At 67.0% G+C, this 56,847-nt stretch carries 49 protein-coding genes and 1 tRNA gene (1 of these 50 only partly in view); 22 read left to right on the forward strand and 28 right to left on the reverse strand.

Annotated features, from left to right (window positions below; genetic code table 11):
• Both ABFD52_04625 and ABFD52_04630 read left to right on the forward strand, forming a co-directional pair.
• Window positions 1–1,020, forward strand: a 1,020-nt coding sequence (locus tag ABFD52_04625; protein MEN6560042.1) for a (2Fe-2S)-binding protein, incomplete at its 5' end; no start/stop codon positions are given.
• Window positions 1,007–2,167: an FAD-binding oxidoreductase gene (locus ABFD52_04630; protein ID MEN6560043.1), complete on the forward strand. Its 1,161-nt coding sequence runs from the start codon at window positions 1,007–1,009 to the stop codon at window positions 2,165–2,167. The genes ABFD52_04625 and ABFD52_04630, both read left to right, overlap by 14 nt.
• Before the next feature lie 3 nt (window positions 2,168–2,170).
• Here ABFD52_04630 and ABFD52_04635 read toward each other — a convergent pair whose 3' ends face one another.
• The 6 genes from ABFD52_04635 to ABFD52_04660 all read right to left on the reverse strand — a co-directional run bounded on the left by ABFD52_04635 (window position 2,171) and on the right by ABFD52_04660 (window position 8,389).
• Window positions 2,171–2,830 carry a hypothetical protein gene (locus ABFD52_04635; protein ID MEN6560044.1) on the reverse strand — a complete coding sequence of 220 codons (660 nt, stop codon included), beginning with the start codon at window positions 2,828–2,830 and terminating at the stop codon, window positions 2,171–2,173.
• A gap of 17 nt (window positions 2,831–2,847) precedes the next feature.
• Window positions 2,848–3,510: a carbohydrate-binding family 9-like protein gene (locus tag ABFD52_04640; GenBank protein MEN6560045.1), complete on the reverse strand. Its 663-nt coding sequence runs from the start codon at window positions 3,508–3,510 to the stop codon at window positions 2,848–2,850.
• Window positions 3,507–5,603 (reverse strand): family 20 glycosylhydrolase, encoded by a 2,097-nt coding sequence (locus ABFD52_04645; GenBank protein MEN6560046.1) that lies wholly within the window; start codon window positions 5,601–5,603, stop codon window positions 3,507–3,509. The genes ABFD52_04640 and ABFD52_04645 overlap by 4 nt, the downstream gene beginning before the upstream one ends.
• A 79-nt stretch (window positions 5,604–5,682) precedes the next feature.
• Window positions 5,683–5,949 carry a DUF4342 domain-containing protein gene (locus ABFD52_04650; GenBank protein MEN6560047.1) on the reverse strand — a complete coding sequence of 89 codons (267 nt, stop codon included), beginning with the start codon at window positions 5,947–5,949 and terminating at the stop codon, window positions 5,683–5,685.
• 67 nt (window positions 5,950–6,016) lie between these two features.
• Window positions 6,017–7,900 (reverse strand): DUF2207 domain-containing protein, encoded by a 1,884-nt coding sequence (locus tag ABFD52_04655; GenBank protein ID MEN6560048.1) that lies wholly within the window; start codon window positions 7,898–7,900, stop codon window positions 6,017–6,019.
• 126 nt (window positions 7,901–8,026) lie between these two features.
• On the reverse strand, window positions 8,027–8,389 hold the full coding sequence (locus ABFD52_04660) for a PilZ domain-containing protein (protein MEN6560049.1): 363 nt from the start codon (window positions 8,387–8,389) through the stop codon (window positions 8,027–8,029).
• Between the two features lie 181 nt (window positions 8,390–8,570).
• Here ABFD52_04660 and ABFD52_04665 point away from each other — a divergent pair, with 181 nt between their 5' ends.
• The 4 genes from ABFD52_04665 to ABFD52_04680 all read left to right on the forward strand — a co-directional run bounded on the left by ABFD52_04665 (window position 8,571) and on the right by ABFD52_04680 (window position 14,734).
• Window positions 8,571–10,490, forward strand: a complete 1,920-nt coding sequence (locus ABFD52_04665) for an AMP-binding protein (protein MEN6560050.1) — start codon at window positions 8,571–8,573, stop codon at window positions 10,488–10,490.
• Between the two features lie 118 nt (window positions 10,491–10,608).
• A complete protein-coding gene (locus tag ABFD52_04670) occupies window positions 10,609–11,865 on the forward strand; it encodes a Gfo/Idh/MocA family oxidoreductase (protein ID MEN6560051.1) in 1,257 nt (418 codons plus the stop codon).
• Between the two features lie 17 nt (window positions 11,866–11,882).
• Window positions 11,883–13,352, forward strand: a complete 1,470-nt coding sequence (locus ABFD52_04675; protein ID MEN6560052.1) for a family 16 glycoside hydrolase — start codon at window positions 11,883–11,885, stop codon at window positions 13,350–13,352.
• A gap of 47 nt (window positions 13,353–13,399) precedes the next feature.
• A complete protein-coding gene (locus ABFD52_04680; GenBank protein ID MEN6560053.1) occupies window positions 13,400–14,734 on the forward strand; it encodes an MFS transporter in 1,335 nt (444 codons plus the stop codon).
• An 81-nt stretch (window positions 14,735–14,815) separates the two neighbouring features.
• On the opposite strand, the gene ABFD52_04685 is transcribed toward ABFD52_04680, so the two are convergent.
• The gene (locus ABFD52_04685; protein ID MEN6560054.1) at window positions 14,816–17,956 is read right to left on the reverse strand and encodes a hypothetical protein; all 3,141 of its coding nucleotides are present in this window, start codon (window positions 17,954–17,956) and stop codon (window positions 14,816–14,818) included.
• 264 nt (window positions 17,957–18,220) lie between these two features.
• Between ABFD52_04685 and ABFD52_04690 the strand changes: the two genes are divergently transcribed.
• The 6 genes from ABFD52_04690 to ABFD52_04715 are packed head-to-tail and all read left to right on the forward strand — an operon-like array spanning window position 18,221 to window position 25,075.
• Entirely contained in the window at window positions 18,221–19,528 is a 1,308-nt protein-coding gene (locus ABFD52_04690; GenBank protein MEN6560055.1) for a C4-dicarboxylate ABC transporter, read from the forward strand.
• A gap of 16 nt (window positions 19,529–19,544) precedes the next feature.
• Window positions 19,545–19,697, forward strand: a complete 153-nt coding sequence (locus ABFD52_04695) for a hypothetical protein (protein ID MEN6560056.1) — start codon at window positions 19,545–19,547, stop codon at window positions 19,695–19,697.
• Between the two features lie 11 nt (window positions 19,698–19,708).
• Window positions 19,709–20,872, forward strand: a complete 1,164-nt coding sequence (locus tag ABFD52_04700; GenBank protein MEN6560057.1) for a succinylglutamate desuccinylase — start codon at window positions 19,709–19,711, stop codon at window positions 20,870–20,872.
• Window positions 20,873–20,910: 38 nt separating this feature from the next.
• Complete coding sequence (locus tag ABFD52_04705) at window positions 20,911–22,638, forward strand: C69 family dipeptidase (protein MEN6560058.1); 1,728 nt, start codon at window positions 20,911–20,913, stop codon at window positions 22,636–22,638.
• A 28-nt stretch (window positions 22,639–22,666) separates the two neighbouring features.
• Complete coding sequence (locus ABFD52_04710) at window positions 22,667–24,397, forward strand: C69 family dipeptidase (GenBank protein ID MEN6560059.1); 1,731 nt, start codon at window positions 22,667–22,669, stop codon at window positions 24,395–24,397.
• A 24-nt stretch (window positions 24,398–24,421) separates the two neighbouring features.
• Entirely contained in the window at window positions 24,422–25,075 is a 654-nt protein-coding gene (locus tag ABFD52_04715; protein ID MEN6560060.1) for a DUF6305 family protein, read from the forward strand.
• Window positions 25,076–25,124: 49 nt separating this feature from the next.
• Here ABFD52_04715 and ABFD52_04720 read toward each other — a convergent pair whose 3' ends face one another.
• A complete protein-coding gene (locus ABFD52_04720; protein ID MEN6560061.1) occupies window positions 25,125–26,093 on the reverse strand; it encodes a DUF6599 family protein in 969 nt (322 codons plus the stop codon).
• Window positions 26,093–27,019, reverse strand: a complete 927-nt coding sequence (locus ABFD52_04725; GenBank protein ID MEN6560062.1) for a DUF362 domain-containing protein — start codon at window positions 27,017–27,019, stop codon at window positions 26,093–26,095. Before ABFD52_04725 ends, ABFD52_04720 begins: the two co-directional genes overlap by 1 nt.
• Before the next feature lie 152 nt (window positions 27,020–27,171).
• Between ABFD52_04725 and ABFD52_04730 the strand changes: the two genes are divergently transcribed.
• Complete coding sequence (locus ABFD52_04730) at window positions 27,172–29,496, forward strand: hypothetical protein (GenBank protein ID MEN6560063.1); 2,325 nt, start codon at window positions 27,172–27,174, stop codon at window positions 29,494–29,496.
• A gap of 7 nt (window positions 29,497–29,503) precedes the next feature.
• Here ABFD52_04730 and ABFD52_04735 read toward each other — a convergent pair whose 3' ends face one another.
• From ABFD52_04735 to ABFD52_04750, 4 genes are read right to left on the reverse strand one after another with little or no spacing between them, the layout of a single operon-like run.
• On the reverse strand, window positions 29,504–30,025 hold the full coding sequence (locus ABFD52_04735; GenBank protein ID MEN6560064.1) for a hypothetical protein: 522 nt from the start codon (window positions 30,023–30,025) through the stop codon (window positions 29,504–29,506).
• A 51-nt stretch (window positions 30,026–30,076) separates the two neighbouring features.
• Window positions 30,077–31,285 (reverse strand): serine hydrolase, encoded by a 1,209-nt coding sequence (locus tag ABFD52_04740; protein MEN6560065.1) that lies wholly within the window; start codon window positions 31,283–31,285, stop codon window positions 30,077–30,079.
• Window positions 31,286–31,305: 20 nt separating this feature from the next.
• Window positions 31,306–32,457 (reverse strand): carbohydrate-binding family 9-like protein, encoded by a 1,152-nt coding sequence (locus tag ABFD52_04745; GenBank protein MEN6560066.1) that lies wholly within the window; start codon window positions 32,455–32,457, stop codon window positions 31,306–31,308.
• Between the two features lie 14 nt (window positions 32,458–32,471).
• Entirely contained in the window at window positions 32,472–32,969 is a 498-nt protein-coding gene (locus ABFD52_04750; protein MEN6560067.1) for a prolyl-tRNA synthetase associated domain-containing protein, read from the reverse strand.
• A gap of 82 nt (window positions 32,970–33,051) precedes the next feature.
• On the opposite strand from ABFD52_04750, the gene ABFD52_04755 reads away from it, so the two are divergent.
• Window positions 33,052–34,140, forward strand: a complete 1,089-nt coding sequence (locus ABFD52_04755) for an NADH:flavin oxidoreductase (protein MEN6560068.1) — start codon at window positions 33,052–33,054, stop codon at window positions 34,138–34,140.
• A 21-nt stretch (window positions 34,141–34,161) separates the two neighbouring features.
• On the opposite strand, the gene ABFD52_04760 is transcribed toward ABFD52_04755, so the two are convergent.
• Complete coding sequence (locus tag ABFD52_04760; GenBank protein MEN6560069.1) at window positions 34,162–34,461, reverse strand: hypothetical protein; 300 nt, start codon at window positions 34,459–34,461, stop codon at window positions 34,162–34,164.
• 106 nt (window positions 34,462–34,567) lie between these two features.
• Here ABFD52_04760 and ABFD52_04765 point away from each other — a divergent pair, with 106 nt between their 5' ends.
• Entirely contained in the window at window positions 34,568–36,379 is a 1,812-nt protein-coding gene (locus ABFD52_04765; GenBank protein ID MEN6560070.1) for a DUF4838 domain-containing protein, read from the forward strand.
• Window positions 36,380–36,385: 6 nt separating this feature from the next.
• Here the strand turns inward: ABFD52_04765 and ABFD52_04770 are convergent, their stop codons facing one another.
• Window positions 36,386–38,869: a PA14 domain-containing protein gene (locus ABFD52_04770; GenBank protein MEN6560071.1), complete on the reverse strand. Its 2,484-nt coding sequence runs from the start codon at window positions 38,867–38,869 to the stop codon at window positions 36,386–36,388.
• A 216-nt stretch (window positions 38,870–39,085) separates the two neighbouring features.
• Here ABFD52_04770 and ABFD52_04775 point away from each other — a divergent pair, with 216 nt between their 5' ends.
• Together ABFD52_04775 and ABFD52_04780 are read left to right on the forward strand one after the other, a co-directional pair.
• Window positions 39,086–41,314: a S9 family peptidase gene (locus ABFD52_04775; GenBank protein ID MEN6560072.1), complete on the forward strand. Its 2,229-nt coding sequence runs from the start codon at window positions 39,086–39,088 to the stop codon at window positions 41,312–41,314.
• Between the two features lie 28 nt (window positions 41,315–41,342).
• Window positions 41,343–42,431, forward strand: coding sequence for a hypothetical protein (locus ABFD52_04780; GenBank protein MEN6560073.1), 1,089 nt, complete (start codon window positions 41,343–41,345; stop codon window positions 42,429–42,431).
• A gap of 85 nt (window positions 42,432–42,516) precedes the next feature.
• On the opposite strand, the gene ABFD52_04785 is transcribed toward ABFD52_04780, so the two are convergent.
• The 3 genes from ABFD52_04785 to ABFD52_04795 form a co-directional block, all read right to left on the reverse strand.
• Window positions 42,517–44,205, reverse strand: coding sequence for a C69 family dipeptidase (locus ABFD52_04785; GenBank protein MEN6560074.1), 1,689 nt, complete (start codon window positions 44,203–44,205; stop codon window positions 42,517–42,519).
• A 97-nt stretch (window positions 44,206–44,302) separates the two neighbouring features.
• Complete coding sequence (locus ABFD52_04790; GenBank protein MEN6560075.1) at window positions 44,303–44,941, reverse strand: nucleoside monophosphate kinase; 639 nt, start codon at window positions 44,939–44,941, stop codon at window positions 44,303–44,305.
• Window positions 44,941–46,956, reverse strand: coding sequence for a cation:proton antiporter (locus tag ABFD52_04795; protein ID MEN6560076.1), 2,016 nt, complete (start codon window positions 46,954–46,956; stop codon window positions 44,941–44,943). The genes ABFD52_04790 and ABFD52_04795 overlap by 1 nt, the downstream gene beginning before the upstream one ends.
• 202 nt (window positions 46,957–47,158) lie before the next feature.
• On the opposite strand from ABFD52_04795, the gene ABFD52_04800 reads away from it, so the two are divergent.
• From ABFD52_04800 to ABFD52_04810, 3 genes are all read left to right on the forward strand, one after another.
• Window positions 47,159–47,779 carry a porin family protein gene (locus tag ABFD52_04800; GenBank protein ID MEN6560077.1) on the forward strand — a complete coding sequence of 207 codons (621 nt, stop codon included), beginning with the start codon at window positions 47,159–47,161 and terminating at the stop codon, window positions 47,777–47,779.
• A 295-nt stretch (window positions 47,780–48,074) separates the two neighbouring features.
• Window positions 48,075–48,698 carry a porin family protein gene (locus tag ABFD52_04805; GenBank protein ID MEN6560078.1) on the forward strand — a complete coding sequence of 208 codons (624 nt, stop codon included), beginning with the start codon at window positions 48,075–48,077 and terminating at the stop codon, window positions 48,696–48,698.
• A 57-nt stretch (window positions 48,699–48,755) separates the two neighbouring features.
• Entirely contained in the window at window positions 48,756–49,910 is a 1,155-nt protein-coding gene (locus tag ABFD52_04810) for a Gfo/Idh/MocA family oxidoreductase (GenBank protein MEN6560079.1), read from the forward strand.
• Between the two features lie 15 nt (window positions 49,911–49,925).
• Here ABFD52_04810 and ABFD52_04815 read toward each other — a convergent pair whose 3' ends face one another.
• Window positions 49,926–50,354: a hypothetical protein gene (locus tag ABFD52_04815; GenBank protein MEN6560080.1), complete on the reverse strand. Its 429-nt coding sequence runs from the start codon at window positions 50,352–50,354 to the stop codon at window positions 49,926–49,928.
• Between the two features lie 318 nt (window positions 50,355–50,672).
• Here ABFD52_04815 and ABFD52_04820 point away from each other — a divergent pair, with 318 nt between their 5' ends.
• A complete protein-coding gene (locus ABFD52_04820; GenBank protein MEN6560081.1) occupies window positions 50,673–51,656 on the forward strand; it encodes a hypothetical protein in 984 nt (327 codons plus the stop codon).
• A gap of 167 nt (window positions 51,657–51,823) precedes the next feature.
• Here ABFD52_04820 and ABFD52_04825 read toward each other — a convergent pair whose 3' ends face one another.
• Complete coding sequence (locus ABFD52_04825) at window positions 51,824–52,372, reverse strand: hypothetical protein (protein MEN6560082.1); 549 nt, start codon at window positions 52,370–52,372, stop codon at window positions 51,824–51,826.
• Window positions 52,373–52,447: 75 nt separating this feature from the next.
• On the opposite strand from ABFD52_04825, the gene ABFD52_04830 reads away from it, so the two are divergent.
• Window positions 52,448–52,975 (forward strand): hypothetical protein, encoded by a 528-nt coding sequence (locus tag ABFD52_04830; protein MEN6560083.1) that lies wholly within the window; start codon window positions 52,448–52,450, stop codon window positions 52,973–52,975.
• Window positions 52,976–53,134: 159 nt separating this feature from the next.
• On the opposite strand, the gene ABFD52_04835 is transcribed toward ABFD52_04830, so the two are convergent.
• The 8 genes from ABFD52_04835 to ABFD52_04870 form a co-directional block, all read right to left on the reverse strand.
• Window positions 53,135–53,203, reverse strand: a tRNA-Arg gene (locus ABFD52_04835).
• A 176-nt stretch (window positions 53,204–53,379) separates the two neighbouring features.
• The gene (locus tag ABFD52_04840) at window positions 53,380–53,742 is read right to left on the reverse strand and encodes a hypothetical protein (GenBank protein ID MEN6560084.1); all 363 of its coding nucleotides are present in this window, start codon (window positions 53,740–53,742) and stop codon (window positions 53,380–53,382) included.
• On the reverse strand, window positions 53,739–54,461 hold the full coding sequence (locus ABFD52_04845; GenBank protein ID MEN6560085.1) for a hypothetical protein: 723 nt from the start codon (window positions 54,459–54,461) through the stop codon (window positions 53,739–53,741). Before ABFD52_04845 ends, ABFD52_04840 begins: the two co-directional genes overlap by 4 nt.
• Window positions 54,448–54,636: a hypothetical protein gene (locus tag ABFD52_04850; protein ID MEN6560086.1), complete on the reverse strand. Its 189-nt coding sequence runs from the start codon at window positions 54,634–54,636 to the stop codon at window positions 54,448–54,450. The genes ABFD52_04845 and ABFD52_04850 overlap by 14 nt, the downstream gene beginning before the upstream one ends.
• A 20-nt stretch (window positions 54,637–54,656) precedes the next feature.
• Window positions 54,657–55,157: a hypothetical protein gene (locus ABFD52_04855; protein ID MEN6560087.1), complete on the reverse strand. Its 501-nt coding sequence runs from the start codon at window positions 55,155–55,157 to the stop codon at window positions 54,657–54,659.
• Window positions 55,144–55,509, reverse strand: a complete 366-nt coding sequence (locus ABFD52_04860; GenBank protein MEN6560088.1) for a hypothetical protein — start codon at window positions 55,507–55,509, stop codon at window positions 55,144–55,146. Before ABFD52_04860 ends, ABFD52_04855 begins: the two co-directional genes overlap by 14 nt.
• Window positions 55,509–55,769, reverse strand: a complete 261-nt coding sequence (locus ABFD52_04865) for a hypothetical protein (protein MEN6560089.1) — start codon at window positions 55,767–55,769, stop codon at window positions 55,509–55,511. Before ABFD52_04865 ends, ABFD52_04860 begins: the two co-directional genes overlap by 1 nt.
• A 58-nt stretch (window positions 55,770–55,827) precedes the next feature.
• Window positions 55,828–56,847, reverse strand: partial view of a hypothetical protein gene (locus ABFD52_04870; GenBank protein MEN6560090.1) — the 3' portion only. It continues 138 nt past the right edge of the window; 1,020 of the gene's 1,158 nt are visible here — the last part of the coding sequence; the start codon falls outside the window, past its right edge; it ends in the stop codon at window positions 55,828–55,830.

Here is a 56,847-nt window from a genome sequence, read left to right on the forward strand (position 1 = left end):
ATCGCCGTCGGGCTCGACCCGGTCAACGAGTTCTACGAGAAGGCCCGCGAGTTCGGCCTGACGGCCTTCGCCGCCGGCGACGCCGAGGAGATCGCCGAGGCCTCGGCGGCCATCTTCTCTGGCAAGAGCCGCGGCCTCGAGGTGGCCCGGGCCCGCGGCCGCGCCGTCGGCGACATCTCCCCCGACTGGTACCGGACCGCGGACATCCTGAAATCGAAGCCGGGGACAGTCGTCCCCGAGAGGACGCCCGAGGAGGCGGCCGCGGTCTTCCCGGTCCTCCACTGCAACCAGGAGATCCCCTGCGATCCGTGCACGGCCGTCTGCCCCAATGACCTCATCGAGATGGACGAGACGGACATCCGCCGCCTGCCCTCCTTTGCCGGCGAGAAGGGCGGCAAGGGCTGCTCCGGGTGCGAGAAGTGCGTGGCCATCTGCCCGGGCTTGGCCATCACCCTGGTCGACTACCGCAAGGACGCCGAGTTCCCGACCGTGGCCATTCCCTTCGAGTTTCCCAAGGATCGCCTGAAGCCCGGCGACCGGGCCGTCGTCGAGGACACGGAAGGCCAGCCCCTGGGCGAGGTCGAGATCGGCGCGGTCAAGGCCATCAATGCCAATGACCGGACGGTCATCGTCAAGGTCCGGGCCCCCCGGGCCTATGCCAGGAAGATCGCCGGCCTCCGGATCCAGCCGGCCGGGACGGCCGAGCCCCTGGACCGCTATGTCGAGCGGACCGCGGACGACACGATCATCTGCCGCTGCGAGCGGGTGACGGCCGGCGAGATCCGCCGGCTCATCCGCGAAGGCGTCCGGGACATCAACGAGATCAAGGCCGTGACCCGGGCCAGCATGGGCTCGTGCGGGGCCAAGACCTGCACGCCCCTCATCCACCGGTTGTTCCGGGAGGAGGGCGTGCCCGACGCCGAGGTCGTCGACCAGCCAAAGCGTCCGCTGTTCATGGAGGTCCCGCTGGGGACCCTGGCCGGACTCGGCAGAAAGGATGACGGCCATGACAGCGACTAGGAGCTTCGATGTCATCGTGGTCGGCGCCGGAAGCGTCGGCACTCCGGCCGCCCTGGCCCTGGCCGAGGCGGGCCTCCGGGTCCTCGTCATCGACAGGCTGCCGAGCGTCGGCCAGGGCTCCAACAAGAGGGCCATCGGCGGCCTGCGGGCCACCTTTTCCGACCCGGCCAAGATCCGCCTGTGCCTGCGGTCGCTCGAGATCTTCTCCACCTGGAAGGACCGCTTCGGGGACGATATCGAGTGGTACAAGGGCGGCTACAGCTACGTCGCCTACCGGCCCGAGGAGGAACGGACCCTCAAGGACCTCCTGGTCGGGCAGAAGGCCTCCGGACTCAACATAGATTGGCTCGACGCCCGGTGCCTGCTCGAGGTCATCCCGGACCTCAATCCGAACGGGCTCCTGGGCGGGACGTTCTCGCCCGATGACGGCAACGCCTCTCCCCTCCTTTCCGCGCACGCGTTCTACGCCCGGGCCAGGAAGCTCGGCGCCCGCTTCCAGTTCGACGAGCGGGTCACGGGCCTGGTCGCCGCGGGCGGCCGGGTGGCCGGCGTGCGCACGGACAAGGGCGAATACGGCGCCCCGGTCGTGATCAACGCCGCCGGGGCCTGGGGCGCGGAGGTCGCCGCGATGGCCGGCCTGGACCTCCCGGTCCGGCCGGACTCCCACGAAGGCGCGGTGACCGAGGCCGTGGCCAGGTTCCTCGGCCCCATGGTCGTCGATATCCGGCCGGTGGCCGGCTCGGCCAATTATTACTTCTATCAGCACGCCACGGGGCAGGTCATCTTCTGCATCACCCCGAGCCCGAGCATCTGGGGCACGGACGTCCGCGAGACGAGCTCGTTCCTGCCCATGGTCGCCGGCCGCATGGTCGAGCTCATGCCCCGGCTGAAAAACCTCCGCGTCAGGCGGACCTGGCGCGGCCTCTACCCCATGACCCCCGACGGCTTCCCGATCATCGGCTGGGCCGGCGAGCTCGAGGGCTATCTGCTGGCCGCGGGGATGTGCGGCCAGGGCTTCATGCTCGGCCCCGGCGTCGGAGAGCTCATCGCCCGGCTTGTCCAGGGAACGGCCACGGCGGATGACCGGGAAACGCTGACGTACGTCGACCCCCGCCGCGAATTCAAGGGCCAGGAGAAGCTGACCTAGGCGTCAGGCCTTCCGCTTCTCCGCGATCCAGACGCCCACTCGGACGATGACGGCGCAGGCCGCGAACAGGGTGACCGGCAGGCTGAGCGAAGGCAGGAACGGCTTGAAGCTCCGGAAGAACCTTATCCAGCTGGACCCCTTGAGCAGCGCGGCATGGGCGGCGGCCAGGATGAGCCCCGCATATCCGGCGTAACGCAGGAACTTCCGCCGCGTCCGCCCTCCCATCCGCTCCCGGGCCTGGGCGTTCGAGGCCAGGGCCATCAGGGCGAAGAGGACCAGGGCGACGAGGCCCAGCGCCCCGGCCGGCCCGGCCTCGGCGCCGCTCTCGGCGTGCAGGCCCGCGGCCCGCAGCAGCATGTGGTCGACGAGGCCGTGCGCCAGGCCGATCCAGAATCCCAGCAGCCCGCAGGGCTTGCGCCAGGCCAGGGCCTTCGATGAGCGCCGGGAAAAATAGGAGAACCCGGTCAGGGCCATCGACAGGGCGATCAGGAAAAGCGAAGCGACCGCGAGCGATTTATCGACGAGCGTCAGGTCGAAGCGCCAGACGCCGTCCTTCAGGAATTGGCGGACGAAGTAATAGCCGCAGCCGAACGCGACGGCGGCCAGCCCCCAGGCCAGCGCGCGCCCCCAAAGCCGGCCGGCTTGACCAGGCTCGTTGCTCATCGGGACCCTCCTCCCTTTCATTCCGGGCCAAAGACAAGCTCGCCGAAGAACTCCGGCCGGTGGAAGTCCGGCTTCGGCGTCCCGACCGGGCTCCAGGCCCCGTAATGCGGCAGGGCCGTCTCGTCGCCGCACTTGTAGAAGTTGGCCGCGGCCAGATGGCCGGCGACGATGGCTTCCCCATAGAGCTTCCGGAAGAGCTCGAGCGGGACGTTGTACCAGACCGTCCAGTTGTCGCCGGCCCCGGGCCAGGCCTCGGCGCCGGCGTGGACGGACATGCCAGCCAGGTCCTCCGGCCAAAGGGGGCTCCGATGATCCCGATCGGGTCCGAAAGCGGCCAGAAGGGCCCCGGCCGAGTTCATCTCGAAGTTGACGTAGCCGAGCTTCTTTTCGGGAAAGGCGTCGATGAAGAACTCGACGCAGCTGTCCTTGTAGACCGGGTCCTGGAACTTGGCATAGCGCACCGGGGCCGGCTTTTCCGCGACGCGGAAATGAACATAGAGGAACCGGTCCGACCAGCCCAATTGGGCCTCGACCCGCGGCCGGCAACCGTTCGTCAGCCAGAGATAATGCTCGACTCGAAGCCACGGAAGACGGTCCCAGGGCTCCCCCGCCGGTTCGTCGTAGCCAAAGTCTTCCACCCGCCGGACCGTGTAGGACGGGCGCCCGGCCTGGCCCGTCACTTGGACGTTCCTCCGCAGGCCTGGACGAGCTTGGCGATGGCCTTGACAACGACCAGCTCGGCGTGGGCGGCCGGCTTGGCGGCGTCGGCCAGCGTCCCGGCGCTCTCCTCGACCCAGGCGGCGGGTTGCCCCTCGCCCCTCATGAGATGGCCGAGGGCCTCGAGCCCAAGGCCGCAGGCTTTGGCCAAGCCGAAGGAAAGCGGCTCGATCTCCCGCAACGCCGGCGAGGCGCCCAGGAGCGGAAGCATCAAGGCGTGGTTATCCTTCCAGGCGGTCATCGTGTCGCGGAGCGAGGCGGCCGTGACCGGGTCCCGCCCGGCCAGGAAGCGATCGACCGCCGCGCCGAACCGCCGGGCCGGCATTGACTCGGGGGCGCAGGCATCGACGAAGCGGGTGAAAGGCGACAGGCTGGTGTAGTCGGCCTGGCCGTGCCGGGCGTAGCCCTCGAGAGGCTCGACGGCTTCGGCCAAGACCTTCAGGGGCGAGACATCCGGCCCGCCGGCCAGGCGCCGCAGGAGCATGTCCGCGTTCTTCAGGTGGAGGAGCCCGAGCTCTTCTAGGGCCAGGGATACGACCGGCAGGCGCCGGTACATGTCCTCGACGTTCCGGACTGAGGCCGGGGACCAGAACCGTTCGGCGATGGCCGCCGTCCGCGGCCAGATCCTCGAGTCGATGGTCTCGGGCGTGACCAGCTCGGCCCACATGGTCGCCTCGCCGCCCAGGACGAGGGCCTTCTGCCCGTCGTCGAGCGGCGAGTCCGCGGGCAGCGGATCGTTGAGATAATGGAATTCGGCCGGCTGGCAGAGGTCGATATAGTAGCCGTTGGACAGGATGCCCCGATAGCCCTTTTGGGCCGCCTCGACGAGGGACTTGGGGCCGCGCCAGGACTGGATGACGATGTCGGCCGGCATGCCCGGCTGCAGGATCTCGTCCCAGCCGACCATCTTCTTGCCGTGCCGGGTCACGAGGGCCAGCAGCCGCCGGTTGAAATAGGCCTGCAGCGCGTTGTTGTCGGTGAAGCCGTGTTTCTTTTTAAAAGCCTGGATGGCCGGGTTGGCGTCCCATTGGCGGCCTTCGACCTCGTCCCCCCCGATATGGAGGTAGGGATCGGGGAAGAGCCCGGCCATCTCCTTGAAGAAGGCGTCGAAGAACGGGTAGATCCTCTCGTTGGCCGGGTTGAAGGCCGGGCCGAAGACGCCGAACCTCCGCTCGATCGCGTACGAGCCCGGCGCGCTCGAGAATTCGGGATAGGCGGCGAACCAGCTGGTCGAGTGGCCGGGCAGATCGAATTCGGGCATGACCCGGATGCCGCGGTCGCCGGCGTAATCGACCAGGTCCCGGATCTGGGCTTGGGTGAAATACATGCCGTCCGAACCGAGCTCCTGGAGCCTGGGGAAGACCTTCGATTCCACCCGGAAGCCCTGGTCCTCGGTCAGGTGCAGATGAAGGACGTTCATCTTGACGGCGGCCATGGCATCGAGGTTCCGCTTGATGACTTCGACCGGCTGGAAATGGCGGCCGACGTCTATCATCAGGCCGCGCCAGGCGAAGCGGGGCCGGTCCTTGACGGTCAGGCAGGGAAAATAATAGCCCTTCTCGTCGGCGCTCAGCAGTTGAAGCAGCGTCTCGAAGCCCCGCAGGACGCCGAGGTCGGTCGGAGCGTCGAGCGCGATCCCCGAAGGCTCGACCGTCAGCTGGTAGGATTCGTCCTCTCCGGGCAGGAGCTCACCGGCCCGAACGAAGGAATAGCGGATGCCCCCGGCCGCAGCCGGGAACTGGGAGGCCAGGAAATCCTGCTTGATGAACAGGCCGGTCCGTCCGGCCAGGCGCGACATGAACCGGGCCGCGGCCTTGAAAGCCCGGTCCGCTGGCGCCGCCTTGGCCGGCGGGGCGGCGGCCCGGCCGACGGCCAGGGCTTCGTCGACACGGAAGCGGCCGTCCCGGACGGTCACGCTTTCCGGGACCGGCAGGAGGTCGAGCCAAGCCTCCCCCGGCGCTCGTCCCGCGGCCGAAGCGGCCAGGGCCGGCATGGCGGCAAGGACGCTCAGGACGAGACAGAGGCTGGCGAGGGGCCTCGAGGCGCGACTGATCATAGGAGTCTCCTCTCCGTTCGGGCTCCGACGCCCCTCTTATAGCACAGAGAGGAAGCGGGGCAAAGGCCGGACGCGGGGATCAGTCGCCGATCTTTTCGACGACGATGGTCATGTTCGAGGCCAGGGCGGCGATGCCGCCGACCGCGGCCAGGATGGGCGCCGCGATGGCTCCGACGACCCCGACCGTCAGGGGGATCTCCATGAACGTCTTGCCGTGCTCGTCCTTGAAGATGATGCGCCGGACGTTCCCTTCGTGGATGATCTCCTTGACCTTGCTCAGGACCTCGCCGCCGCTGACCCGGAATTCCTCGAACCTGGCCTTGGAGTCCTTCTTTTCTTCCGTCATGTCGGGCCTCCCTTTGTTCTCCAATTATAGCAGATGCCGCGGCCGGCCGGGGAACGTCCGCCGCCCCTCATCCGGCCCCTCCGCCGCCTCCCCCGCCGCCGCCTCCCCCGCCGCCGCTGAATCCGCCGCCTCCGCCGGAGGAATAATGGGCCGCCGAGGTGCTGGCCTGGTTGATGGACGCGGCCGCGTGCTGGAGGCTGGAAACCATGTGCTCGACCGCGGAGACGTCCATTCCCCCCGGCCGGCCGATGCCCGCGTACCAGGCCGGGGCAACGGCCCGCTCGTCCTTGAGGATCAGGGGCAGCATCTTCAGTATCTTCCTGGCGTGGCCGAAAAGGACGCCGAAGACGAGGTACTGTTCCCAGAGCTTGTAAGCCTCCGGCGGGATCTCCTTGAAATCGGAGAAGTCGCGGAGGAAACGGTCCAGCCCCTTCCAGGCCTCGTTCTCCCGGGCCCAGAACATCGTCCGCCGCATGAGCGTCGGGATCAGGGCCAGGGCCAGGATGAACAGGACCGGGCTGAAGGTCAGGATGGCCACGGGCAGGGTATAAATATAGAAGCGATTTCGGGCCTTGACGCTCTCGGGCTCGAGGAAGCCGAGCGGCTTGCACTCGTCCTTGACCGCCCTGGTCCAGTCCCGGTACCAGGACTGGAACTTCTGTGGGTGCTTCTTCAGGTAATTCTCGAACGCGTCGATGGTGATGGAGGCCCCCGGCGCCATCCGGCCGGCCTGCTCCTCATAGACGAAGCCCAGAAGCGACCGCTCGAAGGGACGCAGGCCGGTCTCGCCCCGTTCCGGGTCCTTTTTAAGGGTCAGGACCGTCTCGACGGCCGCCTTCGAGCCGAACAGGGTCTTCCTGGAGACATTCCGGTCCTCTATCTCGATAACGCCGCGGCGGGCCAGGTCGAACAGCGTCGCCATGAAAGCGGACGTGTTCACGGTCCTCCCCTCGCGCATGAGCGACTGAACCACGGCCGGAGAACGCGCGGCCGGCGGCTCATGGACATAGTCGGGCAGGCCCTCGAAGCGATAGTCCTTGCCGACGGACGACCAGGCCCGGAAAAAGAAGGCCAGCCAGATGAGCGGCCCGGCGATCTGCCAGAGGCCCCAGGCGCCCAAGCCCTTCAGCAGCCGGCGCTCGATCACGGACTTGCGCTCGCGGCGGGCCGCCTCGTCCGCCTGGGCCCGGCGGACCCGGGCGATGGTGTCCTGGACGAAGCCGTCCTCCTCGGCCTTGATTGCGCCCAGGGTCAGCCGGTCGGACGGGACCCCGGCCACGAGGCCGGCCGGCCAGACGACCCGGACCTCGAAGTATTGGCGGGCGGCCAGCTCGGGCGCCGAGAAACGGGCTGTCCGCTCGTCGACGATCTCGGCCCAGCCGGCCAGGGGCCCGTGCCCCCAGACCAGGAGGTCCGACCTCGAGGCCGCCGGCCCGGGCAGGGTCACGGTGGCCCGGACGTTCTGGGCCGGCTTGTCCCAGCCGTCGCCGATGATCTTCCAGTAGAGCTCGGTGACATCGGGATAGCTGGTGATGCCGTACGTGACCCGGTAGTGGATGTGGAAGGTCCGCCTCTCGTCCCGGGCCCGAAACGACCAGCGGGCCGTGATCTCGCCGCCCCGCTCGCTGATCTCGGTCCCGAGAGGCAGGCCCTGTTCGTCCGTCACGGTCAGGCCGGAGATGCCGACGTCGCGGCCGGCCCCGGCGTGCTCCATCCGCCGGGGGATGACGATGTAGGCATAGCTGAAGCTGCCCCGGAAGTCGAAGGTCCGGAACTCGTCGACCGTGAACGAACCGTCCCGCGCGACGGCCACCTCCACCCGGACCTCCGGGAAATGATAATCCTTGTCCGCCGCCGCGGCTGCGGCGGGCGCGAGGACGGCGGCCGGGGCCGCGGTCAGAAAGGCCAGGACGGGGAGAAGGAAACGGGCTCGTCGGCCGTGTCTGTTCATGCGCCTTCCCGTCGACGCCCTAATTGAAACCGGGTCTCGCTCCGCCAACTCATCCGGGAGGTCCTTTCGGCCTAAGTCCCCCTTTTATAGCCCGAGAACGGGGGAGAATGCAAGCGGCGGGAGGCGTCAGGCCGGGGGCTCGCCCCGGCCCCCGAAAATATGGTCCATCAGTGCGAATTCCGTGTCGGGATCCAGGCCGACGAACTGGAGCCCGGCCTCGAAGACCTCGCCGTCGTAGAGGTCGCGGACCCAGCGGACCTCCGCCACGGCCCTGACGCGCCGGCGGGAGCGGCCCAGGGTGATCTCCAGCCGGACCCTGGCCCCGGCCTCGAGGCGGGCCCCGGTCATGATCCGCAGCCCGCCCATGGAGATGTCCCGGGTCAGGGAATGGAAGACGACCGGGGCGCCCGGCCGCACCTCGCCTGTCATCAGCGAGACCACGACCTTGTTCTCTTCGACCAGGCGGACGTCGCGGCGCCGTTCCTTCATCGGCCTGCCCGCGCCTTCGCCTTTCCCGGATCCAGGATCAACGCCCTCTCCCTCATGAAGACAGTCCGGGGCGCTTCAGCCCGTAAGTTTAGTCGATCCGGGCCCCTGGACGATGAACTTTGACATCTTCCCCTTCCGGGACGTAGGATGGGTGCCACTCAACCGCCTGAGGAGGTCGCTCATGGCCGAACGGACACTGCCCGGACTCTTCGAGGAGAGCGTCCGCGCCTATCCCGCCAACGTCCTGATCTGGGAGAAACGATCCGGCCGGTACGAGCCCACGACCTATGCCGGGATGAGAGACCTGGTCCACGCCTTCGCCGCCGGCCTCCTGGCCCTCGGCCTGCGGCCGGGCGACCGGGCCGCGCTCATCGCCGAGGGCCGCCGGGACTGGATCACGGCCGAGCTCGGCATCCTGGCCGTCGGCGCCATCAACGTCCCCATCTCGATCAAGATCGAGGAGCTGAGCGACCTCAAGTTCCGCCTGGCCCACTCCGGCTGCCGGATGGCCGTCGTCTCGCGGTCCCAGCTGGCCAAGCTGCGCCAGGTCCGCGCCGACCTGCCCGATCTCGTCACCACCGTCGTGCTCAACGGCGAGGACGGACTGGGGCCGGAGGAGTCCGCCTTCGAGGACGTGCTGCGGCGGGGCCGGGACCTGCTCGACGCCTCGCCGTCCGCGGTCGAGGCGGCGCTGGCCGGCCTCCGCGAAAACGATCCGGCCAATATCTGCTACACCTCCGGGACAACGGCCGATCCCAAGGGCATCATCCTGACGCACCGCAACTACACGGCCAACATCGAGCACTCCCGGTCCCTGGTCGATTGCCCCGAGCACTACGTCTCCCTGCTGATCCTGCCCTGGGACCACAGCTTCTGCCACACCTGCGGCATCTACACGATGATCAAGAGCGGCGCGGCCCTGGCCGCCGTCGAAGCCGGGCGGACGGGCCTGGAGACCCTCCGCAACATCCCGGGCAACATCCGCGAGATCCGGCCGCACTTCCTCCTGAGCGTCCCGTCGCTGGCCAAGAGCTTCCGCAAGAACATCGAGAAGGGCGTGCGCGACAAGGGGCCCAGGGTCGAGGCCCTGTTCCAGCGGGCCCTGGCCCTGGCCATCGACTACAACGCCGAGGGCTGGAACAAGGGCCGCGGGCTGAAGAAGCTCAGGAAGCCCCTGGTGTCGCTTTACGACAAGCTGCTGTTCCGCAGGATCCGGGAGAACTTCGGCGGCCGCCTTGAGTTCTTCGTCGGCGGCGGCGCCCTGCTCGACATCGAGATGCAGCGCTTCTTCTACGCCCTCGGCATTCCGATGTTCCAGGGCTACGGGCTGAGCGAGGCCTCCCCGGTCATCGCCGCCAACAGCCGGAAGGCCCATAAGCTCGGCTCCTCGGGACGGGTCGCTCCGGCTATCGAGCTGCGCATCTGCGACGACCAGGGCCGGGCCCTGCCGGCCGGACAGACCGGCGAGATCGTCATCCGGGGCGAGAACGTCATGGCCGGCTACTGGAAGAACGACCGGGCGACCCGCGAAACGATCCGCGACGGCTGGCTTTACACGGGCGACCTGGGCTACCTCGACGCCGACGGCTTCCTCTACGTCCTCGGCCGGATGAAGAGCCTGCTCATCGCCGGCGACGGCGAGAAGTACAGCCCGGAGACGATCGAAGAGGCCCTGACCGAGGCCTCGCCCTACATCGACCAGGTCATGCTCTACAACAACCAGTCGCCGTACACGGTGGCCCTCCTCGTGCCCAACAAGGAGGCCGTGCTGCGCTGGCTCAGGGAGAAGGGACTGAGCCCCCACGCGCCCGAGGGCCAGGAGGCGGCCCTGAGGCTGATCCAGGCGGAGATCGACGCCTACCGCGAAGGCGGCCGGCAGGCCGGCCAGTTCCCGGCCCGGTGGCTGCCCGCGGCCGTGGCCGTCCTCGGCGAGGGCTTCACCGAGCAGAACCACCTGCTCAACTCGACCATGAAGATGGTCCGGGGCAAGATCACCGAGGCCTACGCGGCGCGCCTCGAGCGCCTGTTCGCGCCCGAAGCCAAGGATATCGCCAACGCCCAGAACCGGAGGATAATTTCCCGCCTCGGCGACGCCGCCTGAAAATTGACAACCCTCGGCGACTTGCGATATGTAGAAACCTAAAAAAGAGAGGCCTGCCCCGCGGGCCCGCAGGAGATTCGTTCTCCTGCTCCACGACCTAGAAAAGGAGATATCCGCCATGACCAGAAAACCGGCGACCCTCGGGGTCGGCATCATCGGCGGCGGGTTCATCGCCCGCTTCCACATCCGTTCCTGGATCGGCGTCCGCGACGCCGACATCCTGGGCGTTTTCGACCTGGACGCCAAGCGCGCCCGGGAGGCCTGCGCCCTGGCCAAGTCCCTCGCCGTCGGCGACGCCAGGCCTTACGGCTCGATCGCCGAGATGGCCGCCGACCCGCGCATCGGGGCCCTCTGGATCTGCGCCCCCAACTTCACCCGGCTCGAGGTCATGGAGGAGATCGCCCAGGCCGTCGTCAGCGGCAAGGCCGAGCTCGCCGGCGTGGCCTGCGAGAAGCCCCTCGGCCGCAACGCCCGCGAGGCCCGGAAGATGCTCGAGCTGGTCACCAAGGCCGGACTGCTCGACGGCTACCTCGAGAACCAGGTCTTCTCCCCGGCCGTCGTCCGGGGCAAGGAGATCGTCTGGGCCCGCGGCGCGGCCCTGTCCGGGCCGCCTTACCTGGCCCGGGCGGCCGAGGAGCACAGCGGCCCGCACATGCCCTGGTTCTGGGAAGGCACGCTCCAGGGCGGCGGCGTCCTCAACGACATGATGTGCCACTCCGTCGAGGAGGCCCGCTTCATGCTCACGCCGCCGGGCGCCCCGCGGGACGTCCTGACCCCGGTCAGCGTCACCGCCTACACCAATTGCCTCAAGTGGCAGGAACCCAAGTACGCCGCCAGGCTGGCCAAGGCGAGCGGCGGCAAGACCGATTATCTCGAGCGCCCGTCGGAGGACTTCGCCCGGTCCCTGCTGGAGTACAAGGACAGATCGGGCAAGACCCTGGTCGTCGAGACGACGACGAGCTGGTGCTACGTGGGCGCCGGCCTGCGCCTGAGCATGGAGCTCCTCGGCCCCGAGTACTCCATGCAGGTCAACACGCTCGACACCGGCCTCAAGGTCTTCTTCAGCCGCGAGGTCCGGGGCCGGGCCGGCGAGGACCTGGTCGAGAAGCAGAACGCCGAGATCGGGCTCATGCCCGTCGTGTCCGACGAGGCCGGCGAGTACGGCTACACCGCCGAGAACCGCCACATGGTCCGCTCGTTCCTGGCCGGGCGGCGGCCGGAGGAGAGCTTCGCCGACGGCGTCGCCGTGGCCGAGCTGCTCATGGCCGCCTACAAGAGCGCCGAGCTCGGCAAGACCATCCCCTTCCCCTTCAGGGGCCTGGAGAGCTACGTGCCTCCGGTCGCCCTGGGCAAGTGGAACCCCAAAGCCAAGTAACTTCCGAGGAGGACCAAATGACACGCGCCATTTCCGCGATCGCCCTGGCGATCTTCGTCGCGGCGGCCGCCGTTCCGGCCTGCGCCGGGCCGGTCCAGATCCGCCACATCTCCCCCGAGCTCCAGAAAGCCGTCGCCGCGGCGGACTACGCCGCCGTCCGCATCAAGCCCTTTCCCTTCGCCTCGGAGGCCTGGACCTTCCGCAAGTTCACCTTCGCCGAAACGCTGAAGAAGCTCAAGGAGCTCGGCGTCGGCGCCATCGAGGCCTTCCCCGGCCAGGCCCTGGCCGCCGAGTTCCCCGGGGCCAAGTTCGACGAGAACATGACCGACGAGCAGGTCGCCTTCGCCAAGAAGGCCCTGGAAGCGGCCGGCGTCACGCTCTACGGCTACGGCGTCTGCGACATCGGCACGACCGAGGCCAGCATGCGCCGGATGTTCGACTTCGCCCGTAAGATGGGCATCCGCATCCTCGTCTGCGAGCCGGCCGACGACGACTTCACCCTGCTCGAGAAGCTGGTCGGGGAATACAACATCAAGATCGCCATCCATAACCATCCGGCCCCGGCCAAGTACAACCTGCCGGAGACCGTCTTCAGCCACGTCGACGGCAAGGACCAGCGCATCGGCTCGTGCGCCGACAGCGGCCACTGGATGCGGGGCCTGAACGATCCCCGCGAAGCCTTCAAGCTGCTGGCCGGGCGCATCCTCGACGTCCATCTCAAGGACCGCAGCGACTTCGGGACGGCCAAGGGCGTCGACGACGTCGCCTGGGGCTCCGGCAAGGGCTGCCTGCGGGACCTCCTGGCCGAGCTGACCCTGCAGGACTACGACGGCTACCTGACCATGGAGTACGAGAACGAGTCCGAGGTCGGCGACCCGGTGCCGGCCTTCCGCAAGAGCATCGCCTACGTCAGGAGCGTCACCTATTACGAGGGCTACGCCCAGATCCTGCGGCGCGGCGGCGGCGGCTACGAGAAGTACGGCTGGAACCATTATGGCCCGGGCTACTTCGAGTGCGACCCGAAGACGGGCGTTCTCAAGGGCCAGGGCGGCATGGGCCTGCTCTGGTACGGGAAGAAGGTCAGGGACTTCGTCCTCGAGTGCGAGTTCAAGTGCTCGACGCCGACGACGAACTCCGGCATCTTCCTGCGCGTCCCGGACGTGCCGGCGAGCGACGACTACATCTACCACTCGATCGAGATCCAGATCGACGACGCCTCGACCGGCATCCATCACACCGGGGCCGCTTACGACATCGAGGCGCCCAAGGCCATGGCCTCCGCCCCGACGGGCGAATGGAACCACATCCGGATCGAGTTCAAGGGGATGCGCCTCAAGGTCGACCTCAACGGCAAGACGGTGCTGGACTGGCAGGCCCGGCCGGGCGGCAAGGTCCGCGACCTCGCGCCGGAAGGCTATATCGGCCTCCAGAACCACGACAGCCAGTCGCCGCCGTTTTTCCGCAACGTCTTCCTCAAGGAGCTTTGATCGCCGCGCCGGCCCGCGGGATCAGCTGAACCCAAGGAGAATCGCGCATGACCGAGACCCGCAATCCGCGCAACAGACTGTTCCTGATGATGGTCCTGGAGTTCTTCATCTGGGGCGCCTGGCTGCCCCTGATCTACGCTTACCTGCCCAGCCTCGGGTTCACGCCCGTCCAGCAGGCCTGGATCCTGAACGCCTTCCCCATCGCCGCCATCATCGGCATGTTCTTCGGCAACCAGTTCGCCGACCGTCATTTCGCCGCCGAGAAGTTCCTCGGCTTCAGCCACCTCGTCGGCGGCCTGGCCATGCTCGGCCTGGGCTTCAGCCGCGGCTTCTGGCCGTTCCTGATCCTGATGTGGCTGCACTGCCTGTTCTATGTCCCGACGAACTCGATCGCCAACTCGATCGCCTTCGCCAACATGAAGGACCCGCAGAAGGAGTTCGGCCTCATCCGCATGGGCGGCACCCTGGGCTGGATCCTGGCCGCCTGGCCGTTCACCTTCATCCTGGTCGACTGGGCCCGGGTCAGGGCCGCCGCGCCACGGGGCGCGGTCGCCTGGATCGGCACGGTCCTGGGCTCCGGGCTCACCGGCCAGGCGCTGAGGCAGGCCACGCGCTGGACCTTCATCGTGGCCGGCGTCGCCTCTCTGGCCCTGGCCGCCTTCAGCCTCCTCCTGCCCCACACCCCGCCGAAGAAAAAGAGCGCCGGCGCGGCTAACGGGACGGAGCGCTTCGCCTGGCTGGAGGCCTTCAAGCTCCTCAAGAGGCCCTTCGTCCTGATCCTGTGGCTCATCGCCTTTATCGACGCCTTCGTCCACAACCTTTACTTCAACTGGACCGGGACCTTCCTCGGCTCGGCCCGGGCGGCCGGCGGCGTGGGCATCCCCGGCAACTGGATCATGCCGGTCATGAGCCTGGGCCAGGTCTCCGAGCTCCTGACCATGCTCGTCCTGGGCCTGGTGCTGAAGAAGCTGGGCTGGCGTTTCACGATGCTCATCGGCATCCTGGGACATGCCGCCCGGTTCGCGGTCTACGCCTTCTTCCCCTCCCAGCCCTGGATGATCGTGGCCATTCAGATCCTGCACGGCATCTGCTACGCCTTCTTCTTCGCCACGGTCTATATCTTCGTCGACACCTATTTCCCCAAGGACGTCCGCTCCAGCGCCCAGGGCCTGTTCAACGTGATGATCCTCGGCCTGGGCGTCCTGGCGGCCAATTCCCTGGGGCCTTGGCTGCTCCAGTCGGTCTTCACCTCCGCCGGGGTGACCAACTTCAGGACTATGTTCCTGATCCCCTGCCTGACCGCGCTAGGCGCCGCGGTCCTGCTGGCCGTGGCCTTCCGGCCCCCGGCCGTTCCGGCGCCGGCGGAAGAACCCGGGAAATAGGACGGTGGCGGATCCGCAAAAAAGCAACGGCGGGGCCACCCGGGTGGGTGGCCCCGCCGATCGATAGGTCCGCGCTCTCTTTTAGAACCCGGGACTGATGCTCAGCTGAAGGTGCCAGCCGCGCACCGGCCGGTCCATGGGATAGACGTAGTTCAGGCCGAGGACGAGTACGCCGAAGAGATTGGTCCGGACGCCGACGCCGTAGCTCCGCACGGGCTTGCGGTCCCCGCCCGCGAACCAGGGCTTGACCAGCTTGGGATCCTCTCCGATCACGTTCCCGGCGCTGTCGTAGACGTAGCCGCCCCACCAGTAGTTCGGAGCCGAGGCGTAGGCGATGCCCCAGTCGAAGAAGCCGAAGGCCTCGAGCGGCCAGGCGCCGTAGTAGCCCTTGCCCAGATGAAAGAGCCCGAGCAGGGGGAAGCGCACCTCGACGTTGGCCACCATCATCCGGCTGCCGTAGAGCCGGCTGAAATCGAAGGCTTTGGTCGGATCGCTGTTGTAGGTGGACAGCTCGGCGGTGGAGATCGAATCGTAGCCGCGGACGAGGTCCCAGTAACCGATGTAGAGCGGGTAGAACCGGGTGTCCTCGGAATCCTTGCCGTACCGGCCGTAATGCATGGCCCGGAAGGCCAGGGTGAAGGGCCTGACCGGCATGATATACTTCCGGAAATCCGCCAGGGCAGTCATGAACGTCACCCCGCCGACGGCCGGCGACAGCTGGACGCCGAGGTTCTGCCCCAGGATCGGGCTGGTCGCGCCGAATATGCCGGTGTCGTAGAAATAGCTGCCGGTCAGATAGCCGTAGCCCAGGCTCGCCGGCATGTCGTTCGGGTGGGTCTTGCGATAGTCGACGAGGTAGCCGCTCAGGTCATAGATCCTCTCGTAGACCGAATGCTGGAAATCCTCGAGCCGGCCTCCGGCGCTGAGCTGGAAGCGGCTGACCTGGCTGAGCGGGTAGGAGCCGAACACGGAGGCGTCGTAGTTGATCAGCCGGTAGACGTCCTCGACCTCGTGGTAATAGCCGTCCCCTCCCGCGGCCGGGTCGCTGTACATGAAATAATAATAGGAATAGGGATAGACGATCCGCTGGAGGGCCGAGCCCCAGTTGAGCCGGCTGCGGTTGTTTAGGTAGGCCACGACGCCCGAAGTGTCGACGAGCCGCGTGCCGGTGAAGGCGGTGGTCACGACCGTGTGGTACCCGAGCATGTCGCTCCAATAGGCGGCCACGCCGCCCGCCCCGTAGGTCCCGTAGCGGTCCACGCCGATGGCGATGCTCGGCGGCATGACGTAGTCGAGGCTGAGCTTGGGCTTATAGGGGACGACGGCGAACGCGGTATCCTTGGGCAGGCCGAAGAGCGGGTTCTTGAGCAGGCCCAGCAGCGAGCCCTCGGGCTCCTTGCGCGGGGCGAGGACGGCCGGGTTGCGCTCGAACTGGGCCAGGAAGGTCTGGCCCTCGAGGACGGCCGGATCATCGACCGCGTAGACCGTGTAATAGCCCCCCTGGTAGCCGGAGAAGACCAGCCGGCCCGTGTTCAGGGCGACGGAGATGGACGGGCTGAGATCGGTGATCCCGGAGACGCCGGTGTAGAGGTTGGAGACCTGGACGATCTTGGCCGAGGCGACGTCGATCTTGTAGAGATCGGTCTTGCCGCTCTGGTCCGAGAGGAAATAGAGCGCCCGGGAATCGGCCGTCCACTGGGGGTTGATATTCTTGCCCGAGGGGAAGGCCAGGAGCTTCTGGACGCGGCCAGACTCGACGTCGAGAAGGGCCAGCTCGTACCGGCCGACGTCGACCCAATCGAGGTTGCTGGAGAAACGCTCGGTGACGAAGGCGATCGTCTTGCCGTCCGGGGACCAGACTGGCTGGAGGTCGCCGTAGATGTCCCGGGTCATCTGCTTGAGGATGTTGTCCTGAAGGTCGTAGATGAAGATGTCCGACACGCCCCCGGCCAGCCCGGTGAAGCAGACGTAGCGGCCGTCGGGCGACCAGGCCGGGCTGAGGATCTCGGCCAGCTCGTTGAAGCGGATCTCCCGCTCGATCTTGTCCCTCTTCATGTCGATGATGGTCAGGACCGGGCGGCCGTTGGTCACGCCGCCGAAGACGAACTTGTCGCCCTGGAAGTCCCAGGACCCGGCCGACTTGATGAACTGGATGCTCTCGAAATGGGGGTCGACGGCGGTCGAGACGATCTTCCTCCGGACCTTGCCGCTGTCGGCGTCGGCCAGGTAGAGATCGACCGAGAACAGGTCCCGGCTGGACAGGAAGACGATGGACTTGCCGTCGGGGCTGATGGACGGGGCGATGTTATAGGGGTTGCTCTCGGTGCCTTTGAACAGGGGCTTGCCGAACTTGTCCGGGGCCTGCGTCTTGTCCCCCAGAGGGTCATAGGCGGCCTGCATGGACTTGTGCCAGTCGTCGGAGAGCGTCTTGATCTTGACCCCGAGGACGCTCTCCAGGATGACCTCGTAGTCACCCGAGCGCCCGACCGACTTCATCATCTTGCCGATGACCTCGTCGCCCCAGCGGCCGGCGATGTAGGCCCAGACGGCCTGGCCCCAGCGATAGGGGAAGTACTTGTAGGAGTTGTCGAGCTTCTTGAGCGCGGGCAGGTCCTTGCGGCGGACGGCGTCGCGCATCCACATCGAGGTATTGGGGTCGACCGGGCCGATGGAAAGGTACTCGGCCATGCCCTCGATGAACCAGAGGGGGATGCGCAGCGAGGCGTCGTTGCCCCGGGCCTGGTCGGAGTGGCCCTGGGCCATGATGTCGTACTGAAAGGCGTGGACGAGTTCGTGGCCGATGACGTGATCGGTCTCGGCCAGGGAAGCCCCGTAGGGCAGGACGACGCGCCGCTTGAAGGATTCGGTGACGCCGCCGGTGCCCTCCCCCAGGAGCTCGGGGATGACCGTGGTCTGCTGGAACTCCGGGCTGCTGGCATAGAGGACGAGCGGCTGGCGGCCCTTGAGCTCGTGGTTGAACATCCGGGACAGGCGCGCGTACCAGCGCTCGGCCATCAGGCCCGCCATCTTGACCGTCTCCTCGTCCTGGAGGTAGAAGTAGACGTCGAAGTGACGGGTCTTCATGATCTTGAAGTTGAACTTGTTGTATTGGACCTTGTTCCGGCCGTACCACTGGGCGTGCAGCCCCGTAGCCCCGTTCCCGGCCAGGATACCGGCCAGGATCAGGCCGGCCAGCGTTTTCGTCAGGCGGCATTTCCGCATGGGAGGTCTCCTTCGCTGAACGGATTCCGAGGGAAGATGCGACTCATTGCTTATACCCTCCCGGACGGGAGGCCGTGGTCCGCGCATAGGTCGAAACTCCTTTCGACCCCTTTCCGCCGATATCTTAGCAATAATGACGATGCCTGTCTATATGGTCCAAACGCGCCCGCCCCGGCCCGCGTTGCGGGACCGGCCGAACCGTCGGGCGGATATTCGAGGCAGTTGACCGGGCCGCGGGAATTCCTGTAAGATGCGGGACTGAGCATGACGATACAGATCCTGGCGATACTGGCGATCATGATCGCGGCCTACGCCGCGGCCAAGGCGGCCAAGCTGTCCGTCGAGATCGGCATGTTCGCCGCCGCCCTGGCCGGCGGGCTGGCCGGGGCCTTCCTGAAAACGCCGCCGATCGGCCAGCTGGGCCGCCACCTCGTCGAGGGATCGATCACCTACCTCGACGTCATGCTCGTCTTCTTCACGGCGACTTTCTTCATGGCCGTCGTCAACGAATCTGGCGGCGTCGTCTACGCCGTCCGGGCCACCCTGCGCGCCTTCGGCCGGCAGAGGGTCCTGGCCCTCCTGGCCCTGATGATCATCGTCCTCATCCCCGGGGCCCTGACCGGAGCGGGCAGCGTCTCGCTCCTCGTCGTCGGGGCGCCCGTGGCCATGGCCCTCGGCCGCCTGGGCATCCCGCCCAAGCGCGTGGCCGCCATCCTGTTCATCTGGGCCGGGCTGAGCGCGGCGGCCCCGCCGGTCAACATCTGGGCCATGATCCTCTGCGCCGGCACGGCCATTCCCTACGTCGGGTTCGAATTCACCCTGGGCATCCCGGTCCTCATCCTGGGCGCCTTCACCGCGCTCGTCCTGGGCCTGAAAAAGGACCCGGCCGCCGCGGCCGGCCCGGCCGAGCTGCCCGAGGCGCCCGCGGGCATGACCTGGTGGCGCGTGCTCGTCCCCTTCCTCGTCTTTTTCGGCCTGGTCGCGGCCTACCGGATCTGGCCCTTCGGGACGCCCATCTTCGGCCTGGCCCTCGAGTTCGTCCTGTCGGCCATGGCCGCCATCCTGGTCAGCCCGAGGCGGCTCGACGTCCTGGGGCTGGCCCGCGACACCGCCAAGAGGCTCCTGCCGCTCCTGGCGACCACCGCCGTCGTCGGCATTCTCCAGCAGATCATGACCGCGACCGGGGTCCGCGGCCTGGTGTCGTTCGCCGTGATCTCGACCCCGCTCGTGCTCCTGTTCTTCCTCCTGCCGATCATCATCCCCTACTCCGAGGGCGTCCTGACCTACGGCGCGGCGGCCATCATCGGCATACCGCTCATCTGGTTCCTGGATTCGATCGGCTACCATGCCACGGTCGTCATCGCCGGGCTCAGCCTGCTCTGGCCGCTCGGCGACGGCCTGCCGCCGACCGCCCTGATCGGCCGGCTCAGCACGATGGTTTCCGGCTACAAAGGCTCTTACCGGGACTTCCTGAAGGCCGCCTGGCTGCCCTGGGCGGTCATCACGGCCGCGGCCATGGCCATGATCATCTTCAGCTCGAAGCTGGCTTTCCTGGTCAAGTGGAGCATGTAGGAGCGAGGCAACGCCGATGATCATCATGATCGCCTACTATCTCCTGACGGCCTTCCTCCTGGCCATGGTCGTCTGGAACTTCGTCAGGGAGAAGGAACGCCGCCAGGACCTGGTCTTGTACGTGCTCGTGATGATCCCCCTGATCCTGCGGCTGCTCCGGTGGAAATGAGCGAGGACGGCATGACGAAGGACGCAAGGATCAAATCGGCCCTGGCCGCCGCCGCGGCCGCCCTCGTCGTCTGGGGCGGCCTGCCCCTCGTCCGTCACCGGCATTTCGACGTGCCCGTCGTCAAGGGCCCCGGCGTCACCGCGGTCCGCCGGCTGAGCGAGTTCTCCCCCGGCCTCAAGGGAACGGCGGCCGACACGAACGTCTATGTTCTCGAAGGCCGGGCCCCCGGCGGCAAGGCCCTGCTCATCGGCGATACGCATTCGAACGAACCCGAGGGCATGCTGACGGCCGTCATCTTCGTCGAGAACGCCGTGGTCGAAAAGGGCACCCTTTACGTCATCCCCTTCTTCAACAACAGCGGCAGCCGCAACACCCGGGCCGGCGACGGCTACCCCCTGTACTTCGACGTCGCCACGGACTGGGGCGCCCAGCGCTTCCGCTTCGGCAACCGCGACGCCTCGCCGCTCGACCAGTGGCCCGACCCGGACGTCTACATCCATTATCCGGAGCGCCAGCTCCTGTCCTACATCGACGTCCGCAACACCAACCGGACCTGGCCCGGCCGGGCCCGCGGCCCGCTGATGGAGCGGGTGACCTTCGGGGCCATGGAGATGATGCGGCGCGAGAAGATCGACGTGGCCGTCGACATCCACGGGGCCGAGACCATGTTCCCCGTGACCAACTGCATCGTCGCCCCGGAGAGATCGGTCAAGATCGCCACCCTGGCCTCCCTGACCGTCAAGGCCGCGGAGGGCTTCGACAACCACGTCGAGCCTTCGCCCGCCGGCTTCCGCGGCCTGTCCCACCGGGAGATCGGCGACTACAGTTCGACCCTGCCGTTTCTCCTGGAGGCGCCCATCCCCTTCCTCGACCAGCCGACCGGGCCGAAGACGGTCAAGCTCCTCCTCGACGGCAGGGACCCGTTCCTGCTGCGCCTGTCGAAGCAGAAGAGGCTGTTCGTCCCCTACGACGAGAGCGGCTGGCCGCTGGAGAAGAGGGTCGGGCAGAACCTGTCCGTGACCCTCGAGATATTCCGCCAGTTCTCGAAGAAATCCGCCGACCGGCCGATCGCGGTCCGCGGCGTCCCCCGCTACGCCGACGTGGTCAAGGCCGGGGTCGGGCATTTCCTGGCCGACCCCGCCAAGGCCCCGGCCGGCGGGGTGGTCCTGAATTGATCGGGCCGGCCCCGCGGGCCGCCCTGGAGGTATCCGTCATGTTCAGCAAGCGAACGCTCCCCGCCCTGCTCGCCGTGGCCGCGGTTCTCCTCGCCGCGGGCGGCCTGTCCCTCGAACGCTCCCGCGCCCAGGCCGTTCCGAACGCCGTCGACCCCGCCTCCGAGGCCTGCACCGTCATCATGGTCGGCAAGGACGCCTCGACGGACGGCTCGGTCATGAGCACCCACGCCGCCGACTGCGGCGTCTGCGACTTCACCTGGCGCCATGTCCCGGCGGCCGACCACAAGCCGGGCGAGATGAGGCGGCTCTACAACATCGACCAGATCCGGACCTGGCCGCCGTCCGAGGGGGGCAAGTGGGCCGCGGTCCTCAAGGACCCGACCGCCGTCGAGATCCCCCAGCCCGCCCGCACCTACGCCTACCATCACTCGATCTTCGGCTACATGAACGACCAGCAGCTGGCCATCGGCGAGTCGACCATCGGCAACGTCCGCAAGATCGGCAACCCGACGCCGACGCCGGCCACCAACATCTCCATGCTGACCCTCCTGGCCATGGAGCGCTGCCGGACGGCCCGCGAGGCCATCCAGCTCATGGGCTCGCTGGCCGAGAAGCACGGCTACGGCTACCATGACGGCGGCGAGATGCTGGCCGTCTCGGATCCGAAGGAGATCTGGGTCTTCGAGATCATGCCCGTCGGCCCGCTCTGGACGCCCGAGAGCGGCAAGCCCGGCGCCGTCTGGGCCGCCCAGCGCGTCCCCGACGATCACGTCGCGGTCTGCACCAACGAGTCGATCATCGGAGAGCTCGACCTCAAGGACCGCGACTACTTCATGGCTTCGGCCCAGGTCGAGTCCTACGCCGTCGAGGCCGGCCTCTACGATCCCAAGTCGGGCAAGCCCTTCAGCTGGAAGAAGGCCTATTCGCCGACCGAGGGCAGCGCCGCCAGCACCGGCGGCCGCCGCTCGCGGACCTGGCGCTTCTACGATCTGGTCGCCCCGTCGCGGTATTTCAAGCCCGAGACGCCCAACATGGACTTCCCCTTTTCGGTCAAGCCGGACAGGAAGCTCTCGGCCCAGGACGTTATGGCCCTGACCCGGGACAAGTCCGAGGGCTCGGTCTTCGACCCCGTCCTCGGCCTGCGCGGCGGCCCGTTCAAGAACCCGAATTACTACAAGGGCACGCGGCTCATCAGCGTTTCCAACGTCGAATACACGACCCTGACCCAATGCCGGTCCTGGCTGCCGGCCCCGATCGGCGGGCTGGTTTGGGTGGCCCTGGGCGCCCAGGACACGTCCTGCTACATCCCCCTCTACGCCGGGGCCGCCGCCGTCCCGGCCTCGTTCACGTTCGGCGACCATTTCGTGCTCGACCGCCGCTCGGCCCGCTGGGCCTTCGACTACGTCGATTTCCATGCCCAGGTGGCCTACAACGCGGCCATCCAGGACGTCAGGGTTGCCCGCAAGACCTGGGAGGACGGGGCCTTCGCCAAGGTCGCCGAAACCGACACCCGGGCCGCCGAGATCTACAAGCGCAGCCCCAAAGAAGCCCTGAAATACGTCACCGGCTTCACCCTCAACAACGCCCAGAGCGTCGTCGACGCCTGGTGGAAGCTCGGCGACGACCTGTGGGTCAAGTACAATCACCTGGCCCTCTACGACGCGGAGAAGCGGCGCAGCGGCCGCATCCCGACGGCCAGCCCGGAATGGTGGAACAAGGCCGTCCGGGCCTTCGACGTCCTGAGCGAGCCCGAGGTCCAGAGATAGCCCTCTGGCGGGCAGAAAGGAGCGCACCATGAAGACGAAACATCTGGCGGCCGTAAGCCTGGCCCTGGTCCTGGCCTTCGCCCTGACCGGCCGTACGGCGCCGGCCCGGGAGCGGGAGGCGGCCGACACGGGCATCGCGGCCGGCGCCGGCGAGGGTTGCACGGTCATCATCGTCGGCAAGGAGGCCTCGACCGACGGCTCGGTCATCACCACCCACACCTGCGATTGCGGCATCTGCGACTGGACCTTCCGCCGCGTCCCCTCTGCCGACCACAAGCCCGGCTCGACCCGGAAGCTCTACCACGTCTCCCAGTACCGGACCTGGCCGCCGGCCGAGGGCCTCAAGTGGGACCTCATCAAGAAGGACTACGCCGGGATCGACATCCCCGAGGCGCCCCACACCTACGGCTACATCCATGGCAGCTTCGGCTACATGAACGACAAGCAGGTGGCCATCGGCGAATCGACGATCGGCTGCCAGGCCAAAATGGTCAACCCGACCCCGGCCGCTAAGCTCGACCTGACCATGCTGACGCTCCTGGGCATGGAGCGCGGCGGCACGGCCCGCGAGGCCGTCCAGGTCATGGGCCAGCTCGCCGAGAAGTACGGCTACGGCTTCCATGACGACGGCGAGATGCTGGCCGTGGCCGACCCGAAAGAGGTCTGGATCTTCGAGATCATGCCCGTCGGCCCGCTGTGGACCCCCGAGAGCGGCAAGCCCGGCGCCGTCTGGTGCGCCCAGCGCGTGCCCGACGACGAGGTCAGCGTCTGCCCGAACGAGTCCCGCATCGGCGAGATCGACCTGGCGAACAAGGATTTCTTCATGGCCTCGCCGAACGTCGTCTCGTACGCAGTCGAGAACCGCTACTACGATCCCAAGAGCGGCAAGCCCTTCAGCTGGAAGCGGGCTTACTCCCCCGTCGAGGGCAGCGCGGTCAGCACCAACGGCGGCATCCAGCGCCTGTGGCGCTTCTTCGACCTGGTCGCGCCGTCCAAGAAGATCAAGCCCGACACGCCGAACATGGACCTGCCGTTCTCGGTCAAGCCGGACAGGAAGCTGTCGGTCCAGGACGTCATGGACATGACCCGCGACCGGAGCTACGGCACGCCGTGGGACCCGCTCAAGGGCATCCGGGGCGGACCGTTCAGGAACCCCAATTACTACAACCGCCGGGCGCCGCGGGTCATCGACGACGGCCGGGCCGAGTACACGACCGTCACCCAGAGCCGGGCCGGCCTGCCGGACCCGATCGGCGGCCTGGTCTGGATCTCATTCGGCTCCCAGGACACGGCCTGCTACATGCCCTTCTACGCCGGGGTGACGGAGATCCCCAGGTCGTTCAGCGTGGGCGATCACTGGACCTTCAGCCGGGATTCGGCCCGCTGGGCCTTCGACTACACCGACTTCCATGTCCAGGTGGCCTATTCCGAGGCCGTCAAGGACGTCCAGGCGGCCCAGGCCAAGTACGAGCGCGATCTCGTCGCCCGGATAGGCGAGATCGACCAGCAGGCCCTGGCCCTGTACAAGAAGAAGCCGGCCGACGCGGTCAGGTTCCTGACCGGCTTCTCGCTCAACAACGCCCAGACGGTCGTCAACGCCTGGTGGAAGCTCGGCGACGACCTTCTCGTCAAGTACAACCGGCTCTACCTCTACGACACCGAGAAGCGGAACTATGATCGGAGCAAGCCGGCCCTGCCCGAGTGGTGGAAGAAGGCCGTCCGGGCCATGGATATCCTGATGGAGCCGGACAAGAAGTAAGCCGGAAAAAAAAGGAGACCTGTCATGAACAAGAGATTTTTATTCGGCCTGGTCGCCGCGGCGATCCTGGCCGTTTCGATCCCCGCCGCCGGTCAGACCGCCGTGCCCAAGGTCGGGTTGCCCGTCCTGACCACCTCGGCCGGCCAAAGCACGGCCGTGACCACCCTCAACATCGTCCTGGACGAGGCCGGCGTGCCCTACGACTACTGCGACGTCCCCACGGCCGAGATGGTGGCCGACGGCGTCGGCCTGGGCGGCCGCGAGTCGGGCCCCGGCTTCCACATCGAGAGCACGATCGACCAGGCCAGGATCCCGGCCCGCACGCCCTACAAGGCCGTCATCTTCGCCATCGGGGCCAGCCTCAAGGGCATGGGCGCCTCCGGCCTGACCCTGGACAGCGAAGAAGCGCGGCTGAAGAAGGTCATCGAGTCCTGCAAGCAGAAAAAGATATTCGTCCTGGCCGTGCACATCAGCGGCGAGTCCGGCCGCGGCCCGGCCGGCAGCGACAACGAGCGGATGATCGACGCCGTCGCTCCCTTCGCCGACTACATCGTCGTGACCAAGGACAGCAATAAGGACGGGCGCTTCACCAAGATCGCCCAGGCCAAGAAGATCCCGATCAGCGAGATCGACTACGCCCTGGGGCTCGTGGACATCGTCAAAAATATGTTCCAATAAGGCCGCCTGACCGGGGGGAGGCTCTCCTTCCCCGGCCCGGCCGGGGTTCTCAGCGGACCATGCCCAGTGCGGCGGCGGCCGAGCCTCCGAGCCCGATAAGCAGGCGCGATCCCGACGGCGCGAAAGCGATGTATTTGCCTTTGCCGTCACGGTAGACGGCCGCGGGGCCGGCCGCCTCGAAGCGGTCCGTCGAATCGAGGGAGGCCTTCAGTTCGGTCCAGGCCGCCGCGCAGGCTTCTTTCGCGGCATATTCCAGGGCGATCAGGGATGATCCGTTCTCGTAGTCTCCCTTGACGCCTTCCTTGAAGGCCAGGCCGCGCGCCGTATACAGGGAATAGACGTTGTTGAGGCCCAGGAGCCCCCTTATGTACTTGACGCTTCCGGGCTTGAGGCCAGCGGGCGGCAGGGCCGCGACGATCGCGGGAGGATCGGCCTTGTCCGCGATCCCGGCGTCGACGGCCCCGGCCAGGGCCTGAAGGCCGGCCAGCGTCCCGGGCGCTTCGTCGAAACCGGTCAGGGTCACCAGCGAGCGGCCCTTCCAGAAGTTCAGGTAGTAATCCTCTAGGTCGCCGCCCGCGCCGAGGGGGACGCTCTTCCCCTTGCCCGACCGCTTGAACGTGTAGATGCCGAAGGCCGCGGCCGGGTCCGACATTTCGAAGATCTCGAGGGAGACGGACTTGCCCGCGGCGTCCCTGTAATCCTGGACGACGACCCGGCGGAAGCCGTATTCCTGATAGATCTCGGCGCCTCCGTCGATGTAGGTGTAAAGGTCCTCGCCGGCGAATTCCTGGGGGTCGCCGTCCCGGTTCCAGCCCGGGACCGCCCCGCTCGCCGGGAGGAGCGCCCGAAGGGTTTCCTGACCGCCCGAGCCGGTCAGGGCGCCGCCGGCAACGAGCGCTCTCCGTCCGGTCTCAGCCCCTGACAGGGCCGCGGCGGCGCCAAGCAGAAGGACCAGGGCCGCCGGGCCGAGACGTCGCTTTGACGAACGGGCTCTTTCCGGCCTCGCGCCCTCAGGCATCAGACCCGGGCCTCCCTGATCCCTTTCTTGCCCGGCTCGATCCGGCCCAGCCCCTGTTCCGCCCCGCGCCTGATGTGGACGATGTCCGCGGGCTTGAGCCCCCAGAGCGAGGCGCAGTACGCGTCGACGGCCACCCGGTCGGCGCCGGCCACGACCTTGTGCGGCTTGATCATCTCGCCGGGGCCGAAGGGGCCGTTGGTGACGATGAACTCGGTCGCGTCGACGATGTTGAGGGCCGGCTTGACCGCCTTGTTCAGATCGACGATGCATTGGTCGAGGTGAGCGATGTCGTCGGGATCGGTCTTCCAGTTGGGCTTGTGGAAGGTCCTGTTGCACCCCGGCGAATTCAGGCCCATGAGGTTCTTCATCGTACCGGTGAACTTGTTGCCGGCATGGTCCTTGGCGATCGGCATGTTGATGAGGACGTCGTGGTCGTAAAGGACGGCCAAAATGCGGGCCTCCTTGAGGGCCACGCCTCCCGGGACCGGGACCGGGTTGAAAAGGGACTCGTCCTTCCCGAATATCTTCAGTCCGGCGCCCTCGGCGTCCAGGACGGCCTTGAGCCCGGCGTCGTCCCACTGCTTGACCGTTTGCCAGCTCAGGCAATCGACCTCCGCAGCGCCGGCCCGGCGGCAGAGCCGGATGACCTCGCGCAGGATCTCGGGCTTGGTGAACGAGCCCGGGTGACGGCTCTGGACGTTCGGCAGCAGGGCCACTTTCGCTCCCTTGGGCACGAACTTCCCGATGCCGCCCAGGAGGTCGACGGCCTTGGCGGCCGCTTTCCCGAAATCGTCTCCGGCGGCCACGCCGACGACCGGCGCCGTCCGCCCGCCGCCCGCCGCGAGGGCTCCCAGCGGCTTCCCCAGCGCCAGCGCCAGGCCCGCCCCGGCCTTGAAGAACTCGCGTCGTCCGATCGTCCGGCTCATGTCGCCTCCTCGTTGGTCTTTGTCGGAAGCAGGCATTCTCTCATACCGCCGGCCGGCGCGCAACGGGGCCCGCCCCGGTCACGGGACGAGGGCCAGGGCCGCTGGCTTCGCCCGGCCGAGTGTGATAGAAGAAGCTCGTCAGGAGGACTCCGATGAAAGACCGCCCGTCCCGCCGTTGCCGGCTTCAGGTCACGACCGCCGCCGCCCTGCTCGTCCTGCTGGCCCTCGCCCCGGCGCTCCGGGCCGCGCCCCGCGGCCGCTACCTGGCCTACGCCCGGGCTTCCGCCGACTGGACCTTCGCCCACAAGGCCGATATCCTGGAACAGTGGCGCAAGTCCTTCGATCCGCTCAACGTCTTCGGCTACCGGGCCCCGGGCGGGCTCCTGGAGATGGCCGTGATCTACGCTTATCTCTACGAGACCGAGAAGAAGCCCGAATACGCCGCCCGGGCCAAGGAGGTCCTCCTGACCTACGGCGATTACCGGTCCGCCTATCCAGAATCGTCGGTCCGGCTCCGCTCGGACTACGCGGACGGCGTCCCGGCCTTGTCGGATTTCTTCACGGTCATGCGCTACATCCGGGCCTACGACGCGCTGCGCCGCCTCGGGCGCCTCTCCCCGGCCGAGGACAGGACGGCGGCCGGCCTCATAGCCGGTAGCATGCGCTACCTGCTCCGGACCGCCGAATGGGGCCCGATGAACCGGTCGGCCCTGCGGGCCGAGTCCCTGGCCTGGGCCGTCCGGGCCCTGCCGGACCACCCGGACAGGCCGCTTTGGGAGATGCAGCGCCGGGCCCTGGGCGACGACAACTGGGGGAACTGGGAGATCGAGGACGCCACGATCTATAACGGCGTCTGGCTCTATTCCCTGATGGGATACGCGGACGCCCTGAACAGGATGAAGGACCTTTTCGCCACGCCCGAGATGTACTATTACGCGTCCTATTATCTCAATCTCCTCTCGCCGGCCGGCCTCGTGCCCGATTTCGGCGACGCCAACTGGACCTCGAACTGGGCCCACTTCCTCGTTTATTTCGAGGCTGCGGCCGCCGCCCTGAAGGACCCCGGCCTCAAGTGGGCGGCGGAGACCATCGCGGCCAGGTTCGTCGATCTCTCCAAGCCGACCAGCGCCGGGCTCGGGGCCATGCTCCTCGACGCCTATCGCTGGGGCACGGATGCGGTCAAGCCGGCCGCGCCGACGGCCCTGTCCATGGAGGTCCTGGAAGACGTCCAGGGCAAGAAGATCGTCTTCCGCAACGGCTGGTCGCCCGCGTCGAGCTATGCCCTCCTCAATTACCGCGACGAGGGCGACGGCGGACTGAACTTCCGCGACTACCTGCGGGACACCATCCCGGTCGAGGAAGAGAAGATGACCCATGGCCACGCCGACGAGAACAGCCTCGTCCTGCTCATGTCCGGAGGCTCGGTCCTGCTTCACGACGGCGGCTATCGCGATTACATGCCGTCGGGGCCGTACGGCGCCTACCGCCAGGACTACTTCCACAACCGCCTCTGCGTCCGGCCGGAGAAGATCTTCTGGGGCCAGAAGCAGGGCGAGTTCCGCTACAGCGTCCGGGACGCCGTGGCCGGCCAGCCGCTCCTCGAGTTCATGCGCGACGCCGGCACGTACCGCCAGGTCCGGACCCGGAAGGTCGATTTCCTGACCTTCGACGACTTCGACTACAGCCGGACCCGTCTCATCGACGACGGCTGGGGCTACCAGGCCGACCGGGTCGTCGTTTACGTCAAGGACCCCGAATGCTACGTCGTCTTCGACATCTTCAGGGCCCTGCGCGAGGGCGCCTTCACCCTGGCGGCCCTCTGGCACACCCGCCAGGTCTACGCCCAGGGCGAGCATTGGTACGACACGGGCTATGACCGGATCCAGGCGGCCGTGCTGCCCCAGGACAAGCGGCTGCTCGTGATCTTCCCCGCGGCGGAACCGAGGATGGAAGGGGTCGAGGCGGAGAAGCGCCACTACCAGGACGAATGGCTCATCCACCAGTCCTGGGCCCAGCACTTCGAGCTCGGCGGGACTTGCGCCCTCGTCAGCGTCCTCGTGCCCCACGCCGCGGCCGAGGACCCGAAGTCCTGGCTCGAGCGGGTCTCCATCGCCCCGGCCGGGCCGGCCGGGGCCGCGACCGGCGTCGTGATCAAGGCCGGCGGCCGGGAGATCCTGGTCGGGGTCAAGAACGACCTGCGCCGGGACATCAGCCGCGACTACCGGAGGCCGCGCTACACCTACGAGGCCGGGCGGATCGACGTCGCCGGCCTGGAGACCGACGGCGACTTCGTCTTTGCCACGGTCCGCGGCGGCGACCTGGATTACACGGTCGTCAACCTGACCAAGGCCCTCTACCGCGGCCGGACGCTGGTCGAGGCCGGCGAGGGCCAACACGGCCTGGGCTTTGACGCCAGGCCGGACCGGGGCGGGTTGGGCAAGATGAGGTACTGGCGGGACCGCAGCGCCGCCCGCTGAAGCGGGCTCAGATAGGCAGGCCCTGCTGCTTGCGCTGGGCCGTCTTCTGCAGCTCCTGGCCTTCCGCCACGAGCCCGGCCAGCCGGTCGAGGGCCATGCGGATCTTGATGTTGGCCAGCTTCCGCTTGCCCGAGCGCTGGGTCTCGAAATGGTCAGAGAGGTAGGCCTCGATCTCCCCGGGGCCCATCATGGTCGTGAGGAAATCGTCGGCCGTGAGCTCGCGCAGGAGCTCATCGCGGGTCTGCCCCTGGACGACGATCTTGTTCTCCACCAGGACCTGGGAGCGCCACGTCTCGAAATCCTTGGCGGCGTAGATCGGTACGGGCCCGAGGAGCTTCTTGGCGTCCAGGAGGCTCTGGTCGTAGAAGGCCTTGCCTTCCTTGAGCAGGTTCCGGGCCCGGTAATATTCGGGCGAAGCCGCGGCGATCTGCGGCTCGAGGTAGGACCTGAAAGCCCGGATGGCGTCGGTCAGGATGGCGAACGATCGCGAAGCCCGGATATATATTTCGCGCTCGATCTGGACCTGCATGCCCCTCAGTCCTGCCGGAACCATAACATGGGACCGGCCCTATGTCAAAGGCTATTTCGTCCGGATCGCGGCGGCCACGACGTTGGCCACCTTGCTCCTCATGGCGATGATGTCCCCCTTGTCGTCCGGGTGGACCCGGTTGGTCAGGAAGACGACCGACGTGCCCGTTTCCGGGTCGATCCAGATCGATGTCCCGGTATAGCCGGAATGGCCGTAGGACCGCGGGCCGAAGAGGTCGCCGCGGACGGTGGCGTAGTCGGTGTCGACGTCCCAGCCGAGCCCGCGGCCGGCCGAGGCGAGCCTGGGGTAGATCTCCGTCATGCGCTCGACCGCCAGGCGGCTGAGGACGCGGACCCCGTTCCACTCCCCGCCGTCGAGCAGCATCTGGGCGAAGACGGCCATGTCGTCGGCCGTCGAGAACAGCCCGGCGTTGCCCGAGACCCCGCCCTGGAGGCGGGCCAGCGGGTCGTGGACGACTCCCCTCAGGGGGCGGCCGTCGACGACCTCGGTCGGCACGCACTGATCGACGAGCTCGGCCGGCGGCCGGTAGAACGTCCGGGTCATCCCCAGGGGCTTGAAGATCGCCTCGGCGGCGAATTCGTCGATCGGCTTGCCGGAGACCTTTTGGACGATGCCGGCCAGGGTGATGTAGTTGAGACAGCTGTAGACGAACTCCGTCCCGACGGGCAGCTCCTTGGGGATGGCGGCGATGTACCTGACCAGGTCGGCCGTGCTGCAGGGATCGCCGAGCTTCCTGGCCGCTTCCTTCGCGTCCGTGTAGGGCGGCAGGCCGGATGTGTGCGTCAGAAGGTTGTAGAGCCGGGCCTCCTCGCCGGGGAGCCCCTTCTCGCCGTACCAGATCGAGAACTCGGGCACGTAGAGGCGGACCCGGTCCCAGAGCCGGATGTCGCCGCGCTCGACGAGGATCATGATCGACGTGGCCGTGGCCACGGGCTTGGTGACCGAGGCCAGGTCGAAGATCATGTCGGCGGTCATGGGCCGGGGTTCGGGCAGCCACTGGGACATCCCGAAGGCCTTGCGGTAAACGACCTTGCCCTGCCTGGCGACGAGCAGGACGGCCCCGGGGAAGTCCTTGCGGGCCAGGGCCGCCGTCATCAGGCCGTCGAGACGGGCCAGCTGCTGAGAGGACATGCCCGCGGCTTCCGGCCTGGCGGCCGGCAGGGCCGCCCCCGCGGCCGGCAGGACGGAACCGGACATGACGAAAAGAGCGACGAACGACGGGATCAGGAACCTGCGCATGACGTCCTCCCCTCTTCCGCCTACTTGGCCGCCGGCTCGGGCGGCGCGTCCTTCCAGACCAGGCCGTCCTGGCGGATGCGCCAGATCTCCCCAGTCTTGGCCGCGTAGCACGCTTCGAACAGGCTGGCCGTCGTCTGGATGGCCGGCGGATAGGACCAGCCTTTGACCCGCAGGGCCGCGTTGTTCCTGAGGTTCAGGGCCCCGAGGTCGGCGCTGAACGCCCCTTTGGCCGATTGCAGGGCCCGCTCGGCGTAATAGATCTTGCGCAGGGCCCATTTCACCTTCTCCTCCGGCCGCTCGACGAATCTCTCCTTGCCCTGGCCGGGGAGCTTCGACGAGAACTGGACATAGCTCCACATCTCCGGATAGTGGATGTTGATGACCCCCTGCGGCGCCCAGGTCCAATTGTCCTCGGGCAGGGCCCGTCCGGTGCCGGCGTCCCTGGCCTTGACATAGGCCCCGTTCTCGACGTCGAGATGATACTCGACCCGCGAGAAATTGACCCGCCACTGGTCCCCGGGGGCGGGCCGTTCCGGCTTGCCGGGGATGCACTCGCGCAGCACGGCGAAGGGCATGGCTATCTCGACCGTCCAGGCCTTGTCGCGGTCCGAGGGATCGTTGAGCGTGCCCATGACGTGAACGGCCGTCTTGAGGCCCTGGATGTCCCAGGCGTGGACGGCCGGGCCGCCGTCGCGGTAGGGCCGGACGAGGAGCAGGTCCCAGACCGTGTTCAGGGCGTTCATTTCCAGCTCGTAGTAGTCGTGGGTGTCGCCGTCGGGATCGATGAAGACCTCGAAATCGTTGTCCTGGTAGATGATGGAGTCCCGGGACGTCAGGGTGGCCCAGACGTGCGGTTCCTCGAGATAGGCCCCGATGTACAGGTACTGGTCGTCCCAGAGCATCTGGGCCCGGGTCCGGAAGCGCGGCGCGGGCTTGGCCGGGCCCTCGATGTCTCCGAAGACCTCGGTCCAATCGGCGTCGGCCCAGGCGGCGTCGTCGAGCTTGCCGTCGATCCTGATCGGGCCGGGCGCCCGGCGGCAGACGTATTCGAACGGGCCGAAGGCGGTCTTGGGCTCCGTGATCTGAAAGCGGGGCAGCTGCGCGAAAGCCCCCGCGGCCGCGAGCAGGCCGGCAGCCGCCAGGCAGCCGCGAAGCGCGAACGTCCTTTTCATGAAACCTCCGGTGATCAGAGCTCCAGCCAGCGGACGGCATTGCCCCGCCAGGCCAGGAACTTCTCGAAATCGGCGAGCGAGATCTCGAGCGTCGCCGTGTTGACGTTGGGATGGAAGCCCAGGGTCTGGCCGGACCTGAGGGCGGCGTCGCAGACGACCCGGACCTCCCGGGCCTCGTCGTTGATCAGGCCGAAGGGCGAGACCGAGCCGGGCTCGACGCCGAGCCGGCGCTTCAGCCGTTCGGCCGAGGCGAAGCTCAACCGGTCCTCGCCGAGATCGGCGGTCAGCCGCTTGAGGTCGATGCCCCGGGTGACCGGCGCGATGACCAGGTAATGATGGTTGCCCTTGTAGTTTCGCAGGAACAGGTTCTTGCAGTGCGCGCCCCTGAGACCGCCCCAGTGCTTCTCGGCCGCCTCGACCGTCGCGACCGGCGGGTGTTCGTGGCGGACATAAGGGATGCCCAGCCCGTCCAGGGCTTCGAGGACCCTGCGCTCGATCTCGGCGACGGCCACGAACTTCCTCCTCTCGTTCGCTCAGCAGTCACAATAGACCAAAGGCTGGCGGGGCGCAAGCCGGTTCGGCTAGAATGGAGCCATGAGCATCCTCTTCACCCCCGTCAGGATCGGGACGATCGTCGTCCCCAACCGCTTCGTCCGCTCGGCGACCCACGACTACCTGGCCGACGAAGAGGGCCGCGTTACGGACGCCCAGGCTGCTCTCTTCTCCCGCCTGGCCGAGGGCGAGACCGGCCTCATCATCACCGGGCATGCCTTTGTCCAGCCGTCGGGCCAGGCCAGCCCGCGGCAGATCGCGGCCTATGACGACAGCTTCGTCGAGGGCCTGGCCCGCATCCCCGCGGCCGTTCACCGCTTCCCCTCCAAGGTCTTCCTCCAGATCGCCCATGCCGGGCGCCAGACCAAGCCGAAGCTCTGCGGCTGCGTCCCGGTTTCGCCTTCAGCGGTCTACGATCCCGTCTCGAAGGTCATGCCCCGGGAGCTCAGGGCGGACGAGATCCGGACCGTCGTCGCGGACTTCGTCGCCGCGGCCGGCCGGGCCCGGCGGGCCGGGTTCGACGGGGTCCAGCTCCACGCTGCCCACGGCTATCTCATATCGAGCTTCCTGTCGCCCCACACGAACCGGCGGACAGACGAATGGGGCGGGCCGGTCGAGAACCGGGCCCGGGCCCTCCTCGAGATCCTGGCCGGCGTCAAGGCCGCCTGCGGTCCCGGCTTCCCGGTCATCGTCAAGCTCAATTCGACGGACCTCATGGAAGGCGGCCTGACCCTCGACGACGCAATCGCCGTCGCACGTCTGCTCGACGCGAACGGCATCGACGGGATCGAGGCGAGCGGCGGCATGGCCGAAGCCGGCCTGGGATCGATGTGGCCGGGCCTGCGGAGCGAAGAGGACGAGGGCTATTTCGTCGGGAACGCGGCGGAGATCCGGAAGGCGGTCCGCGTCCCCGTCTTCGGCCTCGGCGGCATCCGGACGCTGGCCGCGGCCGAGCGCATGGTCGCGGACGGCCGGGTCGACCTTGTTTCCCTGAGCCGGCCGCTCATCCGGGATCCCTTTTTGGTCAGGAATTTCCGCGAGGGCCGGGCGGCCAGGTCGGAATGCGTCTCCTGCAACAGATGCCACAGCCTGCGCGGCATCCGCTGCGCCGATCTGGCCAAGGGCCGCTGACGGGAGACGGCCTTCGGCCGGCTAGCGGCGGTTCAGGAAGAAAGCCAGGGCCAGCACGACGAGGACCAGCAGCAGCGTATAGAACGCCCGCCGCCGTCTCGCGGCGATGAAATCCACGGCCGTGCTCTCGTCGATGTAGAAGGTCTCCGGCCGGGGCCCCGGCCGGAAAACATCCTTGTCGGCCATTCGCCGGAAGATCCGGTCGGGCCTGACGCCGAGCTCGGCCAGCGGCCGGGCTCTAGCCGGATCCACCGCCCCGCCGCGACGGAATTTCTTCAGATATTCGTTCTGCTTGATGATGATGTAAGCTTCGCTGCTCATGCGTCTCTCCACGATCACGGTTTTGCGGGAATGCCCCATTATACGCCGGATGGCCGAAACGGTTCGATCCCGTCCAAAGGGCCGGGCTCTATGCTAGAATGCGCCCATGCGCATTCATACGAGGTCCGGTCGCCGGACAAGCCCGATCATCATCCCTTTCCTGCTTCTCGTCCTGGCCGCCGGGGCGATGCCTCTCTCCGCCTCGCTGAGGATCGCCAGGCACGGGCAGGCCCGGGCCCGGATCGTCGTGGCCGCGGGCGCCCCGGAGACGGAGCGCTTCGCCGCCGACGAGCTGGCGCTCTTCCTGCATATCGTCACGGGGGCGACTTTCCCCGTGGCCGAGGACGCCGGCCGCCCGGGCGGCCGGCTGCTCGTCGGCCTGGCCGCCGCGACCGTCGCGGCGCCCGACCTGGCCTCGGCCGGCCTGGCCCCCGAGGAGATCGTCGTCCGCTCGGTCGGCGATGACCTGGTGCTGGCCGGCGGCAGCCCGCGCGGGACCCTCTATGCCGTCTACCAGTTCCTCGAGGACGTCGTCGGTTGCCGCTGGTGGACGTCCACGGCCAGCCGCATGCCCCGGCGTCCGTCCCTGTCCGTGGGGACGGTCTCGATCCGCTTCAAGCCGCCTTTCGAATACCGCGAGCCCTACTGGTATGTCGCCTTCGATCCCGTCTGGGCGGCCCGCAACAAGGCCAACGGGATCCAGGTCGGCGGCGACGCCCAGCGCGGCGGCCGCCAGTCCTACGAGGGCTTCGTCCACACCTTCTACCGCCTCATCCCGCCCGACAAGTACTTCGCCCGGCACCCGGAATGGTTCAGCGAGATCGACGGCAAGCGCACCGCGGAGAACGCCCAGCTCTGCCTGTCGAACGAGGAGATGCGCCGGGAGCTGGTCAAGAACCTGCGGGCCCAGCTTCGGGCCCACCCCGAGGCCACGATCGCCTCGGTTTCCCAGAACGACTGCGCCGGACGCTGCACCTGCCCGCTCTGCCGGGCCGCCGACGCCGAGGAGGGCGGTCCGGCCGGATCGCTCCTCCGTTTCGTAAACGCCGTCGCCGCCGACATCGAGGCCGAGTTCCCGAACGTGGCCATCGACACGCTGGCCTATCAATACACCCGCAAGCCGCCCCGCCTCGTCCGGCCGCGGCCGAACGTCATCGTCCGCCTCTGCAGCATCGAATGCTCGTTCGCCAAGCCTCTCGACGATCCGGCCAACAAGGCCTTCTTCGACGACCTCGAGAGCTGGTCGAGGATCGCGGGCCGGCTCTATGTCTGGGACTATACGACGAACTTCGCCCATTACGTCCAGCCCCATCCCAACTACGCGGTCCTGGCCCCGAACATCCGCCTGTTCGCCGCCCGGAACGTCCGCGGCGTCTTCGAGCAGGGCGCCTACCAGTCCTGGGGTTCGGAGATGGCGGAGATGCGGGCCTGGATCCTGGCCAAGCTGCTCTGGGACCCCCGTCTCGACCAGCAGAAGCTGCGCGATGAGTTCCTGGCCGGGTATTTCGGACCGGCGGCCGGCGCCATGGACGATTACCTCGAAGGGCTCGAGAGCGCCCTGGCCGGGGCGGGCGATTACCTGAACTGCAATTCGCCGTCCGACGCCAAGTTCCTGTCGCTCGACACCCTGATCCGCTCCCGGAAGGCGCTTGGAGCGGCCCGCCGGGAAGCCGCCCGTTCGGCCGAATACTCGCGGCGGGTCGGGCTGGCCGGCCTGCCCCTGACCTATGTCGTGCTTGCCGAGTGGGACGCGCTCAGGGAAGAGGCCCGGCGCTCCGGAAAGCGCTGGCCCTGGCCCGGGACGCGGGAGGCCCTGCTCGCCTCGTTCCTCGAGGCCGCGCGCGCCGGGCGCGTCACCATGATCTCGGAATGGCAGACGCTCGCCGACTGGGCCGCCAAGGGCGGCCGGCGAAAGTAGGCGGCGTCAGCGTCTGAAGGCGGAGGCCGGGACCGGGGCCGTGGGGAATCCCGGGCCGCTCCACGACAAGTCGAGGCTCATGTCGCCGTCGCCCTGGAAGTAGTCGATCTCGATGGCATGCCATCCGGCCGCCAGGGCGATCTCGCTCTTTTCCGTCGACAGGCCGTGGCTGCCGTCGTTGTCGACGAGCGTCTTGCCGCCGATCGACAGCCGGCTGCCGTCGTCCGAGGCCAGGTAAAAGATATAGATGCCGGTTCGGGGGGCGCGGATATAGCCCCGGAAACGCAGGGCGAAGTTCTCGCTCTTCTTCGCCGCCGCGGGGTCTGGCCGCGCCGACGTTCCCGTATGGGAGACCGCCAGGGCCGAGAAATCCGGCAGGACGTTGAAATGGCCATCGTAGGAATCCCAGGCCAGGCCGCCGGCCGCCGGCGCGGCGGCGGACGCGACGACCGGTTCGGCCGGCTTGAACGTCCGGCTCTCGACCGGGCTGGCCAGGCCGTCGGGCCAGAAGGCCCGGGCCTTGACCGTCGTTTCGCCGGTGATGACGATGGGCTTGTCGTAGAGGGCCGATCCGGGCCCGGGCTCCGAGCCGTCAACCGTCCAGCGGATGGTCGCGCCAGGCCGGACGGCCAGCTCGACCGGGAACGACGGCCCCACGAATATCGTCTGATCGGACACGAAGCGGGGCGGGAGGAAGCCGCGGTTGACGGGCGCGAACCGGGCCGGATCGAGCTTGATGACCTCGCGGTCGTAGGTCATCAGGCCGTTGACCTCGACCTCGCAGTCCGAGGTCTGGGTGTAGACCGCCGCGGCCAGGCCCTTGTCCACCAGGGGGTAAAGGGCCCGGAAAAGCTCGACGTAGCGGGCCTCGAAGGCCCCGGTGTCGTCGAAATTGCGATAGCCCCAATTCCCCTCGGCCTGCCAGAGGTGGCCCGTGAGCGGCAGGCCCAGGCCGCCGAACTCGCCCAGGACGGAGGCCCGTTTCTCCTCGAGCGGGGGCATGTCCGGGCCGGGATAGCGGTGGATGTCGCTGACGTCGCCGGCCCCCTTGTCGGTCCAGCCGCTGGCGTTGTTGACCAGGCGGGTCGGGTCATGCTGCTTGGTCCAGGCCGCGATCCGTTCGGTATCGTACTGGCCCCAGCCTTCGTTGAAGGGCACCCACATGACGATGGAGGGATGGTTGACAAGGGCGTCCATGATGGCCCGCCACTCGCCCTCGAACCGGGCGTCCCGGGCGGCCCGGACGCCGGCCGGGAGCTCGTCCCGCTTGTACAGGGCGCTGGGCATATCCTGCCAGACGAGCAGGCCCAGCTTGTCGCACCAGTAATACAGGCGGTCGGGCTCGACCTTGACGTGCTTGCGGAGCATGTTCAGGCCCAGGGCCTTGATCGTCTCTATATCGGACCGCAGGGCGGCGTCGGTCGGCGCCGTGTACAGGCCGTCCGGCCACCAGCCCTGGTCGAGGGGCCCGATCTCGAAGAGCGGCGCGTTGTTGAGGAAGAGCCGGTTGAGGCCGCGGTCATCCCTGGCCACGGCGATCTTGCGCATCCCGGCGTAGGCCGCCACCTCGTCGAGCGTCTCACGCCCCTTTTTCAGGCGGGCCTGGATGTCGTAAAGCACCGGCCGGTCCGGCGACCAGAGCTCGGGCTGGGCGACGGGAATGACCAGAGGCTCGGCCGCCGGGCCCGAGGCCTCGGCGACCTTGGCGCCCCTGAGGCTGACCGTGACCGCCAGCGTCTTGCCGGCGGCGTCACCGGCGATCGAGGGGGCGACCGTCAGGGTCCCGGCGTCGATATCCGGGGTGATCCGGAGCCGTTCGAGGGAGACTTTGGGCACGGGCTCGAGCCAGACTGTCTGCCAGATGCCGGTCACGGCCGTATAGAAGATGCCGTGCGGTTTCATGACCTGCTTGCCGCGGGCAATGCCGGCGTTGCCCTCGTCGGTCGGGTCGAGAACGCGGACGACGATCTCCTGCCTGGCCCCGCGCTTCAGGGCGCCGCCGATGTCGCAGCTGAAGGGATCGTAGCCGCCGCGGTGAGAGCCGACCTCCTTCCCGTTGACCCAGACGGTGCTCTCCCAATCGACGGCCCCGAAGTGGAGAAGCAGCCGGCCCTTCCGCCAGCCGCGCGGCACCTCGATCTCGCGCTTGTACCAGAGGGCCTGGGCCGCGCCGACCGGCTGGCCGACGCCGGACAGGGCGGACTCGACAGCGAACGGGACCAGGATCCGTCCGTCCCACTTTTCGGGCCGCGGGGCGTCCTTGGCGGCGATGGCATAATCCCACATGCCGTTGAGGCTGAGCCATTTTCCGCGGACCATCTGCGGCCGGGGATATTCAGGCAGGGCCCCGGCCGGATCGACCTGGGCGGCCCAGCGGGTCATGATGCGGCCGGACACGGGCTTCCAGCCGACAGGCGCGCCGCGCTTGCAGGCGCCCGACAGGCCCAGAGTCAGGATGACGGCCAGGATCGTCGCGGGGGTTCTCTTCATGATGCTCTCCTCTTCCCCGCATTAGTAATTCATCCCCCGCGCCTCTGTCAAACTCTTCCGTCCCTGATTTTCGGCCAAAGGGTTGAACTGAGGCCGCAAAAAACCTAGAATGGACGTTCTCTGATCATCATGAGACCTGTCAAGGACCCCCTGGCCACCTTCCGCGGCATCGGCTTGCGCGCGAGAAGATGTTCCGCACCGATAAGGAGATCAGTAATGAGAAGAGCTTCGAGATCAGCCGCGTTCCTCAGCCTGATGCTGGCCGTCCTGTTCGTCGGCCAGGCCTTCCCCCAAGCTCAACAGCCTCAGCAGCGGCTCATCGGCAGGGCCCTCTACGAGAAGCTTCAGCGAGAGGGCCGCCGCATGATGGGCGGGGGCCCCGGCGGCTTCGGCGGGGGCGCGATGTGGACGCCCGACGGCAAGGCCACCTATGCCTTCGAGGACGGCACCTTCAAACGGACCGACCTCGCAACCGGCGAAAAGGCGCCACTTTTCGACGACGCGAAGATCCTGGCCGCGGTCAACGCCATGACCGGCCGCCAGGAGGTCAAGCTCTTTTTTAACCGCTTCCAATACGTCAACGACGGCCGGGCGATCCAGTTCCAGGCCTTCAACAAGGTCTTTCTCTATGACCTGGGCTCGGCCAAGCTCGCGGCCTATGAGCCCGAACGGTCCGTCACCGGGGTCCGGGGCCGGGCCTACGGCGACGTCCTCTCTCCCGACCTCAAGTACCGGGCCTTCACCCGAAATTACAACCTTTACGTCAAGGACATGGACGGCAACGAAACGGCCCTGACCACGGACGGCAACGAGGACCTGCGCAACGGCTATCCCGACTGGGTCTACCCCGAGGAGCTCGGCCAGTACCAGGCTTTCTGGTGGTCGCCCGACTCGAAGAGAATCGCCTTCATGCAGTTCGACGAGAGCCCGGTCTTCAAGTATCCGATCGTCCACGACATCGCCGCCATGCCCCGCTACGAGCTCCAGGGCTACCCGGTGCCGGGCGCGAACAACCCCATCGTCCGGCTGTTCATCGCCGACGTCGCGGCGAAGAAGCTCGTCCGCCTGGAGACCGGCGACGACCTGGACGTCTATCTCTACCGGGGCCAGTGGACGGCCGACGGCAGGGAGTTCACCTACCACCGCCTCAACCGGCTCCAGAACAAGGTCGAGCTCTTCGCCGCCGACCCGGCCAGCGGCAAGACCCGCCTGTTCCTGACCGACACCGACCCCTGCTACATCGACGAGCAGACGGACCTCGTTTTCCTCAAGGACGGCAAGCGCTTCCTCTGGACCTCCGAACGGAGCGGCTGGCGCGAGATCTACCTCTACGACCTGGCCGCGGGCCGGCTCCTCAAGCAGCTGACCAACGCCAAGCTCCCCGTCCGCGGCATCCAGGGCGTCGACGAGGCCCGCGGCGTCGTTTACTTCGCCGGCTACGAGGCCAACGGCACCGAGAGCCATCTCTACCGGGTCAAGCTCGACGGCACCGGCTTCGCCAAGATGACCAGGGAGCCGGGCACGCACGCGGCCAGCCTGTCCCCGGCCTTCGACTACTACACGGATTCCTTCTCGAGCTACGACCAGCCGATGAAGTCGACCCTCTGCCGCGCCGACGGCACGGTGGTCAGGGTCCTGGCGGCCGGCGAGGTCAGCAAGGAGTTCCAGGACCTCCGGCTGATCAAGCCCGAGCATTTCCTGTTCAAGTCCGCCGACGGCCAGTACGACCTCGACGGCCTGCTCTATTTCCCGGCCCACTTCGACCCCAACGACAAGTATCCGCTCATCCTCTCGGTCTACGGCGGCCCGGGCTCCAAGGGAGTCACCAACTCGTACAAGATGGCCGACGGCAGCCAGGCCCTGGCCCAGCTGGGATTCCTGGTCGCCGTCTGCGACTACCGCGGCGTCTCCGGGCGCGGCAAGGCCTTCCAGAACCTTCACTACATGAAGCTCGGCCAGGTCGAGCTCGAGGACCATGTCGCCTTCGTCAAGGCCCTGGGCCAGCGGCCCTACGTCGACACGACCAGGGTCGGCATCACCGGCCACTCCTACGGCGGCTACTTCACCTGCCTCTGCCTGCTCAAGGCCCCCGACGTCTTCCAGGTGGGCGTCGCCGGCGCCCCGGTCACCGATTGGCGGAACTACGATTCGATCTACACCGAGCGCTACATGCGCCGGCCCCAGGACAACCCCGACGGCTACGAGAAGGGCTCCTGCCTGACCTACGCCAAGAACCTCAAGGGCAAGCTCTTCATCCATCACGGCACGGTCGACGACAACGTCCACCCGGCCAACACGATCCAGCTCGTCCAGGCCCTGCTCAAGGAGAACAAAAAGTTCGACCTGATGATGTACCCCGAGCAGCAGCACGGCATCGGCTTCCAGCGCTACCCGGAATCGAGGGTCGAGTATTTCATCGAGAACCTGAAGCCGGTCGTCAAGTAGGCGGCCGCCCAGGGAAAGGAGCATTCCGATGGCCAAGTTCGAAGGCGTGAAATGGGCCCCGCGGCAGATGCGCTATCTCCTGCCCGGGAAGCAGTTCGCCCTCCTCGAACCCGACGCCAAGGTCTACGGCGTCAACAAATCGATCTTCTACGCGACGTTCCTCTGCTTCGAGGGCGTGCGTTTCTTCGTCAAGAAGGGCGCCGCCGGGCATCTCGAGGTCAATTTCCTCAACTGGCACAAGAACCTCGAGCGGCTGAGGCGGGGCATGGCCTTCAACCTCAGCAAGGCCCAGGCCGAGATCATCCCCACGGTCGAGGATCTCGAGGGACTGATCATCCACCAGTTCTTCAAGGCCCCGGAGATCCGGGCCTTCCTCGAGGGCATGGCCGAGAAGGGACTCCAGGGCTACCTCCGGCCGTTCACCGTGGACGAGGAACAGTCCATGGGCGTGACCTTCCCCGCCCAGCCGGCCTTGCGGGCCGTCTTCTGCAGCTACGACAATTATCTCGGCGAGCCGTTCACCGGCGTCGTCATCCCCCATCTCGTCCGGGCCGTCGGCCTGAACAGGACGGGCTGCCTCAAGCTCGGGATCAACTACGTCATGAGCCTGAAGGCCCTCGAGGCGGCCAAGGAGGTCGATCCGAAGGCCGCCGCCGCCCTGTTCCTCGACGACCGGACCCACCTGCCGCTGGCCGAGCGGCACATCACCGAGTGGGACTCCTCGTGCTGCCTGTTCGGGCTGAGGGACGGGACGGTCGTCAAGATCCCGGAGAGCGAGCTCATCCTGCCCTCGGTCACCATCCAGGGCATGGTCGCCGTCCTGAAGGACATGGGCGTCAAGGTCGAGGAGCGGCACGTCGCCTACGGCGAGCTGGTCAAGTGGGTCAAGGCCAAGGATCTCGTCGTCATCGCCAGCATCGGCACGGCCGGCATCATGAACCGCTGCCAGAAGCTGCTGTGCGTCGACGAGAAGAACGCGGTCGCGGCCACCCACGCGCCCGACACCGGCCACCCGCTCTACGCCAAGCTGGCCGAAGCCAAGGCCACTTACTGGGACATCTACAAGGAAAAGGCCAAGCTCCCGGCCGGAATGAACCTCTACAAGTACTCGCTGTAAATCAAAAGGGGGGCGCGTCCCGGAAGGGCGCGCCCCCCTTTCTTTGTCCGCTCCCGGGGACACGACGCGCGTGTCCCCGATCCGCTTACAGGGACATGGCGATCAGCATCCAGAACTTGTCGCCGAGCTCCAGGTACTTCTGAACGGCCGCCCGGGCCATGTCGTTCGTGTACTTGGTCAGGTAGCGCTCGACCGTGAACGGCTCCTTGTCCGGGGCCTTGCTGGCCAGTATCTCCTGGACCTTCTTCTCGATCCCCGGCAGGTCCGCGAAGGCCTTGTCCTCGAACTCCGCGATGACGCCGTCGATCGTCTTGCGGGTCTGCCCCCACTTCAGCGTCGCTAGGCGATTGGCCCGGCGGAAGGCCCAGGCCGCCGAATCCAGTCGGAAGTTGTGCTGGGCGCAGATCTCGTAGGAAGGAGGCAGCTCCGTCGTGCCGGCGAAGATGGGGATGCGGACGCTCATGGCCGGGTTGTCGAAGCTGAACCAGCAGATCGCGCCGACGGCGGGCGGCAGCCAGCCGCGGACCTGGAGGACGGTGGCGTAGGCGCAGCCGGAGATGGGGATGGTCCGCTGCGGTACGATCGTGCCCGGCTTGAGGCTGTTGACGATGGCCATGATATCCCGGGGCATCCAGGCGCTGACGATGTTGCTCGGGACGTTCTTCGCCGGGGCGGCCGGCTGCGCCGGCGGGGCCTCGCCCGGCCGGCGGCGCTGCATCTGCGGGAAGAGGGGCATGTTCTTCGTCATATCGAGGTCCGTGCCCTCATAGGGATTCCGGTAGAGGGCCAGGACGTCGCGGACCGAGAGCTTCTTCTCGGGTTTGACCGAGAAGGGCAGCTCGGGCATGTCCATGCTCAGCTTGAGCGAGGGGGCCAGGGTGCTGAGGACGAAGAACTCGCGGGTCGAGAACGGCCGGCGCCCGTTGTAGGCCTCCCAGAACTTGAACGGCTTGCCGCCCTTGGGGTCCCACCAGCCCATGTCCTGGGCCAGCTGGAAGACGTTCTCCGAGGCCATGTAGCGGTCGGGGTTCTTCAGGTCGATCTCGGCGATGCGGGGGATGTTGGCCGAGATGCCGACGTGGTCGTCCGGGATGCGGACGGCCGCCCAGACGGCGCCCTTCTCGAGCGGCCCGGCGCCCATGATCTCGAGCTGCCAGACCTCCTTGCCGTCGGCGATAGTGATGCACTCGCCGTCGTCGCCGTAGCCGTACTGCTTGGCCAGCTCGCCGATGAGCTTGATGGCCTCCCGGGCCGTCCGGCAGCGCTCGAGGGCGATCCGCTCGAGTTCCTCGATCATGAAGATGCCTTCGTTGTTGACCAGCTCGCGGCGGCCGCCGATGGTCGTTTCGCCGATGGCCAGGCCCATCTCGTTGAGCGAAGGATAGGCCGTGTTCAGGAAGCGATAGGTCTCGGGGACCTGGGGGATCTCGCCCGTCTGGACGATGCCCTGCAGGTCGGCCGGCGTCTCGGTGTGCATCTTGCCGGAGTAGATCTTGTTCATGGTCTTGTCCGGCCAGGTCTGGCGGGGCACGATGTTGACCCACTGCCGATAGCCGCCGTCGCACGTATGGCAGGTGATGACCGAGCCGTCGACCGTGGCCAGCCGTCCGACCTGGATCGACGTGCAGCCGTCCGGCTCCTCGATCCGGGCCTGGGCGGCCGGGACGAGCGGCGCCTCGGGCTTCTGGGCGATGGCCGACGCCATGAGGCCCAAAAGAACGACCGAGAGCATGAGCCCGCGGCCTATGATCCGCTGGAAACGCGTTTTCCTCAACATTGCCTCCTCGAAAAATAAGAATTCGCGGCGCTCGGGAGCCGGCTTATGAATTTAGGGGAACAGCGCCGTGCCTGTCAACCGGAATTATCTTCTCTCACGGCGCGCCGGCGGCCAGGGCCCGGTGCATCTCCGCGGCGCTCGTAGAGGCAGCGACCGCGATCGTCAGCGCCGGCACTCCCCTGCCGCGATAAAAAGCGATGAGGGGCGCGGTCCGTTCGTGGAAGATCTCCAGGCGCCGGCTCACGGCCCCGAGGCCGTCATCGGTCCGGCCGGCCCTGTCCCGGCCGGGATCGAGACGGAGCCTCTCGCGGATGACCGCCGCGTCCGCCTCGAGCGAAACGACGAGCTCGACGGCGACGAGACCGGCCAGGGCCTCGGCCTGGCCCGGATGCCGCGGCAGGCCGTTGAGGACAAGGAGATCGCCGGGCGCCCTCAGGCGCTCCGCCGCGAACCGCCTCAGGATCCTGACGATCATCGGCAGGTCCCGGTCCTCGAACAACGCGCCCGTGGCCAGCGAATCACGAACGGCCGCCGCTTCCCGGGAGGTCAGGCCGCTCTCCCCGTCCGGCTGATCGGCCAGGGCCCTGAGCCGGGCCCCGAAATCGAAATGGGCGCACCGCCGGCCCCGGAAGCCCCGCCGCTCGAGTTCGTCGCCGAGAGGCGTCTTGCCCGCGCCGGTCGGGCCGACCAGCACCAGGGCCGGCCAGGGCCCGGGCGGTGCGGCGGGCGGCATCAAGCGCGCCCGCCCGTCACGGCGGAGGGCCCGCCCGGGACCCCGGCCGCCAGGTAGGCGAAGGCCCGGTCGATATCCTGGTGGCTGGCCACGAGAACGAGCGTGTCCTGCTCGAGGATCTCGAAATCGGCCCCAGGACTGGTGAACGATTCTTCTCCCCGGACGACGGCCAGGACCGTGGCCCCGGTCTGGCTCCGCAGGTCGATGGCCTTAAGCGTCTTCCCGGCCGGCCAGGACCCGCTGCCGACAAAATAGGTTTCGGCCGTGCCCGCGGCGAGAAGGTCCGATATCCTCTCGGCCACCGGCCGGACGGCGCTGCAGGCGCCCCGCAGCATGCCGTAGCATTCGCCGCGCAGGACCTTGACCTGGGCCTCGACGATGTTGCGGGGAACGTGGTACTTCTCGAGCACCCGGGTGAAGATCTCGATCGAGGTCTCGAACTCCTCGGGGATGACGTCGTCCGCGCCGAGCTTCAGGAGATCATCGATCTCCGCCGCGTAGCGCGTCCGGACGATGATGAACATATCGGGGTTGAGCGCCCGGGCCGCGTTGACGCCGTGGCGGGTCACGTTGGGGTCGGAGATGGCGAAGACGATCCCCCGGGCCCGCCGGGCTCCCGCCTCCCCGAGGATGGTCGGGCTCGAGACGTCGCCGAAGAGGACCTTCTCGCCGGCGCCGCCGGCTTCACGGACCGTCACGGGGTTGAGCTCGATGATGACGTAGCCGACCCCGGCCTCCTTGAGGACATGGGCCAGGTTCCGGCCGTTGAGGCCGTAGCCGGCGATGATGACGTGGCCAGCCAGGCCGCGGCCAGGCCCGGCCGCTTCGTTGACGGCCCGCCGCTTCCAGCACAGCGCCTTCTCCCCCCGCCCGGCCAGCAGCGGGCCGGCCTGGATGAGGAACGGCGTCGCCATGATGGTCAGGATGGACGACGCGACGAAGGCCTGGTAGGCGTCGCCGGCGAGAAGGCCGTTGGCCCGGCCGACCCCGGCCAGAACGAACGAGAACTCCCCGACCTGGGCCAGCGCCAGGCCCGTCAGCACGGCGATCCGGGAGCCGTAGCCGAGAAGGCCGACGGTCAGGACGACGACGGCGAACTTGACGGCCAAGACGGCCGCGACCAGGACGAGGACGAGCGTCCTGAACCTCCAGGCCGCGCCGACGTCGAGCAGCATGCCGACGGAGATGAAGAACAGGCTGTTGAACAGGATCTTGAAGGGCAGGATGTCGGAGACGACCTGGTGGCTGTAATCCGATTCGGCCAGGATGACGCCGGCCAGGAACGCGCCGAGCGCGAGCGACAGGCCGAGCGACGAGGTCAGCCAGGCCATGCCGAGGACGATGACCAGCGTCGCCAGCAGGAAGACCTCGTGGCTGCGCAGGCGGACGATGAGCTGAAGGAGGCCGGGCATGAGGAAGCGGGCCAGCCCGAAGGCCGCCGCGATGGCCAGGCCGCTCAGGCCGAGGCGCAGGCCGATGGCGCCGAGCGATACCCGGCCGGCGTTGGCCAGGACAGGCACCATGGCGATCATGGGCACGACGGCCAGGTCCTGGAAGATCAGGACGCCGAGCGAGATCCGGCCCTGCGGCGAGTCGGTCTCACCGCGATCGGCCAGGATCTTCAGGGCCACGGCCGTGCTGCTCAGGGAGATCAGGAAGCCGTAGAAGACGGCCTCCCGGACCGGCACCCGGAGCAGGGCCAGGATGACGACCGCGGCCATCGTGGTCAGAGAAACCTGGAGCCCGCCCCCGAACCAGAAATCCCGCTGTATCCGCTTGAGCCGGGCCGGCTCGAACTCGAGGCCGACCGTGAACAGGAGCATGACGACGCCGATCTCGGCCAGGACGTCGACGGTCGCGGTGTTCTTCACGAGCGAGAAGCCGCCCGGGCCGATGAGGACGCCGGTCAGGAGCAGGCCGACGACCGGCGGCAGCCGCAGCTTCTGCGACAGGGTGATGATCAGGACCGACGCGGCCAGGACGATGACGAATTCGCCGAAAACATAGAGCGACATGATCCCGATCCCGCTTCGTCTTATAGCATGGCCCGGCGAAAACGGTCAACCGCGCCCTCCCCTTCCCCGGTGAGGCGGGCGCCGGCAATATCACCCCCGATAACCCCCAAGTCGGGGATGGCCGCCGCGCCGGCTCGCGATAGACTGGGGGCCGGCCGCCGGACGGGCGGCGAAGCTATCGATGTTGATTTAGGAGGCTTAAATGAAGAAGTCCCTGATCGCTTGCCTGGCCGCCCTGTGCCTGGCCGCCGTTCTGCCCCAGACCCTGTCCGCCGGCATCGGCTTCAAGGGCGGGCTGTCGCTCGCCAAGTGCGCCATCGAACCCGTGGACAGCGTTCCCTTCCCGATCCAGAACCTGACCGGCCCGGTCGGCGGCGTCTTCTTCGGCGCCGGGCTCGGGCCGCTGTCCTTCCAGACGGAGATCCTCTACGCCCGGATGGGCATGAAGGGCGAGTACTCGGGGGCCACGATCGAGTACCGCGCCGACTACATCCAGGTGCCCCTGCTGCTCAAGGTCCGGGTCATCCCGGCCGGCCCCGTGCGGCCCATCGTCTACGCGGGCGGCTACGGGTCCTACCTGCTCAAGGCCAAGGGAATCATGACCTCTCCCACGGCCTCGGACTCCGAGGACATCACCGACACGTTCCAGAGGTATGACTACGGCGTCGTCGGCGGCGCCGGTCTCGAGTTCAAGCTCCCCGGCATCATGCTGTCGCTCGAAGGCCGCTACAATTACGGCCTGGCCAATATCATCAAGGATCCCGGCGAAAGCGATTCGGCCAAGAACCGGTCCATGATGGTCCTGGTCGGCATCGGCTTCTGACCCCTTCGGACCCAATAGCGTCGATCCAGAGGCCCCGTCCCCCGCGGGACGGGGCTTTTTTTGGCTCTTCTCCAGATTCCGAGGAACATCTCTCTGCGGCTTTGCCCGGGATCTGCCTCTTGCTCCCCGGCCCCCCGGAAACCAGTCGTCCGGTTCCCCCCGCTACGAGGGTCCCCTCTCCACGGACGGGGATCATCGAGGCACCATCCCTCGCTGCCTCGAGAGGGGAGAAGATCTCTTTTGCGCCGTCTAGTGGTAAAATAGGGACGGGTTCGAAGCATTAGAGGAGGCTCCCATGAGAAGATGGGTTTTCGTCTGCCTTGTCGCGGCCTTCTTAGGCACTTTCGTCCCCCAGAGCTTCGGCGCCGGGGTCGGCTTCAAGCTCGGGTTCTCCCTATCGAGACTCACCCAGACGGAGCCCGATTCTCCAGCCCTCGATTGGAACGGCATCCCCTTTGCCTCCGTCGGCCTGGCTTTCGAGCGCCGTTGGGGACATCTCTCGATCCAGCCCGAGGCTCTCTTCGTGCGCATGGGCGGCAAGTACGTCATCGACCCCGCCAACAGTCTCGAGAACCGGTTCGACTATATCCAGGTCCCCGCGCTTGTAAAATTCAGCGCCCTTCCCCGGGGGCACGTGGATCCGTTCGTCTGCGGCGGCGGCTACGGCTCTTTCCTGGTCAAGGCCCGGGGGGTCCTCGAGGTCGGCGGCGAGAAGACGAAGGCGGACGTGATCGACAATTACAGGCGGTTCGATTACGGCCTCGTCGCCGGCGCCGGGCTGACCTTCCGCTACCCGGGGCTGGCCGTCGCGCTTGAAGCCCGCTACTGCCATGGCTTGGCCAACATCATCAGGGACCCGGCCCCGGGAGACTCACTGAAGAACCGGACCCTGATGGCTCTCGTCACCATCGTCTACTGAACCCTTTACCCGGCCCGCCGCTTGGACTATCCTGTCGTCGGATCGCCGGAGGTCAACATGTCAACGATCAAGATCGGCCTTGTCGGGACGGGATATATCGGGCTCGTCCATCTTGAGATGCTGCGGCGCCTCGGCGGCGTCGAGGTCGTCGCGGTCGCCGACGCGAACAGAGACCTGGCGCGGGCGGCGGCGGAGAAGTTCTCGATCGCCAAGGTCTACGGCGGCGCCGACGAGCTGATCGCCGATCCGGCGGTCGAGGTCGTCCACGACTGCGCCCCGAACAACGTCCACTTCGACATCAACGCCAAGGCCATCCGGGCCGGCAAGGAGGTCCTGTCGGAGAAGCCGCTGGCCCTCGACGCGCGGGAATCCGGCCGGCTCCTGGAGCTGGCGCAGGCGCACGGCGCCCTGACCGGGATCGACTTCTGCTACCGGTATTATCCCGTCGTCCAGGAGGCGGCGGCCAGGGTCAGGCGCGGGGACCTGGGCGAGGTGCGGGCCTTCACCGGCCACTTCCTCCAGGATTGGCTCTTCTTCGAGACGGACTACACCTGGCGCCTCGACCCCGAGGTGGCGGGGAAGGCCAACGTCGTCGCCGACCTCGGCAGCCACTGGTTCGACCTCGTCCAGTTCATCACCGGGCAGAGGATAGTTGAGGTCATGGCCGAGCTCCACACCTGCCTGCCGAAGAGGCGCCGGCCCAAGGGCGGGGTCCTGTCGTTCGGGGCGGGCGCGGCCGGGGGATCCGAGGAGGTGGCCATCACGCTCGACGACTACGCCTCGGTCTTCCTCAGGCTGGCCAACGGGGCCCGGGGGAACTTCACGACCTGCCAGGCCGCCGCCGGCCGCAAGGTCGATCTCGAGATCCAGGTCTTCGGATCGAAGGAATCCTGCGCCTGGAGCCATGTCCACCCCAACGCGCTCTGGATCGGCCATCGGGAGAAGGCCAACGAGATCTTCTACGAATCCGCGCAGATGCAGGCCGAGGAGACGCGCCGTTACGCCCTCCTGCCGACGGGCCATCCCATCGGCTACCACGACGCGGTCTTCAACCTCTTCCGGGATTATTACGAGGCGCTGGCGGCCAAGCGCGAAGGGAAGGCGTACAAGGCGACCTTCCCCGATTTCCGGACGGGCCACGAGATGATGCGCGTCATCGACGCCACGGTCTCATCGAGCCAGGCCGGGCGCTGGGCCCGGGTCAAGGAGTAGAGCCGGGGGCTCCGGTCATTCCTGGGGCTTGGCCGGGGCGGGGGCCTTCTCGGCCTTGGGCTCTTCGGGCTTTTTCTTGGGGGCCTTGCCTTCGCCCTTGCCCTCGCCCTTGGCGCTTTCGGCTTTCGGCTTCTTGGCCTTGCCCTCCGCCGGAGCGGCCTTGGGCTTGGCGGCCTTGCCGCCCTCTTCCTTTTCCTTCTTCGGGGCGGCGGCCCTCTCGGCCTTGGTACGGGCCATCTCTTCCGTTCTCTTGTCGATCTCGGCGATCCGGGCCAGCCGCTTTTTGAGGGCCTTGATCTCGGCCTTCAGGTTCTTGGCGATGGGATCCCGGTCGATCTTGGGAGCGTTGATGCCTTTGCCGGCCAGAAGAGCCAGCCGGTCCTTCAGTCTCTGTTCGAACGCCGCCTTCTGGCGGGTGACGATCTCTTTCCTCTTGTTGCCCATTGTATCCTCCGTGAAGAACTCTTCGGGGCCGATCGGACGGTTCACGCGCCGGCGGCCGACGCTCCTTTATAGCAGGATTCCGGCCAAAAAGCCATCGGCGGCCGCGCCGGAAAAGAACGGAATGGATTTCATCTCGACGGCCTTCGAGCGACTAAAGTAAAGTCTTTGGAGACATTAGCTATGGCCCTTCGGGGATATGTCTTACCACGCGAGATGCATCTTTCGGCATTTGACAACGGACAGAGCTATCGAATAAAGTGTCACCCGATTCTCATTCGAGAATCATAATTTATCAACATATTTTAAGGAGTCATTCATATGAAAAGGATCTTCGGGATCGCGTGTATCTTGGCCCTGATCCTGAGCCTGCCCGCCGCGGCCGCGGCTCAGGGAACTAAATTCACCATCGATCTCTCCGGGGCCTTCCTGACCCGTGCGGCGGGATCGTCCATCCCCCTGGTTTCGTCGGATTACAATAATCCGGGGACCGGCGACATCTTCACGTCAGACAGCGTCGCCCTCGACGCCTGGAAAGCGGGCGGCGACCTCAGGCTGGGATATGCCTGGGGCAAGCTCGGAGTGGAGGTCCGGGGCTTCCTGCTGGCCAAACCGAGCGCATCCTCCGTCTACGCCAATAATAGCGGGGACTGGATGGACATCGCCGTCGAATTCAAATCGGCCGACAGCTATGGCCTGCCTGACGGATCCGTTTTGACGGCGGCGGCTCAGGACGACAAGCCGCTCATGGGTCTCGAGGCCAATGCGACCTACGCCCTGACGCCCAAGATCCAGCTGTACGGCGGCTTCCGCTATTTCCAGCTCAACCAATCCTACGCTCTGCTCGGCCAGTTCAGTTCCGACGTAAATGATTACGAGATCGACGGCTGGAACGTGAAGAACAAGATGTTCGGCGGCCAGGTCGGCGCGCGCGTCGATATCCTGCGCCCGGCCGAGGGGACGGAGCAGGGCTTCACGGCCCAGGGCCACGGCGCCTTCATCCTTCTCAGCAACAAGGCCGATGTCGTTTTCCAATCGTATTATGGCGGCGAGCCAAATTGGGCCGCGGCGACCGGCTCGGCCAGCAAGATCGCGCCCGGCGTCGACGCGGGCTTTCAGTTCGGCTACCGCCTCAATCGCCTGATCGAGTTCCACGTCGGCTACGATCTGCTTTGGCTGAGCGGCGTGGGCGAGGCGGTCCGTCAGACTGACTCGATGGACGATTATTCCGACACGACCGCCGATCCCCAGTTCAAGAGCTTCGCCGTCCACGGCGCGAAGGCCGGCGTGACCGTCCGGTTCTGACGTCCAGGGGCGCGCGCCGTCGGGATCATCCGGACGGATGAGATCCGGCGCGCAAATAGGGATCGATCCTTCGAGCCGGGAGGATCGGGGCTTCGGCTTCGGTCCTCCCGGGCTTTTCCCCTCCGCCTCCCCTGCTTATACCCAAGCGCAGGCCCGGGTCTTAGCCGCTATTCCCGCGGGTCTCCGGCTTCCGTTCGGATGAGCCTGCGCCGGAGACGGTAATACGGCCCGATGATGAAGATGATCATGATGACCAGCGTCGGAAGATAAAGCCGGTTGACCCCGGCGCCGATCCGATGGGCCAGAAGGATCAGGCTCGTCTGGAGATGGATGAAGATCAGGTTGAAGAAGATCAGGGCCAGATAGGCCACTTCTTTCTTCAGAGCGAGCAGACGCGCGGCCTTTTCCGGGTCCGAAGGCCGGCCTTCCCTTTCGGGCTTGGGTTCCTTGATGAAAAAGATCCTGGCCAAGGTCAAAAGGACAACGAAGAAGACCGCCTGGGAAACGGGATATATGAAAAAAGCCAGGGACTTCCCGGCCCAGGCCTGACCGCCCTTCCAGAGGCAAAGCCACGACGGGATCTCCCGGGGGAGTCGGCCATAGGCCATGACCGATACGACCCAGACGACGGCAAGAAGGAGCAGGTTGGCGACGAACAGGAATCCTGTTGCCAGGGATCTCTGCCGGGGGCCCCTGATCCGCGGGAGACGATCCATACCTTCAATTATAGGCTCATTGTCTTGACAATTTCGCCCCGGGGCGTACCTATGATGTTTGGAGGGGGAAGAGCCATGAAGCGGAACATCGGCGGATTTGCGGCGGCCGTCCTGCCTTCCCTGATGCTTGTCCTTCCCGGGAGCCTTTCCGCCAGGGAAAGGCGCGGGGCCGCCATCGTCATCACTTTTAAGGACGGACAGTCCGTCTCCGGAGAATTGAAAGCCGTCAAGCCGGATTCGCTGCTGCTTTTTGTCGGGAAGGACGAGACCGTGGACCTGGCCGGGATCAGAAGCGTCAGGATCGTCCGGAGATCCAGGGCCCTGCTGGGAGCAGTCTGCGGTTTTGTTGCCGGCGTGGCGGGAACGGTCATCTATGCCTCGGCCCAAAAGGAAGTCGAAGATCCATGGACAGGCCTTTGGCAAGGCATCGGAGTGATCGGGGCGGGGGTGGTGTTCATCGGCTCCGGCACAGGCGTGGGGATCGGAGCAGGCCTGCTGGCGGGCAAGGACAAGACGATCCGACTCGAAGGGAGATCCGAACCGGAGGTCGCCAGGGCCCTGGCCTATCTGCGCCGCAAAGCCCGCATCCGCGATATCAAGTGAGCGCGCAAGGGGCTGTCCCGGCGTTCCGCAACGGACCGGATGCCGCGGCGGCGCTGCGCCAAGGTCGGCGGCGGTATTGTATCGAAGGCGATGACCGAGTCAGCCGCCTGTACAGAATACGGAGCGACGATAACCTGATTAAACGGGGAATAAAGAGAGCGCGCCCGGGGTGACTCGAACACCCGACCTGCTGATTCGTAGTCCGCTCTCGTCTCCCCTGTAAAACGCTGAATATGAGGGGAAGCCGTATCCCTGAGTGACCCGGAGTGACCCCGAAACGCACGCCAACACGTCGCAAAAGTCGACAGGGCAGAAAGGCCGGGCCGGAGGGGAAGGCGCCCCTCCGGCCCTTTGGGCTTCTTCATCTCGCAGAAAATCAGCCGCATCACTCGCGACTGGCCTTTTCAACGCTGGAGGGCGGCCCGGATCTTCTCGCGGACCTCGGGCGTGACCTGGTCGATCGGCTGCTCGTGCCCGTCCATGATGACCATGACGTCGCCGCTCGCGCGCCGCTCGACGACGAGGCCCGGCTCAACCGTGACTGAGTTCTGAAGGAAGATCCCGAGAAGGTCTGCCAGCGGCGCCGCGGCCGCCGTTCCGATCGGCTCGCCCGCCAAGACGTTCCCAATCGCCTGGTCGATCTTCCGTTTATACGCCTGCTCGTTGACGTAGGCGTCGGGTGAGACGAGCTCGTTGCCTGGGTCGGCCGCGGCGGGCCGCGGGATCAAGGGATTGTCCCGGGGATCGGTCAGGTCGATGCCGCTCACTTCAGCTCCTCGATCGTCATGCCGCTGACCGTCCGCCGCTGGTCGATCTGATACGTGATCGTCAGCGCGGCCCGGATCCCGCCGTTATAGCGCGCCTTGACGTCGACCTTGCCGCCCGTGCCGGCGATCTCGCTGATCGCCTGGGAGAGCTCGGGCAGCCAGGCCTCGAGGATCTGAGGGTCGAAGCGGAGCTCGCGCAGGGCCGCCTCGTCCAGCCCTTCAAGCCAGATGGCGCCGCCGAGCCCGTCATCGTTCGCACGATGGAGCTTGTCCTTGGCATCTTCGAGCTGCGCCCGGACGAGAGGCCAGCCGCCGGCGAAAACCTCCGCCCCGTCCGGGCCGTAGCCGATCCCGGCGATCCGGCGCTCCGCCGACTTGACGAATTCCTTGAGGGCTTCGATCCAGCAGAGGGCAGGGGCCTGGAGGAGATAGACGAGCTCGTTCTCCGCCTTCAGGGCCTCGACGTCCGCCTCGAGCACGGCCCTGGCCTTCTCCCGGACCTGGCGCAGGAGCCCGATGTCGTTCCCTGCCGCGGCCGCGCGAGCCTTGAGGGCATCGACCTCGGCCCGAAGCCGGCCGGCCTTTTCCTTTGCCTCCGCGGTCTGGTTCTCCCAGCTCTTCCTCTTCGGGGCGAGCTCGGCCTCGAGGGCAGCCGCCCTTGCCTTGATGGCCGCCTCCTCTTCGCGGAGAAGCTCGAGCGTCGGCTTATTGCTTTTCATTGCTGACCTCGGGCTCGGCCTTCTCGCCCTTGCGGCGGAACGTGCCGTCGGGCAGCCGCTCGATGTCGGCCGTCGTGATACGGTCGATCCCGCGCGCCCTCTTGCTTTCATGCGGCCGGCCGTCGTTCGTCGTGATGACATCGGCCCCCGTCACCGGGTTTTTGTAGCGGATCATAATAACCTCCTGAAAGTGATCTATTCAGACTCGTCGACGTCTGTTATCTTGACCTTTAGGCCCCCTGTCTCGGGGCCAGCATTGGACTCGTGCTCCGTTTCTGGAAGGAACGCCTCCGTGACCTCGTAGATCAGGCCGCGGCCGGCCAAGTTCATCTCGAGTGCCCGGATCCGCGCTTCGAACTCGTCCTGTTCCAGGGTCCGAAAACCAAACTCGAGGATCGTCGTGGCGGCCAGTCGGGCATCGGCTAGATCGTCGGATTTCATGATGGCGATGAGCCGTTCGACGGCCTTCCCGGACGCGGCCCTGAGCTGGCCCGTGGCCTCCGCGAAGATCTCCCGCCGGCCCGCTTCGAGCCTGGCCTTGAACGCCGGCAGCTGGGCCCAGCGATAGACCGACGACTTTCCGACGGCTAACTTTTTCGCGGCGTCGACGGCCGTGAGGCCCTGGACAAGGAGCACGACGGCGTCGAGCTGCATCTTGGTCAGAGGCTTTTCCGTTTTGCGCTTACTTTTTCCCACGTCTTCGCTCCAGCTCTGCGATCTCCCGACGCAGCCGGTCCCGCGTCTCTTTGAGGGTTTCTGCCGGCCGCGGCTTCGCCTTCGCCTTCCTGGGCTCTTTGGGAAGGGCGGCCACGCGTTCCCGTAGCCGATAGATGCCCCTCCGGACGAGTTCCAGCATGTTGGTAGTCAAGGCGTTCGGGTTTGGCCGGGGCTCTTCGAACGCGAGCGGGCCCAGGTCCGGGGCGGACATCCTGGCCAGAAGCTCCATCTCTTCCTCATCCGGCTCGCTGCCGTCCTGCACGATGAACGCCGAAGGAGAGACGACCCGCTTCTTGCCGGCCAGGGCCGCGAAGAGCTCGCTTGGATCCATCACGTGGCAGCCTCGCCGATCTCGGCTTCGAGCTCCTGCCGGCGCCGCTCAAGAACTTCGACCTCGGCGGCCAAGTCCTGGCCTTTGTCGCTCTGAGGTCGGCCCTCCTGGGCCCTCCCAGCCCCATCCTCGGGCCGTCCCGGGCCTTTGGGCGTCTTGACGACGATGATCTTAAGGACGGCTTCCTCGCCGTTCATCGGGCCCACGCCATAGCGGGCCTCGAGCCTGGCCAGGCGGCGAGCGTAGCGGCTCTTCAGCATGTTCCGTCACCTTTCCCGACAGCCTGGCCTTCGATTCGAAGGTAAATGTCGGCCATCTCTACCTCCGCCCTCTGTCGCCCGTGATGCTCATCATCTCCTCGTAGAGGATGTTCCGGGCCTCCCGGACCGTCCGGCGATCAAGGCTCTGCACGTTGACCGTCTGGTGGATCGTGATCGTCGGCGCGGGCCCGGCAGCTGCCGCTCCGGCAAGCGCCGGGGTCATCATCCCGGACGCCAGGCCCATGCCGGAGAGGGCGTCCCGGAAGACGGAGAGGAGCTTCTTCTCCGGGAGGTAATACTCGGTATCGTTCTCCGCGACCGTATGGGCCGGGAGCAGCGTCTTCTCTTCGAAGACCGCGCCCTCGTCGAACTTGAGGAGCTTCGAGAAAAGCTTGGAGACGACGGCGAAAGCGCCCGCCGCGAGCGGGATGGCCACGAACCAGGGGAACGACTTGAAGATCCCCGCGATCGCGTGGGCGACAGCTGCCATCTGCGCACTCATGATCTCTTTTATCGTCAACCGGGCGAGGTCCGCGATCATCCCGTCGACGACATTCCGAAGCGCCTCGCCCATCGACTCCGCGCCCCTAGCTATCGAAATGAAGCCGTCGGCCATGACACTGGCCATCTGCTCGCCGGTGGCGGTGAAGGACTGCATTTCCGCCCGGGCCTTTTCTGACGCCGCGGCGCTCAGGTCCGCTCCCTTTTGGGTGAATTCGTCGATGATGTCGAGACCCAAGGAGGCCTGCCCGGCGACTCCGCTCAGGTCCATTTCGATCGGAACCTCTATGATGTCGAGGGAATCGAGCTCAGAGGTCACGCGCTCGAGGTTGCCCGCGAGATCTAAGGAGCTCGAGCCGAGAGCGTCGAACTTTGCTTTCTCCACGGTAATGACTGAGCCCGCCCCGCTCAGCCCAGCCTTGAGCTCATCGAGAGCCTGGAAGAGCGCGTCGAAGGCGACGACGACCGAGGAGGCCTTCTCGATATTAGCGGCGCTCATCTGTGCGAAATTGGTCTGCTGGGCCCGGGCCATCTCCGCGAAATTCATGAGGAACTCGTTCATCCCGGCCGTCATGTC

This window comes from Acidobacteriota bacterium, from assembly GCA_039683095.1.
Lineage (GTDB): Bacteria > Acidobacteriota > Aminicenantia > Aminicenantales > Saccharicenantaceae > RBG-16-66-30.

Bases quoted from the DNA above. Each gene is read 5' to 3' on its own strand.
- ABFD52_04630 (MEN6560043.1), top strand. From the start codon at position 1,007: ATGACAGCGACTAGGAGCTTCGATGTCATCGTGGTCGGCGCCGGAAGC.
- ABFD52_04635 (MEN6560044.1), bottom strand. From the start codon at position 2,830: ATGAGCAACGAGCCTGGTCAAGCCGGCCGGCTTTGGGGGCGCGCGCTG.
- ABFD52_04645 (MEN6560046.1), bottom strand. From the start codon at position 5,603: ATGATCAGTCGCGCCTCGAGGCCCCTCGCCAGCCTCTGTCTCGTCCTG.
- ABFD52_04650 (MEN6560047.1), bottom strand. From the start codon at position 5,949: ATGACGGAAGAAAAGAAGGACTCCAAGGCCAGGTTCGAGGAATTCCGG.
- ABFD52_04655 (MEN6560048.1), bottom strand. From the start codon at position 7,900: ATGAACAGACACGGCCGACGAGCCCGTTTCCTTCTCCCCGTCCTGGCC.
- ABFD52_04660 (MEN6560049.1), bottom strand. From the start codon at position 8,389: ATGAAGGAACGGCGCCGCGACGTCCGCCTGGTCGAAGAGAACAAGGTC.
- ABFD52_04665 (MEN6560050.1), top strand. From the start codon at position 8,571: ATGGCCGAACGGACACTGCCCGGACTCTTCGAGGAGAGCGTCCGCGCC.
- ABFD52_04670 (MEN6560051.1), top strand. From the start codon at position 10,609: ATGACCAGAAAACCGGCGACCCTCGGGGTCGGCATCATCGGCGGCGGG.
- ABFD52_04675 (MEN6560052.1), top strand. From the start codon at position 11,883: ATGACACGCGCCATTTCCGCGATCGCCCTGGCGATCTTCGTCGCGGCG.
- ABFD52_04680 (MEN6560053.1), top strand. From the start codon at position 13,400: ATGACCGAGACCCGCAATCCGCGCAACAGACTGTTCCTGATGATGGTC.
- ABFD52_04685 (MEN6560054.1), bottom strand. From the start codon at position 17,956: ATGCGGAAATGCCGCCTGACGAAAACGCTGGCCGGCCTGATCCTGGCC.
- ABFD52_04690 (MEN6560055.1), top strand. From the start codon at position 18,221: ATGACGATACAGATCCTGGCGATACTGGCGATCATGATCGCGGCCTAC.
- ABFD52_04695 (MEN6560056.1), top strand. From the start codon at position 19,545: ATGATCATCATGATCGCCTACTATCTCCTGACGGCCTTCCTCCTGGCC.
- ABFD52_04700 (MEN6560057.1), top strand. From the start codon at position 19,709: ATGACGAAGGACGCAAGGATCAAATCGGCCCTGGCCGCCGCCGCGGCC.
- ABFD52_04705 (MEN6560058.1), top strand. From the start codon at position 20,911: ATGTTCAGCAAGCGAACGCTCCCCGCCCTGCTCGCCGTGGCCGCGGTT.
- ABFD52_04710 (MEN6560059.1), top strand. From the start codon at position 22,667: ATGAAGACGAAACATCTGGCGGCCGTAAGCCTGGCCCTGGTCCTGGCC.
- ABFD52_04715 (MEN6560060.1), top strand. From the start codon at position 24,422: ATGAACAAGAGATTTTTATTCGGCCTGGTCGCCGCGGCGATCCTGGCC.
- ABFD52_04720 (MEN6560061.1), bottom strand. From the start codon at position 26,093: ATGCCTGAGGGCGCGAGGCCGGAAAGAGCCCGTTCGTCAAAGCGACGT.
- ABFD52_04725 (MEN6560062.1), bottom strand. From the start codon at position 27,019: ATGAGCCGGACGATCGGACGACGCGAGTTCTTCAAGGCCGGGGCGGGC.
- ABFD52_04730 (MEN6560063.1), top strand. From the start codon at position 27,172: ATGAAAGACCGCCCGTCCCGCCGTTGCCGGCTTCAGGTCACGACCGCC.
- ABFD52_04735 (MEN6560064.1), bottom strand. From the start codon at position 30,025: ATGCAGGTCCAGATCGAGCGCGAAATATATATCCGGGCTTCGCGATCG.
- ABFD52_04740 (MEN6560065.1), bottom strand. From the start codon at position 31,285: ATGCGCAGGTTCCTGATCCCGTCGTTCGTCGCTCTTTTCGTCATGTCC.
- ABFD52_04745 (MEN6560066.1), bottom strand. From the start codon at position 32,457: ATGAAAAGGACGTTCGCGCTTCGCGGCTGCCTGGCGGCTGCCGGCCTG.
- ABFD52_04755 (MEN6560068.1), top strand. From the start codon at position 33,052: ATGAGCATCCTCTTCACCCCCGTCAGGATCGGGACGATCGTCGTCCCC.
- ABFD52_04760 (MEN6560069.1), bottom strand. From the start codon at position 34,461: ATGAGCAGCGAAGCTTACATCATCATCAAGCAGAACGAATATCTGAAG.
- ABFD52_04765 (MEN6560070.1), top strand. From the start codon at position 34,568: ATGCGCATTCATACGAGGTCCGGTCGCCGGACAAGCCCGATCATCATC.
- ABFD52_04770 (MEN6560071.1), bottom strand. From the start codon at position 38,869: ATGAAGAGAACCCCCGCGACGATCCTGGCCGTCATCCTGACTCTGGGC.
- ABFD52_04775 (MEN6560072.1), top strand. From the start codon at position 39,086: ATGAGAAGAGCTTCGAGATCAGCCGCGTTCCTCAGCCTGATGCTGGCC.
- ABFD52_04780 (MEN6560073.1), top strand. From the start codon at position 41,343: ATGGCCAAGTTCGAAGGCGTGAAATGGGCCCCGCGGCAGATGCGCTAT.
- ABFD52_04790 (MEN6560075.1), bottom strand. From the start codon at position 44,941: ATGCCGCCCGCCGCACCGCCCGGGCCCTGGCCGGCCCTGGTGCTGGTC.
- ABFD52_04795 (MEN6560076.1), bottom strand. From the start codon at position 46,956: ATGTCGCTCTATGTTTTCGGCGAATTCGTCATCGTCCTGGCCGCGTCG.
- ABFD52_04800 (MEN6560077.1), top strand. From the start codon at position 47,159: ATGAAGAAGTCCCTGATCGCTTGCCTGGCCGCCCTGTGCCTGGCCGCC.
- ABFD52_04805 (MEN6560078.1), top strand. From the start codon at position 48,075: ATGAGAAGATGGGTTTTCGTCTGCCTTGTCGCGGCCTTCTTAGGCACT.
- ABFD52_04810 (MEN6560079.1), top strand. From the start codon at position 48,756: ATGTCAACGATCAAGATCGGCCTTGTCGGGACGGGATATATCGGGCTC.
- ABFD52_04815 (MEN6560080.1), bottom strand. From the start codon at position 50,354: ATGGGCAACAAGAGGAAAGAGATCGTCACCCGCCAGAAGGCGGCGTTC.
- ABFD52_04820 (MEN6560081.1), top strand. From the start codon at position 50,673: ATGAAAAGGATCTTCGGGATCGCGTGTATCTTGGCCCTGATCCTGAGC.
- ABFD52_04825 (MEN6560082.1), bottom strand. From the start codon at position 52,372: ATGGATCGTCTCCCGCGGATCAGGGGCCCCCGGCAGAGATCCCTGGCA.
- ABFD52_04830 (MEN6560083.1), top strand. From the start codon at position 52,448: ATGAAGCGGAACATCGGCGGATTTGCGGCGGCCGTCCTGCCTTCCCTG.
- ABFD52_04845 (MEN6560085.1), bottom strand. From the start codon at position 54,461: ATGAAAAGCAATAAGCCGACGCTCGAGCTTCTCCGCGAAGAGGAGGCG.
- ABFD52_04850 (MEN6560086.1), bottom strand. From the start codon at position 54,636: ATGATCCGCTACAAAAACCCGGTGACGGGGGCCGATGTCATCACGACG.
- ABFD52_04860 (MEN6560088.1), bottom strand. From the start codon at position 55,509: ATGGATCCAAGCGAGCTCTTCGCGGCCCTGGCCGGCAAGAAGCGGGTC.
- ABFD52_04865 (MEN6560089.1), bottom strand. From the start codon at position 55,769: ATGCTGAAGAGCCGCTACGCTCGCCGCCTGGCCAGGCTCGAGGCCCGC.